This window comes from Nonomuraea cavernae (genome assembly GCF_014646355.1).
In the GTDB taxonomy this organism is placed as follows: Bacteria; Actinomycetota; Actinomycetes; order Streptosporangiales; family Streptosporangiaceae; genus Nonomuraea; species Nonomuraea cavernae.
Genome location: NZ_BMNH01000023.1, coordinates 52926 through 106376 on the forward strand (window position 1 = coordinate 52926; position 53451 = coordinate 106376).

Here is a 53451-nt window from a genome sequence, read left to right on the forward strand (position 1 = left end):
ACGAAAAATCCGGACGAAGTGCCGGGCGTGGCGGCCCTCGGCCCCGACCCGCTCCACGAGTCCTTCACCGTCGCGGCGCTGAAGGGCATCGTGGACGGCAACCGCACCCAGATCAAGGGCCTGCTGCGCGACCAGAAGATCATCGCGGGCATCGGCAACGCCTACTCCGACGAGGTCCTGCACGCGGCGAAGATGTCGCCGTACAAGATCGCGGCCACCCTCACCGACGCGCAGATCGCCGACCTGCACGAGGCCATCGTCACCACGCTGCGCGACGCCGTCGAGCGGGCGCACGGGCTGGCGGCCAAGGACCTCAAGGCGGAGAAGAAGTCCGGCCTGCGCGTGCACAACCGCGCCGGCCAGCCCTGCGACGTCTGCGGCGACACCATCCGCGAGGTCTCCTTCGCCGACTCGGCGCTGCAGTACTGCCCCACCTGCCAGACGGGCGGCAAGCCGCTCGCCGACCGCCGCCTGTCCCGCCTGCTGAAGTAGTCACACTGAAGTAGTCACACCTCGACGGCCAGCCGCTCCGAGGTCGGAGCGGCGCGCTCGCGCGCTCCGACGGCGATGACGATCACGGCGAGCAGCGTGGCGGCCACCGGCACGGCCAGCGCCGCCCGGATGGCGTCCAGCCCGGCCTGAGCAGAGTCGCCGGCGCCCAGCACCGCCACGTTGACGGCTGTGACCGCCGACAGGCCGAGCGCGGCGCCGAACTGGAAGGACGTGTTGATCAGGCCACCGGCCAGGCCCTGCTCGTGCTCGGCGACGCCGTCCGTGGCGGCGATGGTGAGCGGGCCGTAGACGAACGCGAACATGGTGCCGATCAGCAGCATCGAGGGCAGCATGGCCGCGTACGTCCAGTCGAGGCCGACTCCCAGGAACAACCCGTAGCCCACCAGCCCGACGAGCAGTCCACCGAGGATCACCCGGGCGGTGCCGTACCTGTTGACCAGCCAGGGAGTGAGCAGGGGCGCCAGCACCACGTCGGCGGCCACGGCGATCAGCGCGAGGCCGGTCTGGAGCGCGGACCAGCCGCGCAGCTCCTGCAGGTACAGCGTGACGAGGAACTGGAAGCCGAAGAACGCGCTCGTGAGCAGCAGCGCCGCCAGATTGGCCCGCACCAGCGGGCCCGACCTGAACAGCCCGAGGCGCACCAGCGGCGCGTCCGACCGTCGCTCGATCACCGCGAACGCCGCCAGCAGCGCCAGCCCGACCGCGAAGACGCCGGCGGTCAGCGCCAGGCCCTCACCCGGGTGTTCCAGCCGTACGACGCCGTACGCCAGCAGCATCATCGCGCCGGTCACGCACCCGGCCCCGGCGAGGTCGAAGCCGCCCGCGGGGCGGCGGTCACCCGCGGGCTCCTTCAGCACCGGGATGGCGACGAGCAGGATCACCAGCGAAAGGACGACCGGCGCGAAGAACACCCAGCGCCAGCCGATCGCCGTCAGCAGCCCGCCGATCACCAGGCCGAGCGCGAACCCGGCGGAGGCGGTGCCCGCGTAGACCAGCAGCGCCCGGTTGCGCTGCCTGCCTTCGGCGAACGTCGTGGTGATCAGCGAGAGCCCGGCGGGCGTCATGAAACCGGCGGCCACCCCGGTCACGAACCTGGCGACCAGCAGCATCCACCCCTCCGTCGCGAACCCGCCCAGCCCGGAGAAGACCAGGAAGACGCCGAGCCAGAGCAGGAACATCCTGCGCCGCCCCAGGAGATCGGCCGCCCGGCCGCCGAGCAGCAGGAACCCGCCGTAGCCGAGCACGTACGCGCTGACCACCCCGCTCAGCATGCCGGTGGAGAGCCCCAGCTCGGCCCTGATCGACGGCAGCGCCACGTTCAGCATCGCGACGTCGATGCCTTCCAGAAAGATGGCTCCGCACAGGACCAGCAGCGCGCCCAGTGCGCGCCCGGACAGTCGGTCGGTCGCAGGCATGGTTAAACCCCCGGTTACTTGTAGTTAGGTCGGTTATCTCTTGTAACCAGGAGCATCCTGCGACAGCATGAGGTCCCATGGAAGACGGCACTTTCAAGTCACTCGGTTACTGCGAGAGCACCGCCGACGACTACGACGTCAAGCAGTGGGACACCAGAGAGGACTGCGAGGTCAGGCAGATCCTCGATCGCGTCGCCGACAAGTGGTCGCTGCTGGTCATCGCCCTGCTCGACTGCCAGAGCCTGCGTTTCACCCAGCTCCGCCGCGAGATCGACGGCGTCAGCCAGCGCATGCTCAGCGTCACCCTGCGTCACCTCGAACGCGACGGCCTGGTCAGCCGCACCGTTCACCCCGTCGTGCCGCCCCGCGTCGACTACGCCCTCACACCGCTCGGCCGCACCCTGCACCAGACCATCAAAGCCCTGGTCATCTGGACCGAGGAGCACCAGCAGGAGATAGCCCGGGCCCGCGCCGACTACGACGCCAGGCGCGAGATGATGGACGCATGAACGTTCCCCAGATCGAGGCACGCGACCTGCCCGCCGACGTCTTCCTGCTCGACGTGCGCGAGCAGGACGAGTGGGTGGCCGGTCACGCGCCCGAGGCCGTCCACATTCCGATGAGCGAGATCCAGGCCCGGGTCGCCGAGGTGCCCGAAGACCGGAAGGTCTACGTCATCTGCCGGTCCGGCGCCCGGTCGCTGCAGGTGGCGGCGTGGCTCAACCAGCTCGGCCGTGAGGCCGTCAACGTCGGTGGCGGCATGCGGTCGTGGGAGTTCGCCCGGCGGACGATGGTCAGCGAGACCGGGGGCTCTCCCGTCGTGGCGTGATCGATGGCATAATCCCGGTTGAAAATTACACAGATCGCGGGAGCTCGGGGCGTACCGGGCTGAGAGGGCGACCGAGGCCGTCGCCGACCGCATGAACCTGTCCGGGTAATGCCGGCGTAGGGAGAGTGCGATGTCCTCTGTCGTCGACGAAGTTCCGCTGACCCTCGACGGAGAGCCCCCCAAGACCCTCGGAGTCCTCGACCAGGGCGCCCTGTGGGCCAACCTGGCGGTCAGCCTGCTGGGCTTCTCCGGAGCGTTGTTCCTGCTCAACCCCCTCGGCGACGCACCGCTGACCGTGACCGCCGCGCTGGTGGCCGCGCTCGTCGGCAGCCTGATCGGCACCACGATGGTGGGCCTGGCCGCCATCCCCGGCACGCAGACCGGACGGCCGTCGATGGTGCTGCTCCGCGGCCTGTTCGGGGCGAGGCTGTCCTACATCCCGACCGTCCTCAACATCGTGCAGATGATCGGCTGGGGCGCCTTCGAGCTCTGGGTGATCTCCATGGGCGCGATGGCCATCTTCGGTGACGCCGTGCCGTACGCGGTGTGGGTGGTCGTGGCCGGCATCCTGACGACCGCGCTGAGCATCTGGCCGCTCGGCTCGATCCGGCTGCTGCGCCGGTACGTCACGGTCGCCGTGATCATCTCGCTGATCTGGTTCGCGGTGGAGTTCCTGGGCGAGGCCACCCCGCAGGACGGCGGCTCCTGGACGGCGTTCGCGCCGGCCGTCGACTACGTGATCGCGCTGTCGGTCTCCTGGGTGCCGATCGCCGCCGACTTCGCCAGGCACTCCAGGTCGAGCCGGGCCGCGTTCACCGGCGTGGTCGGCGGCTACACCCTGGCCCAGGTGGCGTGCCTCGGGCTCGGTGTCTACGCGGTGGCCGTCGCCGGGACGGCCGCGGTGACCGCCGACAGCACCGCGGTGTTCGGCCCGTTCGTCGCGGCGCCGCTGGGCGCGCTGTTCTTCGCGATCCTCGTGCTGCGCGAGGCGGACCAGTCGTTCGCGAACGTCTACTCCACCACGATGTCGCTGCAGAACCTGATGCCGCGCGTCGACCGGCGGATCATCTCAGTCGCCATCGGCGTGCTGACCACCGCCATCGCGCTGATCGTGAACGTGGCGTCGTACGGCGCGTTCCTGGGCGTGATCGGCGCGGTGTTCGTGCCGATGTTCGCGGTGCTCGCGGTCGACTACTTCCTGCTCGGCGGCGCTCGGCGGTGGAACACCGAGGAGGACGCCCCCGCCCGCTGGTCCATGCTGGTGCCCTGGGCGCTGGGCTTCGCCGCCTACTGGCTGACCACCTCGACCCCGACGGTCGAGCAGTGGGACGGCTTCTGGATGGCGGCGCGCGAGGCGATCGGCTTCACCCGGGAGCCGTGGATGAACGGCGCGCTCGGCGCGGCGCTGGTGGCGGCGCTGGTGACGCTGGCGATCGGCGCCGTCAGGCGCGCGGCCAGACGTTGATCAGGCGCGCGACTCGACGGTGAGCAGGTGGCGCTTGGCGGCCGCGCCGCCGGGATAGTCGCCGAGCACGGCCTCGCCGGCCACCACCCGGTGGCACGGCACGATCACGCACACAGGGTTGGAGACGACCGCGTTGCCGACCGCGCGCAGCGCGCGCGGCCGGCCGATGAGCTCGCCGATCTCGGCCAGCGTCGTGGTGGCGCCGTAGGGCACCGCCATCGTCTTCTGCAGCACCGTACGGGCGAACGGCGTGGTGAGGGCCAGGTCGACCGGCGTGGCGAAGGCCCGGAGACGGCCGGAGAAGTAGGCGTCGAGCTCTCTGCGCACCGGGTCGAGCCGCCCGGGGTCAGGCCCGATGAACGTGCCGACATGCTTGACCACCCGCTCGAACACGATGTTCTCGTCGTCGAAGCTGCAGGCCACGATGCCCTTGCCGGACACCGCGAGGACCAGCCGGCCCACGGCACCGTCGTAGGTGCCGAACGCGATGTCGGGCGGCGCCTCCCCGCGGTAGGTGGTGGAGGTGACCCTGAGCAGTGCGTCGATGTCGCCGCCCGGCATTCCCTCACCCACTTCCCGCCCGGAGAGGCCGTGACCGCAGCGTATCGGACGGATCGCCCAACGGAAGCACCGCACCGCAGGCACTATGGAGGTGTGGGTGACGACTGGGCCGGGAGTGACGACGAGATCGCGCGCGCGGCGCTCGCGAGTTCGCCCAACGCGATCATCGCGCTTGACCGTGACCAGACCGTGCTGGTCTGGAATCCGGCGGCCGAACGGCTCTTCGGCTGGACGGCCGGCGAGATGCTGGGCCGCAGGGCGCCGATCGTGCCGGGGGAGCTGCTCGCCGAGCACAACGCGGTGCTCGAACACGTCCGCACGGGTGGCCAGGTGACCCTCCGCACCAAGCGGTTACGGCGCGACGGCAGCGTGGTCGATCTCCGGGTCGACGCCAGCGCGCTGCTCATGGGCACCACGGTGGCGGGCTACGTGTGCGTCCACCACCTGACCGAGGCCGACGAGGCGGCCCGTCACCGCATGGCACGCCGGGCCAGGCTCGTGCGCCGGCTCACCGATGTGGTCGGCGACATCAACGCCGAGCTGGAGCTGCCCGCCGTGCTCGACCGGATCGCGGCCAGCCTGACCGAGCTGACCGGCGCCGACGCCGGCGGGTTCGTGCTCATCGAGGGCGAACGGCTGCGCCTGGTGAGCGCGCACCACCTGCCCGACTCTCTCAGGGGCGCGACCGCCGATCTCCGTACGAGCCTGGTCGACCGGCTGCTGCGCACCGGCAAGACGGTCCTGCTCGAATCGGACGGGCTCGGCGACCTGGTGTGGGCCCGGCTCGACGGGCTGCACACGATCGCCCTGGGCCTCGCCGCCGTCGGCGGCCGCCCCTATGGCGCGCTCTACGCCCTGTTCGCCAAGCGGAAGCCCGGTCACCTGGAGCTGGAGCTGCTGGAGCTGCTCGCCGGGCATGCCGGCATCGCCGCGGGCAACGCCGTGGCCTACCAGGAGGCGGTCCGCCAGCGGGCCCATGAGCAGGCGGTGTTCGACGCGAGCGCCGACGGCATCGCCGTGCTCGACCGTGAGGGTCTGGTGACCCGGTGGAATCCCGCCGCGGCCGAGCTCACCGCGCTGCCCGGCGAGGCCGTGCTGGGCGGGCCGCTGCCCTTCCCGCTGCCCGAGCCGGGCGAGAAGATGACCTTCCAGATGGAGACCGGGCGCTGGCTCGACGTGGTCAGCGCCGAGATCGAGGAGACCGGCGAGGTCGTCATCGACTTCCGCGACGTGACCAGGGCCAAGGAGCTGGAGGAGGCCAAGGACCTCTTCCTGGCCACGACCAGCCACGAGCTGCGCACCCCGATCACGATCGTGCATGGCTTCGCCAGCACGCTCGACTCGCGCTGGGACAAACTGAGCGACGACGAGCGGCGCTCCGCCGTGCACACGATCGCCGAGCGGTCCCGTTCGCTGGGGCAGCTGATGGATCACCTGCTGCTCGGCTCCCGGGCGGGTGCCGACGAGGTGCCGGTCCGGATCGTCTCCTTCGACCTGGCCGAACGCATCCACGCCGCCACGCTGGGCCTGCCCGTGCTCTCCGACAAGCACCGGGTGGAGGTGGTCATTCCCGAGGGGCTGCCACCCGTGATGGGCGACGCGCTGGCCACCGACATCGTGCTCGGCCAGTTGCTGGAGAACGCGTTCAAGTACTCACCCAAGGGCGGGCTGATCAGCGTCGAGGCCTGGCCCGAGGACGACTCGGTGGTCGTGGTCGTCGACGACGAGGGGGTCGGCATCGCCCCGGACGACCGCGATCGGATCTTCGAACGCTTCGTCCAGGTCGACAGCGGCGACCGCCGCAGGTTCGGCGGCGTGGGCCTCGGCCTCTACATCGTGCGCAGCCTCGCCAGGGCCCAGGGCGGCGACGTGAGCGCTCACGCGCGCGTCGGAGGAGGCACCCGGATGCGACTCGTCCTGGCCGCGGCTCCCCCTATCGGAACCGACACACCGATGCGGTAACGAGGTGGTCACGGTTGCGCTCATCTATCGTCCAATGTGTACAAGCTGTGATCGGGATGCGGTTTCTGGGGCCGAGTAACGGGGCATTTCGGTCGTACCGGGGAGTGTTCCCGCGGGGGGCACTGGGAGACGGGGAGGTGGGTGTGTCAAGCGTGGTGTTGCTGCCGTACGCGCCGTCCAGTGTCGCCGTTGCCCGCCAGCGTCTAAGCACTGACCTGCGGGATTGTGGGGTTTTCAGTTCCGCCATCGACGACGCCGTGCTGGTGGTCAGCGAGCTTCTCAGCAACGCGCTGCGACACGCGCATCCGTTGCCGTCAGGCATGGTCAAGGTCGCCTGGCTGCGTAACGAGGATCACATCGAGGTAGCGGTGAGCGATGGGGGCGCCGCCACCGAGCCGCGTGCGGGCCGACCGACCCTGTCCTCGCTGGGGGGCAGAGGGCTGGGCATCGTCGAGTACGTCGCGGAGAGCTGGGGGGTTCGCCACGAGGGTGACATGACGACGGTGTGGGCGATCCTGCCCGCTCCCGACGGCACGCTGAACGGGCAGGTCCACGCCCTCAGAGAGGCCGGCTAGGCCCTCAGAGGCCGGCCGGCCAGCACGGCCCGCTCGCCCGCGGTCCACGCCGTGGAGACGAGCAGGTAGAGCCCCGCGGCCAGCGGCAGCACCGCGGCGGCCAGCACCGAGCCGAACGGCAGCAGCGGCATGACCCTGCGCAGCGCCTCCGGCTGCTCCTCCGGCATCGAGGCCCGGATCGAACGCGCGGACAGCCAGGCCACCAGCGCCATGAGCACGATGACCGCTGTAAAGACCGAAACCGGCCAACTGATCAGACCGTAATTGGCGATCACCCCGGCGACCTGTTGTCCCAGCGGGGCGCCCAGCAGATCGTGCCCGGCCAGCGCGGTGGGATGCGTGGCGACCCGCCATATCAACCACATGAACGGCAACTGCGCCAACCCAGGAAGAATGCCGGCGAAAGGCGAGGTGCCCTCCTTCGCGTAGAGGGCGGACATCTCCTCGCTCAGCCGTCGCGGATCACCCGCGAACCGCTGGCGCAGCTCGCGTAGTTTCGGCGCCAGCCGTTCGCGCACCCGTGCGCTGCGCGCCGCGCGTAGACCAGCGGAAAGCCCGGCGTCTCGCGACGGGCCACGGGCAGCATCCTGGCCGCCCAGACGGCCAGCAGCATGATCGCCATCATGGTGACGGCGATCAGCCACGGGTCGAACAGGAACAGCGTCATGTCAGCGCGAGGAGGACTTGCCGACCATCGTGACCGCGATGAAGACCAGCAGGCCGACGACCCCGATGATCAGGGCGATCTTCAGCAGACCCACCACCATGGGCAGGATGAAGTTGAACAGCACGAAGAGCGCCAACAGGGCGCCCAACACGAGCATGATGACTCGACTCATGAGTCCACCGTATGTGCTGCGGCCATGATCCGCGAGGCTTACGAACCGATGACGTGGGTGTCGGTTCGGCCTCGTCCGGCCGTACCGTGAGGCTGTGAACACGCGCATCCTGGTGGTCGACGACGATCCGACCGTGTCGGAGGTGGTGGCGCGATACCTGGAGCGCGACGGGCACGAGGTCGAGTGCGTGGGCGACGGCGCGGAGGCGCTGCGCCGCGCGCTGGCCCGGCCGCCCGACCTCATGGTGCTCGACCTCATGCTGCCCAAGATCGACGGTCTGCAGGTCTGCAGGAAGCTCAGGGAGCGCTGGCCGGTCCCGGTGATCATGCTGACCGCCCTCGGCGAGGAGATCGACCGGGTGGTCGGCCTGGAGACCGGCGCCGACGACTACGTGACCAAGCCGTTCAGCCCGCGCGAGCTGGCGCTCCGCGTCCAGTCGGTGCTGCGCCGCGCGCGCGGCGCGTCCGTCACGGGTGGCACGGGCGTGCTGCGTGACGGCGATCTGGTGGTCGACGTCGGAGCCCACGAGGTACGGCTACGCGACGCTGAGGTGCCGCTGACGGCACGGGAGTTCGACCTGCTGGCCTACCTGATGCGCAATCCGCGCCAGGCGTTCAGCCGGTCGGCGCTGCTCGACCAGGTGTGGGGCTGGTCGTTCGGCGACTCGTCCACGGTGACCGTGCACGTCAGGCGGCTGCGGGAGAAGATCGAGCCGGACCCGACCGAGCCGCGCAGGATCGTCACGGTATGGGGCGTGGGCTATCGGTACGAACCCCTGGAGACGGGCGATGAACGGGCTGATCGTTGACCCTGGCGTCCACGGCCTGACGGTGGGCGCCGCGGCGGTCCACGACCTGAGCCTGATCGTGGCGGTCACGGCCGGCCTGGGGCTGGTGGTGGCCCTGGTCGGTGTGTCGGTCATGTGGTGGCTGCGCACCCGCTCGATCGCGATGATGCTCGGTGTCGTGATGGTCGTCTCGATCGTGGCCACCCTGGCGGGCGTCGTGGCGATCACGCTCAAAATGATCATCGACGGCTCGGTCAGGGACATCGTGCTCAGCGTCGTCGCGGTCGGCGGGCTGGTGGGTCTGGGGGTCGCGTTCGTGCTGGCCAGGCGGGTCGTGGGCGAGAGCAGGCGGCTGGTCGCAGCCGTGCGCCACCTGCCCTTCGCCGCGCCGCGCGGCCTGCCGGCCGAGTTGCAGACCATCGCCAACACCCTGCAGGAGGCGTACGCCCGCGAAAGAGCGCTGGAAGGCGCCCGCCGCGAGCTGGTGGCCTGGGTGAGCCACGACCTGCGCACTCCGCTGGCCGGTATGCGCGCCATGGCCGAGGCGCTGGAGGACGGGGTCGTGGCCGATCCCGAGACGGTCGGGCGCTACCACACGCAGATCAAGCTGGAGGTGGAGCGCCTGTCGGCGATGGTGGACGACCTGTTCGAGCTCTCGCGCATCCACGCCGGGACGCTACGGCTCTCCCGGACCCGGATCGGGCTGGCCGACCTGGTGGCCGACACCCTCGCCGGGGCCGAGCCGCTGGCCAGGGCCAAAGGGGTGCGCCTGACCGTGGCCGCCGCCGAGCCCGCGCCCGTGGAGGCCGACGCGGGAGCCCTGGGCCGGGCCCTGGGCAACCTCGTGGTCAACGCCATCCGGCACACCCCGTCGGAACACGCGGTCGTGCTGCGGGCGGCGGTCGACTCCGGGATGGCCTGCCTGTCGGTCTCGGACTGTTGTGGTGGGATACCGGCTGACGACCTGCCCCGGGTGTTCGACGTCGCCTTCCGAGGGGAGGCCGCGCGGACCCCGACGAAGGACGGCGGGGCCGGGCTCGGGCTGGCGATCGCTCAGGGCATCGTGGAGGCCCATGACGGGATGATCGGCGTGGTCAACGAGGGCCCCGGCTGCCGGTTCGAGATCCGCCTCCCCCTGGTGGGCTGACACGGGTCGTCTTCGCGGCGGGTGCCGGTCTTCAGGCGGGCTCCGGCAGGATCGCGTCGGGCATCGAGCCGAACGACTCGGACATCGCCCGGAACGTCGGGCAGGGCCAGCGCCACATGCAGCTCCGGCACCGCAGGATCGGATGGGCGGCGTCACTGGTGATGCCCCCCGCGTCGCGTGGCTGGTGCAGGTCGAGCAGGCGCAGCCCCAGCTCCGAGAACGCGAGCAGATTTTCGCGGGCGCCCGAGAGGAAGTCGAGGTCCTCGACCGCGAGCTTGGTGCTGACGGGTACGTAGCCCTCGTGGTTGACGAGGTCACGAAGGCGGCTCGCCTCGTCGTGCCACGAGGCGGCCTTGTCGGTGCGGATGAAGATGGTCTCCAGATGTTCGCGGAGTCGTTGGCGCTGAGGATCTTCCGGTTGGTTGTCTGTGTTCATTGATACGCGGGCCCGTGGGTCTCGGCCCCAGCCCCTCCTTCGCGGTGAGGTGGTGACCGGATGCGGGAGGTGCCGAGCCGCCCCTTCCGGCCATACCGGTGTCACAACGTCAAGCTTCGCGTACTCTGCGTTGCCGCGAAGCCTAAACGGATGACAAAAAGCTGTGGTTCCCCTATCGGCGTGACAACGTGACCGGAAGGCTCGTCGCCGCTAGCCTGCCCCTGTGGAGCTCAAGGTCTCGACTCGATCACATGCCGGCCATGCACTCGTTGCGATCACCGGCGAAATCGACCTCTATACGGCACCCCACCTGCAGTCCGAGTTCACTCGGCTGCTGCAGGAGGGGCCCAGCCGCGTGGTCATCGACATGTCCGCCGTGGATTTCTGCGATTCCACGGGGATGAACGTCCTGCTGTCCGCGCTCAAACGCATGAAGGAGCAGGGAGGCGCGCTGGACGTCGCCGCCCCTCGCCCCGCCGTGCGCAAGATCCTGCAGGTCACCGGCCTCGACTCGGTCTTCACCGTGCACGACGAGGTGCCGCAGGAGTTCCTCATCGCCGAGGGATCATGACGGCGGCCCGACACGGCGGGGCGGTCCACCCGAGAAGCGAGGCGTGGTGAGCGACACAGCGGTGATCGTCCCGGCCAAGGACGAGGCGGACCGGATCGGCGCCACCGTCACGGCCGCCCTCACCCTGCCGGGCGTCGACCTCGTCGTGGTGGTCGACGACGGTTCGACCGACCAGACGGGCAGGGTGGCGCGGGCCGCGGGGGCCCGGGTGATCCGCCACAGCCGCAACCGCGGCAAGGCGGCCGCCATGGAGTCGGGTGCGGAGGCCGTGCGGCTGCTCGACGGAGACGTCCCGCGCCACTTAGTCTTCCTCGACGCCGACCTCGGGAAGACCGCCCAGGCCGCGACCGCGCTGATCGAGCCGGTGCGTGAGGGCAGGGCCGACATGACCATCGCCGTCTTCGCCACCCGGGTCAAGCTCGGTGGCCACGGCATGGTCGTCAGGCTCTCGCGCGACGGCATCCGCCGTGCCACCGGGTTCGAGGTGACGCAGCCGCTCAACGGCCAGCGCTGCCTGACCCGTGACGCCTTCGAGGCGGCCCGCCCGCTGGCCCACGGCTTCGGCGTGGAGACCGGCCTGACCATCGACCTCCTGCGCAAGGGCTATCGCGTGACGGAGGTCGAGGTGGAGATGGGGCATCGGGCGACGGGCACCGACTGGCACGCCCAGCTTCACCGCGCCCGTCAACTGCGTGATGTGGCGCTCGCTCTCGCTACCCGAGAGCCGGTAATCGCCCAAAACCTCAACAAACTCCGCCCCAAGCGCTGATCCTTGCCCGGCAAACCAGGCAAACACCGGACTGACCGGTCAAGTGCGGCGTCTGTGGCGGAGTTATCCACAGGCTGGGGATGGGCGGCGTGAGCGTTGTGGCGAGTGTGCTGGAATTTGCGGGTGACTTCGGAGACGCGGAGCGGCCGGTCGTCCTGGCTGCTCCCGAGGCTCGCCATGGCGGCGATCGGCGGCTCGATCCTGCTGACGACGGGTCTCGGCCTGCTCGGGCCGTCCGCCGTCGTCCCCGCCCTCGGCGGCCCCGCCTGGCACCCGCCCTACTCCCTGGCCCTCCAGCCCAGCGCCCATCTCGTGGTCGCCCTGGCCGTGGCGGCCCTGCTCCTCGGCGGCCTGGGCCTCCTCGGGGCTCTCCTCGCCATTCGCGACATCCCGCCGGCCAGCAGGATTTCCGGCCCTCGTGGCGGCAGCGGGGGCGCTTCGGCTGATCCGGGTGGCGCCGCCACCCCTAGCGCCGGTCATCCGGGCAGTGCCGTCACACCCGACGCCGGTCATCAGGGCGACGCCGGTCATCAGGGCGGCGCGGGTCATCAGGGCGACGCCGGTCATCAGGGCGGCGCGGGTCATCAGGGCGGCGCGGGTCATCAGGGCGGCGCGGGTCATCCGGGGGGCACCGGCCATCAGGGCAGTGTCGGTCTTCCGGGCGGCGTCGGCGACCTCGCGTCGGGCTCCGGCTCAACTGGGGGGACGCCGGGCGGGCCCGGCACGCGGGGAACGGCCGGGGTGTGGGGCCGATGGCGGGGGCTGCCGTCCGCGCGGGTTCTCGTGCTCGTGGGCTGCGTCGCCGCCGGCGTGCTCGCGTTCCTGCCGCCGTCGGGGTCGGGCGATCATCTCAACTACGCCGCCTACGGGCGCATGGTGGTCCTCGGTGTCGACCCCTACACCCATGGTGCGGTCGATCTCAGCGGCGACCCGGTCGCCGACGCCGTCGAGGCGCCGTGGCGTGAGGAGCCGAGCGTCTACGGCCCCGTCGCGACCGCCGTGCAGGCCCTGGCGAGCTGGGTCGGCGGCGACTCGGTCAGGCTCACCATCTTCGTGCTGGCCCTGTTCAACGCCGGGGCGTTCATCGTGACCGGCCTGCTGATCGACCGCTTCACCAGGGACGATCCCGCCAGGCGGCTGCGCGCGGCCCTGCTGTGGACGGCCAATCCGCTCCTGCTCTACCAACTGGTCGCCGGCATGCACGTCGACACGCTGGCCATCGCGTGCATGGTGGCGGCGCTGCTCGCCCGCGGGCGTCCGGTCGGCTCGGGGCTGCTTCTCGGGGCCGGCGTGGCCATCAAGCTCAACGCGGGGCTGGTCGCCCTCGGGCTCGCCTGGGAGCTGCGCCGCCGGCCGGGCCGCCTGGCGCTGATGGCAGGGGCCGCCGTGGCGGTGGTGGTGGTCGGCTACGCCGTCGTGGGGGCCGACGCCGTCGCCCCGGTGACCCGCACCAGCAAGGCCGTCTCGCACGCCTCGTTCTGGAAGCTGGTCCAGGGGTGGTTGCAGGAGATCGTGGGGGTGGGCAGCGCCTACCGTGGCGAGATCCAGATCGGCTCGCTGCTCGTGCTCGCGCTGGTGGCCTGGTCACTGTTCCGCCTGGCGTCGCGCGCCCCCGGCATGGGCTCGCCGGTCCCGTCCATCGGCGCGGCGCGGGGTGGGTCGCCCTCGGCCGGCGCCGGGCGGGGTTGGGCGCAGTCATCCGCCGGGGTCGAGCGAGGTGGGGCGCCGTCCTCGGCCGGCGCCGGGCGGGGTGGATCGCCGTCATCCGCCGATGCCGGGCGGGGTGGGCCGACGCTGTCGGCCGGTGGGGGGCGGGGGGAGTTGCCCGCCGAGGTCGTGGCGGCCGTGCTGGTCTGTGCCTACGTGTTCGCGACGCCGTACGTGCTGCCCTGGTATGACGGGCTGGCGTTCGCGATGCTCGCGCTGGTGACCGCCTCGGCGCTGGACGGGTTCCTCGTGGTGCACTTACTCGTGCTGTCGCTCGCCTACCTGCCGGCGCGGGTCGTGGGGCAGCCACAGGACCTCGAGTGGTTGAGGACCGTCGTCAGGGCTCAGGTTGTTCCGTGGTTGCTGTTGGCGCTGACGGTTGGCCTGGTGTGGTGGGCTTGGCGAGCCGCAGGGCGCGTACGGAGGCGGCCAGAGCCAGCGGCACCGCCACGGTGAGGGCCATGGCCGGGATGGCGATGCCCGAGTCGTTGATCAGAAAACCGACGAAGGCGCAGGTGAGGGCGCCCAGCAGACCGGCGCGGAGCGACGGCGCGGCGGCGTAGGCCTGGCCGAGCGCCGAGGCGCCCCAGCGCGACGGGCGGTCGAGCACCAGGAAGAGGAAGGCGATGGCGACGAGCGAGAGGAGGGTCAGCGACCAGTTCCCCACGGTCACGCCGATCATGGCGCCGAACTTACGCGTGATGACAGTCCAGGCCTGGCCGTCGATGATCTGCTGGACGAAGTTGCCCAGGTGGGTCCGCTGGGTGACCGGGCGCAGCCAGTCGAAGACGGCGATCCCGCCGATGAGCACGATGCCCGCGAGAGCGACCAGCAGCAGCTTGACCAGGGAGACCCGGCGTCCGTAGAGCATGATCAGGAAGACGGCGAACCCGATCACGAAGGCGGGCACGCCACCGAAGTCCGCGCCCCACGACGGCCAGCCGTCGGCGAAGATCGCCAGCGCGCCGTAGGCCCCGCAGGCCAGCACCACGACGAGCCGGGTGGTCCCTCGGCCGAGCAGCCACTGGGCCAGGCCGGCCAGGCCGAGGATGGTCCCGGTCGCGTAGACGGCGAAGGCGATGTTGCTGAAGCCGTAGAACCTGCCACCGGTGACCGGCTCGTAGCCGGTCACGGCGTTCACCTGCAGCGTCGAGCCGGTCATCACGTCGAGGAGCAACGCCACCGACGTCACGCCCGCGACCACGGTGAGGGGGCCGAGCACATGCCCGCGCCAGGGGCCGGCGAACGCCAGCGCGCTGATCAGCCCGGCGATCACGAGGATCGTCACGATGAGCGCGAGCATCGGAGCCGGCAGGCTCCACCAGGGCACCAGTTGGGCGAGGAACGTGGAGACGGCGACGGACCCGCTGACCACGGCCACGACCTGGACCGTGGCCAGCAGCCGGGAGGTGCTCGCGGTCTCCTGGACGGGCGACGACGCCGAGTCGCGGCGGCGGCGCAGGGCCAGCGCGGCGAAGACGTAGAAGAGCAGCTGCACTGTGACGAAGACCGCGAAGAACGGGCCGCGCACCTCCCGCAGCACCTGGCTGGCCAGATCGCCGTCGGCCAGCTCCTCGACCGTCTCGGCGGGCGTCGCCGGCGCGGGACCGTCGCTCCGCCAGGGCCGCCCGACGACCTCGCGCGGCGCGTCGAGGCCGAGCGCCGCGATCGCGGTCGCGGTCAGGTCGGTGATCGTGACCAGGGCGTCCTGCCGGGTGGACATCGCGGTGAGGTGCCCGTGCCCGTACGTCCCGCCCTCCGGGGAGGGGCCGGTGGCCAGCGCGACGTGCAGGTGGGCGTTCGGGGTCACGTCGGAGACGCCCGCCACCAGCACGGTGGTGCCGGCCGGCAGACGGGTGAGCAGGGCGCCGATCCGGCGGTCCGCCTCGGCCACGGCCGCCTTCCTGGCCGCCGCCGGCATCGAGGCCGGCACGCCGTACTCGTCCAGTGGCCGACCGGCCCAGGCGGTGGCCAGCTCGGGGACGTCGAGAACGATCAGGTGGTAAGGGGTGAGGTCAGGCAGCGATTCGGGATTGTGGACGTATCTGGCGATGTTCCCGGCCTTGTCGGCAGCGGCGAGGGCCGCGCCCGGGCCGATGGCGGCCACCTTCCCGCCGGCGTCGGCGACGAGCTGCCCGAGAGCGCCCAGCTGGGCGTCGTAGCCCGTCTCCGGCTGGTGAGCGGCCAGCTCCGCCCACCCCGGCACCGTGGCGCCCTCCCCGTCGGGCCGGGGATCCGGGATCGCCGGGCACCCCTTGCCCGGCGTCCCCGCCCGTTGGCCCGCCGAGACGGTGAGCCAGCCGGACATCGGGCAGGTGATGCCGCGATCCGGAGGCGGCACGGCCCGGGTCGACAGCGAGGCCGATCCGCCCTCGGAGACGAGCCTCCACAGGTGAGGCGTGCGCGTTGGGTCGAGGTCGCTCCACTCGAGGCCGGGCACCCCGACGAGCGCCACCCGCCCCTGGGGAGCTGCCAGGGAGGCGGCCTGTGCGGCGCCGGGCGACAGGAGGACGGCCAGGACGACGCCCAGCAGGGCGCTGAGGGCCCGCGAGACCTGGCCGACCGCATCCCGGGCCGTCGGCCGTGCGAGACGGGGGGCCGCATCCCGGGCCGTCGGCCGTACGAGACCGGGGGCCGCACTCCGTGCCGTCGCCGGCCGTACGGGACCGGAGGGCGCACGGAAGGTGACGTGCGGCATGTGCGAGACCCCCAGGGTGGTGCTTCTTGGATCAACCGGCGTGCTTCGATCAGGCAGAGCCACGGTAACGTGCCACACCGTGACAGGTGGCGACGAGCCGTCGATCCGGCGGCAATGGTGGGCGTGGGCGCTCGCGGTCCTGGTCATCGCGGTGGCCGTGGCGCCCCTGGTGCGGCACTGGCTGACCAATCCCGACGACCAGCGCCTGGTCGACCTCGACGTCTACCGCACCGGCGGGCAGATGATCCTCGAGGGCCGCTCTGTCTACGAGTTCTTCACGCCCGCGCCGCAGCTGCTCCCGTTCACCTACCCGCCGATCGCGGCGATGCTGGCCGCGCTGCTCGCGAAACTGTCGTGGGAGAGCGCCCAGTGGGTGTGGACCGTCGGCGTCTACGTGGCGCTCGGCGTCGCCGTGGCCTACTCCTTCCGCAAGGTGCTGGGCAGGCACGCGCCGTGGGTGTTCGCGTTCCTGATGGTGGCGTGCGCCTATCTGATGCCGATCCGCGACCAGGTGCGGTTCGGCCAGGTCGACATCCTGCTCGTGGCGCTGTGCCTGGCCGACTGCGTGGCGAGGCGGCCGTGGTGGCCGCGTGGGTTCCTGATCGGGCTGGCGACCGCGGTGAAGCTCACACCGGGTGTCTTCCTCATCTATCTGATGGTGACGCGGCAGTGGCGGACGTTCTTCATGGCGGCGTTCACGACGGCGCTGCTCACGCTGCTGCCGTTCGCGGTGATCCCGCAGGACGCCGCCGACTTCTGGTTCTCGGCCCTGCTCGACCCCGAACGGCTGGGCGCCAACGCCGCCACCACCAACCAGTCCATCCGCGGCATGCTGATCCGCCTCTACCTTCCCGACGCGCTGACGACCGCGCTCTGGCTGGCGCTGGTGGCGCTCGTCGGCTGGTACGGCTTCCGCGGCGCGGCGCGGGCGAAGGACCCGGTCGTGGCGGTCGGGCTGGTCGGGCTGATGGCGGTGCTGCTGTCGCCGGTCGCCTGGATCCACCACCTGGCCTGGGTGGTCGTGGTGCTCGGCGCGCTCGTGGGGGACGGTCGCGACCCGGTCAGGCTCCGGGTGGCCACCGGGGTGTGGCTCTACTATGTGCTGCCGATCCCGTGGTGGGGGGTCGCGTTGAAGGCGGCGGAGATCCCGCTCGTCAGCCCGATCCTGGGCAAGATCGTGCAGAACGCCTACGGGCTGGGCGCCGTGGCGCTGGTCTGGCTGCTGGCGTCGTGGCTGCCCGCCCGGCGCGCGGAAGCGGTGACCCCCCGGGTGACGGCATTGAGCTGACCTCGATCAACGGCCGTTCCGAGACCCGCACCTACGTGCGCGCGGTGATTGGGCGGCCGCTGGCGCCGGAAAGGAGGAGGCGGTGCGGGCCGGCCGTCTCGGGTTGGGACCGGTCATCACGAAGTCGCGCGTAGCTCGCCAACCTGCGGATACTCTGTAGCCATGCCCAGACTCGCCTATCTCGGACCAGAGGGCACCTTCACCGAAGAGGCCCTCAGGCTCCTGGAGCCCGACGCCGAGCGTCTGCCCTGCGCGAACGTCACCGCTGCGCTCAACGCCGCGCGCGGTGGCGAGGCCGACGGCGCGGTCGTCCCGCTGGAAAACTCCCTTGAGGGCGCGATCACCACCACCCTCGACGAGTTCGCCTGGGGCGAGCCCCTGCTCATCACGGCCGAGCTGCTGCTGCCGGTGCGTTTCTCGCTGCTGGCCAGGCCCGGCACGGAGCTGCCGCACATCAAGCGGGTCTACACCCACCCGGCGGCCATCACCCAGTGCCGCGCCTACGTCGCCCGTGAGCTGCCCGACGCGGTCGTGGTGTCCGCGCCCTCCACGGCGGCGGCGGCCCAGGAGGTCGCGCTGCCCGGCTCGCCGTACGACGCGGCGATCGCGGCCCGCATCGCGGGAGAGCACTACGGGCTGGTGGAGCTCGCCGGCGACATCGGCGACCGGTCCGACACGGTGACCAGGTTCGTCAGGGTGAGCCGGCCCGGCCCGCTGCCCGAGCCGACCGGCTCCGACCGCACCACGCTCGTTGTGTTCCTGGCCGACGACCATCCGGGCGCGCTTCTGGAGATGCTGACCGAGTTCTCGGTGCGCGGCGTCAACCTGAGCCGCATCGAGTCGCGGCCCACCGGAGACGGCATCGGCCGCTATTTCTTCCACTTCGACTTCGAGGGCCATGTCGCCGACGCCCGCGTGGGCGAGGCCATCGCCGGGCTCCACCGCATCTGCGGTGAGGTGCGCTTCCTGGGCAGCTATCCGCGCGCCGACGGGGTGGCGCCGCAGATCAAGCGGGGCACCGCCGACGGCGAGTTCGCCGAGGCGGGCGAGTGGCTCGCCCGGGTCCGCGCCGGTCAGGTCTGACGCGGGGCCCAATTGAGGAGCGCGCGGTTGCCGTGCGCCGGTAGCCTTTCCTTGTGATTGACCTGCGTACCCTTCGTGAGGATCCCGACCGGCTACGGGCGTCGCAGCGTGCCCGCGGTGAGGACGACTCCGTCGTCGACACGCTGCTCGACCTCGACGAGCGCCGTCGCGCCGCGCTGACCAGTTTCGAGTCGCAGCGCGCCGAGCAGAAGATCCTCGGCAAGTCGGTCTCCCGGGCGCAGGGCGAGGAGAAGGCGGCGCTGCTGCAGCGCGCCAAGGAGCTCGCCGCCCAGGTCAGGGGCGCCGAGACGGAGGCCGAAAAACTGGCCGCCGAGCTCGATGAGGTCCTGCAGACGGTGCCCAACATCGTCGAGGAGGGCGCGCCTCCCGGCGGCGAGGACGACTACGTGGTGCTCGAGACCCATGGCGAGCCGCGCGTGTTCGACTTCGAGCCGAGAGACCACCTGGAGATCGGTGAGCGGCTCGACGCCATCGACATGGAGCGGGGCGCCAAGGTCTCCGGCTCGCGGTTCTTCTTCCTCAAGGGCGTCGGCGCCCGCCTGCAGCTCGGCCTGCTCAACATGGCCATGCAGCAGGCGATCGGCACCGGGTTCACACCGATGATCGTGCCGGTGCTGGTCAAGCCGGAGACTATGCAGGGCACGGGCTTCCACGTGGCCCACGACAAGGAGATCTACCGCCTGCCCGATGACGACCTCTACCTGGTCGGCACCTCCGAGGTGTCGCTGGCGGGCTACCACGCCCAGGAGATCCTCGGCGGCGACGAGCTGCCGCTGCGCTACGCGGGCTGGTCGTCCTGCTTCCGGCGCGAGGCCGGCTCCTACGGCAAGGACACCCGGGGCATCATCCGCGTCCACCAGTTCGACAAGGTGGAGATGTTCTCCTACGTACGCCCCGAGCAGGCGCACGAGGAGCACCAGCGGCTGCTGGCGTGGGAGAGGGACATGCTGGCCAAGATCGAGGTGCCCTACCGGGTCATCGACACGGCGGCGGGCGATCTCGGCATGTCGGCGGCCCGCAAGTTCGACTGCGAGGCGTGGCTGCCGTCCCAGGGCCGCTACCGCGAGCTGACCTCGACCTCCAACTGCACCGAGTTCCAGGCCCGCAGGCTGGGCATCCGCTATCGCGACAAGGACGGCCGGCCCCAGCATCTGGCCACGCTCAACGGCACGCTGGCGACCAGCCGGTGGATCGTCGCGATCCTGGAGAACCACCAGCAGGCCGACGGCTCGGTCGTGCTGCCCGAGGCGCTGCGTCCCTATGTGGGGCTCGACGTGCTGGAGCCGGTCAAGTAGGCGTCGCGCCTGATGAGCAGGCCGCCGGCGGCGACGACGCCCGTGCTCAGCACGACCGCCGCGGCGACGGCCACGCCGTACGATGCGGGCACGCCCTGCGTCCAGCCGTAGAAGGGCCCGTAGACGGCCGCGAAGACGAGCGGGGCGGCGCCCAGGCCGACGAGCGCCGCGGTGGGCCGGATGCGTCCCGCCGCGGCCAGGACGAGGCACATGAGGATGCCGATCAGCGTCAGTGAGCCGCCGATGAGCAGGCCGCCGGGGTCGATCCCCGACGTGTGCACCGCCTGGGACGTCGTGTAGAGCAGCCCGCCGAGGCCGACCACGGCGAAGACCGTGTAGGGCGCCCGCAACTGCCTCAGCCCGATCCCCAGCGCGCCCAGCAGCACGGTCACCGCGAGGAAGAACGCGATCCCGCGCTCCTCGCGCACCGGATCCGCCGGTTCGGCCCGAGGCGGCGCGAAGAGAGGCCACCCCGCCTGCCGCCAGGCCCCCGAGACGTCCCGTACGAGGATCCCGTCGACCCCGCCCGCGACCACCACGACGTGCCCTCCGGGCCTGGCCTGTACGGCGAGCGCACGAAGGCGCTGGGGGGCGCCGGGGCCGCCCGCCGCCGGTTTCCACGACTCGCGCCAGGTCACGCCGCCGTCGTCGGACTCGGTCACGGTCGTCTCGTCGAGGACCCGGTAGCAGCGCTGGGGTCGTCCGGGCACGCAGGCCGCGCTCTGCGGCGCCCGCTCGCGCCTCGGGTACCACTCGGACCAGGTGGCCCCGCCGTCCTCGGACACCATCCCGGTGACGCCGCTGTCGCTCTCGAAGCCCTCGTACGTGTGGACGATGACGCGTTCGCCGTCCACGAGGACGGAGTCGGCGCTGGGCGGAGGAGGGGCGGCGGAGGTGGCCACCACGGCGAGCAGCGCGAGCGGCATCGTGACCAGCGGCCGCCACCGCCCTGAGCCGGTGAGCAGGGTGCGCCGGCGGATCCACCAGGCCAGTCCGAGCGCAGGCAGCGCCAGCAGGTCCGTGGGGTCGGCCAGGACCCGCGATGGGCCGGCCACCAGGGTCCAGAGGTGGGAGGCGGTCTCAGCGCCCGTCTCCGTCGTCTTGACGAGCGTGAAGAGCGCTCCGGTCAGCAGGGTGGCCGTGAGGTCGGCCCGGCGCCACAACAGCAGCGCGAGGAGGGGAGGGGCGACGACCAGGCCGGCGACGTCACTGAGCTTGCCGGTGACGAACCCTGGATGGGCCTGCTTGAGCAGGTGGTCGTTGAGCAGCAGGACGATCACCGCGACCATCGTCACGGGGTGACATAACCACGCGTGCCTCATGCATGTGTCGATGACGGCGAGAAGCTCATGGTTCGGCCCGGTGTGAGTCGAGCCGTACCTGTGATCGATCCGTCATCGTCCTGGACGCGAAAGACCGGGGTCCGCTGGAAGCGAACCCCGGTCTGTCTCGCTGCTACAGGTCAGATGGCACGGACCTGGGAGGCCTGCGGCCCCTTCTGGCCCTGCGTGATCTCGAACTCGACCCGCTGGCCGTCTTCAAGGCTGCGGTAGCCGTTGCCGACGATCTCGGAGAAGTGCACGAACACGTCCGGCGCACCGCCGTCCGGGGCGATGAAGCCGAAGCCCTTCTCAGCGTTGAACCACTTGACGGTTCCCTGAGCCATAAAAGCTCTCCCTCAGGATGTGAATCTATGGGACCCGCACCTCGCGAATCCCGGTGTGTCGTACAGCAAGCACCCGGGGTGGCTCAGACAACTCATGCTGGTTTTCACTACGGGATCAGCTAATACAACGCCATTCATCTAACACCATTCTGGCGGGTTGGTGTTCCCCTCCCCACGAAGATTTCTGGTCGGCGGCATCACCCGGCAAACTGGAACGTGTTATGCAGAGCTCTCCCGCGCCACGTCTGGTGGCCACCGACCTGGACGGCACCGCCCTGCGCACGGACGGAACCGTCTCTCCCCGTACGGTTGCGGCGTTCGCCAAGGTCGAGGCGTCCGGTGCCGCGCTCGTCTTCGTGACCGGGCGCCCGCCCAGGTGGATGAGCGGCGTGGCCGACGCCGTGCGCCATCACGGCCTGGCGATCTGCGCTAACGGAGCGCTGATCTATGACCTCCATACGGAGGAGATAGTTGAATCTCACCTCATCTCCGCCGAGGTGCTTGAGGAAGTCGTCGCTCAGCTACGAGCGAACGTGCCCGAACTCGCCTTTTCGGTCGAGTACGAAGGCGGATTTGCGCATGAGTCGGATTTCCCGCTCGGCGGTTGGGACCGCAAGCTCGTCGGCGGCCTGCGCGTGGGCATGACGACGCTGACCTCTCAACCGTGCGCCAAGCTGCTCGCGCTGCATCCGCACATGGACCCCGATCGCCTGCACGCGACCGTGGACGACCTCGTGGGTCACCTGGTGACCAGCACGCACTCCAGCGGCCGGAGCCTGATCGAGATGAGCGCCCACGGCGTGACCAAGGCCACCGCCCTCGCCGTGCTGGCCGAACGGCACGAGATCAACCCGTCACAGACGGTGGCGTTCGGGGACATGCCGAACGACCTGCCCATGCTGGCGTGGGCCGGGACGTCGTACGCCGTCGCGAACGCGCATCCCAAAGTGCTCGCCGCCGTCGACCACGTGACGGCGGCGAACAACGACGACGGGGTCGCCCTGGTGCTCGAAAAGCTCTACAGGTAGGGGCCGGAGCCGCCGGGAGGACGCGGCTGGTCGTCATGGGGCACACCGGGCAGCGCCCTGCGCATCTGCTCAAGCTGGGCACGGGCCGCCATCTGCTGCGCGAACAGCGTGGTCTGGATGCCGTGGAACAGACCTTCGAGCCATCCGACCAACTGGGCGTGGGCGATGCGCAACTCGGCCTCGCTGGGAGGAGTGCCGTTCTCATCGGTGAACGGCAGCGACAGCCGCTCCAGCTCGTCAACCAGCTCGGGGGCCAGGCCGTCCTCGAGCTCCTTGATGGAGGACCCGTGGATCTCCTTCAGGCGCTTGCGGCTGGCCTCGTCGAGGGGAGCCGCGCGGACCTCCTCGAGGAGCTGCCTGATCATGCTGCCGATGCGCATCACCTTGGCGGGCTGCTCGACCAGGTTGGCCACCGAGCGCTCGTCGTCCTCGCCCTTGCCTTGGAAGTCAGGACCGACCACCACGATATGAGGGGTGTTGTTGTCCTCTGCATTCATATCTCTCACCGTACTAGCAGGATCTTGCCGATGTGGTTGCCGGAATCCAACATACGGTGAGCTTCAGCCGCCTGGGACATGGGCACTTCGGCGTAGACCACCGGGCGCACCGCACCCGCGCTGACCAGCGGCCACACGTTGTCGACGACGCTGCGGGCGATCGCGCCCTTGTCGTCGGCCGGCCGGGCGCGCAGCGTGGTGGCGTGGACGGTGGCGCGCTTGGCGAGGAGGGCGCCGAGGTCGATCTCGGCCTTGCGGCCGCCCTGCAGCCCGATGATCACGAGTCGCCCGCCGTTGTTGAGTGCCCGGATGTTGCCGGACAGGTACTTGGCGCCCATGATGTCGAGAATCACATCGGCACGCGCCTTGTCGGCGAAGTCCTCCTCGCGGTAGTTGATGACCTCGTCGGCCCCCAACTCCGCCACCCGCTCCGCCTTGGCCGCCGAGCCGACGGTCGTGATCACCCGCGAGCCGAGCGCCTTGGCCAACTGCACCGCGAACGTGCCGATGCCGCTCGCCCCGCCGTGCACCAGCAGCGTCTCGCCCCGGCGCAGTCGCGCGAGCATGAACACGTTGGACCAGACCGTGCACGCCACCTCGGGCAGCGCCGCCGCCCGAACCAGCGGGACACCGTCGGGCACCGGCATCACCTGCTGCCATGGCACGGCCACCCGCTCGGCGTAGCCGCCACCGCTCAGCAGCGCGCACACCTCGTCGCCCGGAGCGAAGCCCTCGACGCCGGCGCCGATCTCGGACACCACACCGGAGACCTCCAGCCCCGGATAAGGGGAGGCGCCCGGCGGCGGATCGTAGAAACCGTTGCGCTGATGAACATCGGCCCTGTTGACCCCGGCAGCCGTCACCTCGATGATGACTTCGCCCTGCTCAGGACGCGGATCGGGCACCTCGCGCCACTCCAGGACCTCTGGCCCGCCTGCCTGGGCGATCTCGATGGCTCGCATGGACCAAATGTAGCCGGGCAGGGAAGTTGTGGGTTGGCCGCGTTCATGGGAACACATGGCGTTACCCTGCAAGGTATTTGCTGCCCCTTTAGACCCACCCGAGGGGGAACACGGTGGCAAGACACGATCGCGAAGATTCGCTCGAGGAACAGCTGGCCTGGCTGGACGCAATCAAGGAGACCGAAGAGGCACCTGTCAAGGTCAGCACTCCGGCTCCGGCGTCCCCGGGCGCCTCGACCGGCTCGAACGCGTCGCCCGACGGGCCCGCCGCATCGCCGTACCCCCAGGATCCGTGGCTGTCGGTGCCCTCCCAGCCGGAGACGCCGACGCCGCCGCTGTTCCGCGCCGCGGTCGACTCCGTGTACGGCGCGCAGGCCGCCGAGGCCCTGCCCGATGGGGAGAGCGAGGCCCCCGAGTGGCTGGAGACGGCCGGCTCTGCGGACGACACCGCGCCGGCGGGCCCGACCCTGAACCTGAACAGGCCGGACGACGCGTTCCTCGCCCCGCTCAAGCCGCTGCCCCGGCCCGACGACACCGACACCTACACGATCTCGTTCGCCGAGCCCGCTCCCGGTTCTGGCTCCGGGCCCGGCACGACGGATCCGACGAAGTGGCCCGAGCCGCCCGAGTGGCCGCAGGCGTTCGACGACAAGCAGGCGTTCGGCGACAAGCGGGCGTTCGGCGACAAGCGGCAGGCCGGCGAGTCGCGGCCCGGCGCCTTCGAGGTGCACCCGGCCGAGCCCGCCGAGGGGGCCTCGTCCGAGGACACCCCCGACAAGCCGAGCTCCTTCGACGAGTCCGGCGGCTACGGCCCCGTGCGGGCCGCCGGCTCCTCGCCGACCGCCGACCCGTCAACGGACGAGCCGGGCTCCCCGGCCGGGTCGCGGCCTCTGGACCAGCCCCCGGCGTTCGGCCGCTCCCGCTCGTTCGACCTCTCGCCGCCCCCGCAGCCTCCCTTCGGCCGCCCCGGCGAACGGTCGGCCGATCAGCCCTCCGACCACCCCGGCGATCAGTCCCTCGATCGGTCGGCCGATCAGTCCCTCGACCGGTCCGGTGACCGGTCGGCCGATCAGTCCCTCGACCGGTCCGGTGACCGGTCGGCCGATCAGTCCTTCGACCGGTCCGGTGACCGGTCGGTCGATCAGTCTTTCGATCGGCCTAGGGCTTTCGATTCGACAGCCGAGCGGTCGGCCGAGTCGTCCCAGGTCGCCGACCAGGCGAGGCCCACGAGGGTGTCGCGGCGGGGGCGGCCGGTCGAGGAGGAGTCGCCCAGTTTCGACGAGCCGCGGACCTACGGCCAGCCGCGGCCGGAGCCGCCGATGCCCGACCGGCGGCGGCGCCCCGCCCCGGTGCCCGTGTTCAGCGCGCCGCCGCGCCCGCCGGTGACCGGCAGGCCGACGGCCGAGAGTCTCGACCCCGAGACGCTGCTGCGCGGCCGCCGCAACGCCCCGGCCAAGGGCTGGCGCCGAGTGATCTACAAGGCGTCGGGCGGCTGGATCAAGCCAGGCGAGGCGCCGGAGGTCCGTCGTCGCCGTGAGCTGCTCACCAGGGCCCGCACTCCGGTCGCCACCGGACACCACCGCGTCGCCGTGCTGAGCCTGAAGGGCGGCGTGGGCAAGACCACGACCACGGTCGGGCTGGGCGCCACGCTCGCCCAGGTGCGCGGTGACCGGGTCATCGCGATCGACGCCAACCCCGACCGCGGCACCCTGTCCGACAAGCTCGTCCTGGAGACCTCGGCGACCGTACGTGACCTGCTGAACGAGCGTGACCAGGTCAAGAGGTACGTCGACATCAGGGCGTTCACCTCGCAGGCGCCCTCGCGGCTGGAGGTGCTCGCCTCCGACCGGGACCCGTCGGTGTCGGAGGCGTTCAGCGGCGCCGACTACCAGTCGATCTCCCAGGTGCTGGAGAACTTCTACTCGATCTGCATCACCGACTGCGGCACCGGGCTGCTCCACTCGGCCATGGGCGGCGTGCTCGGCCTGGCCGACCAGATCGTGCTGGTCAGCTCGCCGTCGGTCGACGGCGCCCGCGCGGCCTCGGCGACGCTCGACTGGCTGGAGGCCCACCACTACGGCGACCTGGTCAGCGACGCGACCGTGGTGCTGTGCAGCGTCAGGCCGCGTTCGAAGTCGGCGGTGGACATCAAGAAGCTGGAGGCCCATTTCGCCGCCAGGTGCCGGGCGGTGATCCGCGTGCCGTACGACCCGCATCTGGAGGAGGGCGCCGAGATCGACCTTGACCGCCTGCAGGAGGCCACGCGCGACGCCTACCTGCAACTGGCGGCGTGCGTCGGCGACGGCTTCGCGGGAAGCCAGGGGTAAGCGGAGGGTGTGGGATTCGAACCCACGAGGCCATCGCTGACCTGGCCGCTTTCAAGGCGGCTGCACTCGTCCACTATGCGAACCCTCCAGTGCGCACACCACCATAGCGGCTGTCGCGGCAGGGGTGTTACGTTCGGGCGGCGGTGGATCGCGGCATCGAGCCGGAGGCCCGTGGACGGCCTCCGGTCAGCCGCCGAGCTGTGACAGCAGCCACTTCGGCCCGACGGTGCGCGCTCCCAGCTCGGTGACGCGCTCCTTCAGCCCCCGGTCGGCCGTGACGACCAGCATCCGCTCCCACGGACGTGCCTGCCGCACCACGTCGACGATCGCGTCGTCGCCGCTGCCCGTCGCGGCCACGACCTGCACCCCGGCGACGGCCGGCGCCTCCTTGGCGGCGCCCTCCACGACGGCCACGATCCGTGGATACCACTGGGCGAGCACCGGATGCCCGAGGTTGAGCACCGAGACCTCGTTGAGCAGCCGCGTCGCGGCGCCCAGCCGATCGTTCCACCAGCCGTGCTCGGCGCGCGCGCCGATGATGTTGGCCATGTCGAGCACCAGGGTCTCGGGCTGGAGCTCGACCTGGATCCGGTCCCAGGTCTCGGCGAACCCCGGATGCAGCCGCCGGGCGCCGATCTCGGGCAACGGCAGCCAGCGCAACTCGGCGCTCTCACCGTTGGCGGGGACGGCGGCCAGCAACTCCGACGACTCGGCGATCACCGTCTCGAACGTCCACCCGCCGTGGTCGTCGAGGAAGACGCCCTGCACCCGCAGCCCGTCGCCGCCCAGCGCGGCCTCCTCGCGGGCCTCGCGCAGGGCGCTCGCCACGGCGTCCTCGTGGCTGTCGCGCGCGCCACCGGGCAGCCCCCAGGTGCCGCCGTGGTGGCTCCACCAGGACCGTTTCTGCATGAGGACGTGTGGAACGCCGGACGTGTCATGGTGTACGGCCAGCAGCCCGGAGGCTCCGTGCAGCCCCCAGTGCCGGTGCCCTCGCCCGCATTCGGCCCAACCGTCGCCGTCCTTGGCAGCCATGAACAGATTGTCTCAGCTTCGCTTTGTTCTACGGAGCGAGGGCGGCCAGGGCGCGGGCGAAGTCGCGGGACGACAGCCAGAGCTTGTACATGATCGCGGCCTCGAAGACGAGCAGCAGCACGGCGGCGCCGACGGTGACCGGGACGATCTGACCGGTCAGCGGGCCGACGACGAACACCGCCATCTGGAACTCGATGCCGCTGACCAGGTGCGTACGCACCCGGTGGGCGCGCAGCCAGTCGCGGACCCGCAGGTACCAGGTGAACCGGGTCCGGAACTCCCGCTGGAAGTCCGACGCCTCGGCCGTCCGGATCCGGATCTCGTCGGAGCCGGCGTCCTCGGGAAACGCGTCGTCGCCTGTCAGCAGTCCGTCCGCCGAGACCCCGGAAAGGGCCGGTGAGCCGGTTCCCGACTCCGCGATCGCCCTTCTCAGCGTGCGGCGCATCTGCCGCCGGACCTTCGCCACCTGGAGGGCGTCGACGTACCTCAGCATGTCGAGAAAGACGATCACCGCGGCGAGGACCAGGTAGAGCTCCTGGCCGGTCGCCCGGTACTGGCCCCAGGCCAGCGCGAGGGCGCAGCAGAACACGCGAAGCCGGTCGAAGACGTAGTCGAGCCAGCCGCCCAGCACGGTGCCCGTGCCCTTGAGCCGCGCGATCTTGCCGTCCACGCAGTCCAGCACGAAACTCAGGTGGTAGAGGACCGCCCCGGTCACCAGCCACGGCCAGCCGCCCATCAGGAAGCAGCCGGCGGACCCCAGACCCAGCACGAAGGCGCCCCAGGTGATCTGGTTGGGGGTGATCGAGGTGCGGTTCGCGGTGCCGACCACCAGCCGCCCGGCCAGCGGGTCCACCAGGAACACCGTCCACCAGGCGTCCCGCGCCTTGTAGGTCCTGGCCCGTACGTCGTCCAGGGTGAACGTCACGGGTCCGTCAGAGGTCGTCGTCCAGGTCGGCAGGCTCGTCAACGTCCTCGTCCGGGTCGAGCGCATGTGTGTCATCTCCGAGGTGTAGGTCGTCATAGGCGCCGAACAGCGTCGCGAGCTGTTCGATGAGCGGTTTCGGCATCTGGTCCGGTTTCTGGCGTGCGGATGCGCCGGACTCGCCGTCCGGTCGTCTCCGGGGGTGCTCTGGGGGTGTTGGTCGTGCCGTGGCGGGCCGCGGGGGCGGCCTATCTCACGTCGGGCCTCTCGTCCGTCCAGCCGATCTCCTCGTACGCGGTGAAGGCGCCGATCCGTACGACTCGGCCGTCCGCGAGCGTGCCGGGCCTCGTCGACTCGTCGGAGAGGGGCTGTCCGCTGTCTGGATCGACCACGAGACGCACTTCGTGGGCCATGTCCGCCTCGTAGCCGATCGCCTGCCCGGTGCGCCCGAGCGGGTCGGTCACCTCGCCCTCGGCGGTCATCCCGGGCAGCCCGGCCAAGATCTGGTAGGCGGAGGACCGTACCTCGGGCGAGACCGCCAGGCCGTTGAGGAGCTCCATGCAGCTTCCCCGGAGCCATGACTCCATCTGTCCGTCCAGACTGAACTCATGGCGCTGGGCCAGGCTCCTGATGCGGGCCTCGAGATAGGTCCGGAGCCCTTCGGGGGTGTCCGGGATCGCCCGCAGCTCGGCCCAGGTGACCGGCTGTTTCGTCAGGATCCCGCCCGCCCCTTTCCATCCGCCGCGCAGCCGGAACGCCTCCGGCTCACCGGGGGTGCTCGTCACTGCCTGCCCCGGGTTCACGTCGCCGTCGAAGCTCGCGACGTTCTCCGGGTAGGTCCAGGCGGTCGGCGAGCCCGCCGCGCGCCAGGCCGTCTCGTCCTCCGGAGTCGCGGGCTTCGCGCCGAGGTACCGGTGGATTCGCCAGCTCTGCCCACCCGGTCGTTTCGCCAGCCACAGTTCGGTGGAGGAGAGACGGCGGATGACGTAGCGACGATCCGGTGAGGGCGTCAACTGCCCGGTGACGGTCCGGACCCGCCAGTAGGCGCCCTCCGCCGGAGACTCGGTCACGGCGCTCGCCGCGGCGAGCAGGACCTGCCGGGCGGTCGGCCGGGTGTCCTGCGGCGGGCCGGCGGACTCGAACGGGTTGTTGGAGATGGAGATCGGCGCGTCGGACGGGACGACCGCGACCACGACCAGGAGCGCGGCGGTGGCCGCTCCGGCCAGGACGGTCCCGACCGCCGCCCACCGTCGGGCTGCCCGCTTGCGGGCCGGCCGTGGCGCCGACCACCCGCGCCCACCGGCCCGGCGCCGCTCGGCGGCCCCTTCGCCCTTGCCGGTCCGCTCGCGCTCGCCGGTCCGCTCATGTCCACTGGTCTGGTCGTGCTCGTCGGTCTGCTCATGCTCCTGGGAGAGCGCCGCCAGGAGCCGGGCGCGGCCCGCCCGGACCGCGTCGGCCGATGGCGAGGGCGCGGCGAGGAGGTCGCGTACCGCGGCCAGATCGCGCAGGTCGTCCGGAACGGTGGAGTCTGTCCGGCCGTTCAGGTCATCCATCAGATCCTCCGATCACGGGGTTGACGCCTCCCAAGGCGGCGCGGAGCTTCCTGCGCACCCGGTTGAGCCGGGAGCCGACGGTGCCGAAGGGGATGTTCAGGGTCTGCGCGACCTCCTCGTAGCTGAGGTCGGCCAGCGCGACGAGGAGCAGCACGTCGCGATCACCGTCCGGCAGGCTTTCGAGCGCCGTCGTGAGCGGCTGGTGCGCGCTCGCCGCGGCGACCCGCGCCGCCACCGTGTCCTCGTGCCCGTCGTCCGCGCCGTCGTCCAGCGGCGTCCGTTGGAACGCCCGCAGCCTGCGGACCTCGCTCCGGCGATGCTGCGCGACGAGATTGGTGGCGATCCCGTAGAGCCACGGGCGTACGGCGCCGCGGGCCGGGTCGAAGCTGCGGCGCTTGCGGAACGCCACCAGGAAGGTCTCCGCGGCCAGGTCGTCGGCGAGCTGCGTGCCGAGCCGTCCGGCCGCGTAGCGGTGGATCTCACGGAAGTAGCGGTCGTACAGCGACGCGAACGCGTCCGGGCGTCGCCACGACTGCTCGATGAGCGTGGCGTCATCGACCGACGCCGGCGCCTCCGGGGGAGCGGCCATCCACACGGGTCCCTTCTGTGGGCTACACCCTTGTTCCGCCGCACTCCCGATCCGCCTTCATGGACGGGCTCACCAGGTCACGGACGGGCTCACCACAAAGCCGGCGAAAACGCCGGTGCCCGGCAGCCGCCACCCCGCCTGGGCCGCGTACTTCGACCCGTACGGAGGGCGGACCTCGTACCAGCCGCACGTCTGCGTCTGGTCCTCGACCGTGATGAACATCTTGTGGCACTTCAGCTCGCGCGTGACCGGCCGCTCCTGGAACGAGTCGTAGGCCCGGATCACCAGGTCGCTCCTGGTGCCGACCGGGCCGCGTAACTGGTTCCTGATGAGCATGCGGCTCTCGCGGATTCGGATGCACGCCCGCAGGAGCACGCCCTGGCCCGCGTCGGTCCACGGGCTGCACTGCTCGCCGTCGGCCGGAGGGTGCTCCTCCGGCCCGGTGGACGGCTCGATGGACGGCCCGGCGGCCGTGGACGACGACCACGATCTTCCGGCGAACGTACCGGCCACGAATGAGACCAGCACCAGACCGGTGGTGGCCAACACGGCGGTCAGGAGCGGCACCGACCTCCGAGAAGGCCGCCCGGCCGCTTCGCTCTCACCGCCCCCGTCACCAGAGGCCTCACGCGCGAGACGCTCGGCCGCCCCGGCCCGCCAGCCGCGCTCCTCTCCCTCCAACTGCCTGCGCAGGTCGTCGATGGTGGCTCCGAGGGCGACCAGCCTCCGTGTCTGATCGGCGGGCAGCTCCAGCCCCGTGGCGATCTCGCGCATCACCTCGGCGCCCGGCAGCCGGTTGCGCTCCGCCAGCTGCCGGGCTCCGGACAGCCACCGGGACACGAGCGTGGCGCTGGCGTCGCGAACCCGGTTGACGAGGTACTTCTGCGGCCGACCCTGCGACCGCAACCCCTCACGGATGCCTTCGGCCGCCTCGTCCAGAGCCGCGATGAGCCGGTCCGCGAGCTCCTCGAAGGTCCCCATCGCCGTGCCGCCCCTCCTGCGCAATTGTTCGGCCTGCGGTGAAATCGCACGTCAAGCCCGGTGCAACAGGCGGTGCGCGATCGCACTGATGCTCATGTCTGGTGTCCACCGCCGTGGCTCGGCGAGTCTGGCGACAAGTAAACGATCAATGCTCGCACGATGCGAGACAGATAGGGAGGCACCATGCGATCGCTGATCATCGGACTCGCCGCCGCAGCCACGCTGGCCGGACTGCCCGCCGCATCAGCCGCCGCCACCGTCTCGGGAGGACAGGCGGTCTCGGCCGCCCAGTTGCCGAACTGTTCGGGCAAGAGGGTTCTGCGCTTCCCGTTCCACACGCGGGAGATGCTCAAGGCGGCCTACATCCACGTCTTCTACGACGCTCGCACCTCGACCGCCTGCGCCTACCTCAACTCCACGAACGCCACCTGGGGCACGAACAAGCACATGACGATCACCCTGAAGCACTGCGCTCGGCGTAGCGACCGTTATGGGCAGTGCATCGGACAGCTCCAGTCGACGACCGTCCGCGGTTGGTACCCCGGGCGCAGCGACACGGCACGGCTGAGGGTCGGCCGTGGCTGCCTGATGGCGACGGCCCGGATCTGGTGGGGCAAGAACTACGGCCTGACCTCCACCCAGTCCACGGTGTGCGTCAGCAACTCGGGCGGGGCGTGACCGCCCTGATCCGCAGGCGGGGGACGTCCCGGGGCGCACGGGTCAGATCACGTCGCGGCGCATCGGCTTGAGCAGCGCCGCCGTGCTCGCCAGCACCGTGTATCCGAGCAGGAGCAGCCCGCCGGCCAGGGGAGACAGCAGCCGTACGGGTTCGGCGGACAGTTGCTGGGACAGGGCGTCGGCCACGGCGGTGAAGTCGGTCAGCGCCGAGGTCGCGCCGCCGGGCAGCCACGGGTACAGGTGCCGGACGCCCGGGATCATCATGAGCAGCAGCTCCGCTCCGTACAGGTAACCGATCACCACGCACAGGGCGGCGACCTGGTGGCGGATCAGCGCGCCCATGCCCACGCCGAGCACCGTGTAGGCGCCCATCGCGACCGCCAGACGAGCCAGCAGCTCGATGACGGTCGCGGTGGGCAGGCCCAGGCTCACGCCGCGGAGCGCGGCCGCGCCGAACAACGCCAGGGCCGCCGTGCTCGACAGAACGATCCCGTAGATCAGGCCCGCGAAGCCGTACGTGCTCAGTTTGGCGGCCAGCACCCGCCAACGGTCCGGCGCGAACAGGAACGTGAAGTTGACGGTCCGGTGCCGGTACTCCGAGGTCACGGCCAGGGTGCCGATCGCCGCGGGGATGAAGGCGGTGAAGCCGAGGAAGCCGAGGACCGCTCGCACGCCGGCCTCGGTGTGCAGCCCCGGCATCGGGGGATCGAAGTTCTCCGGCCCGATGACGGCCAGCAGGCCGATCAGGCCGCCGCCGAGAAGGGCGGCCACGAGCAGGGTGCCCAGCCACATCCGGGTCGCCAGCAGTCTGCGGAGCTCCGCGTGGATCAGGGGTCTCATCCGTTCGTCCGTTCGCCGGCCAGGTCGAGGAAGATCTGTTCGAGGCTGGGATGTTCGCTGGTCAGGCCATGGATGCGCAGCCCCTGCCCGGCTGCCAGGTCGGCGATGCGGGCGGCGTCGAGCCCGCGGACCCGCAGCTCGTCCGGGCCGTCGGCCCGCACCGCCTGGGCGTGCCGCATCAGGATCCGGCTCAGCTCGGCGCTGTCGGGACTTCGCACGAGTACGGCCTGCGCCGTGCCGGTGAGCTCGTGCAGCGGGCCGGCGGTCAGCAGCCGCCCCTGGCGGATGACCACCACGTCGTCGGCGATCTGCTGCACCTCGCTGAGCACGTGACTGGAGATCAGAATGGTCCGGCCGTCGTCGGCCAGGTCGCGCAGGAACGAGCGCAGCCAGGCCGTGCCCTCGGGGTCCAGGCCGTTGCTCGGCTCGTCGAGCAGCAGGACGCGGGGATCGCCGAGCAGGGCGGTGGCCAGGTTGAGCCGTTGTCGCATGCCGGTGGAGAAGCCGCCCGTCCTGCGTTCGGCGGCGTCGGCCAGGCCAAGCAGGGTGAGGAGTTCCTGGACCCGGCCGTCGGGAAAGCCGCCCATCGCGGCGTAGATCCTCAGGTGGTCCCGGGCCGAGTGGTGCGGGTGGAAGGCGGAGGCGTCGAAGACGGCGCCCACCACGGTGGTCGGACGCGGAAGGTCCCGGTAGCGCCGTCCGCAGATGGTCACGCTGCCGGAGGTGGGCGCGACGTGGTCGATCATCATGCGCAGCGTGGTGGTCTTGCCGGCTCCGTTGGGGCCGAGGAACGCGGTCACGGCTCCCGGCCTGACGGTGAAGCTGAGAGTGTCGACGGCGGTGATCGGGCCGTACCTCTTTGTCAGGTTTCGTACCTCGATGCCGGTCACCTGGCGGCCTCCCGGATGGCTTCGACGAGCCGGTCGGCATCGGGGACCGAGAGGACGACCTCGTCGAACTCGTCGCCGGACCTCGCGCGGTCCAGCAGCAGGTGGACGCCGGGCAGGTTGCGGTTGGCCGAGACCAGCTGGCGCGGGCCGCCGTAGATGCCCCAAACGCCGATCTTGGTGTGGCCCGACACCGTCAGGCCCTTTCTCGCGCCGCGCGGAACGCGCAGCGGCTGCTCCGTGATGACCGCCTGCCGTACCGCCGGCAGGGGGATCGTGTGCCGGGCTCGCCCGGTGAAGATGCGCTCCCAGGAGCCGAACTCGACAGTGACCGAATCACCGGTGATCATGACCGTTGCCATGGGTCAGCCTTTCGTCAGGGGGAGGAGAATCGTGGCCAGCAGACGGGGTGACCGGTTTTCTCCCGGCTCGTTCGCGAGCAGGGGTCGCACGAGTTCGCCGAAACCCTGTGCGAAGCGGACGAACTCCTCGTCATTCAGGTGGAGCACCAACTGCTGGTAGCCGACGCCGTCGGCCACCAGGTCGATGTGCTCTCTGGCCAGGTAGCGCGAGAACTCTGACAGCAGGCTGGACACGAACGCGGTGAAATATCGCGCGTGTTCCTCTGGGGACGCGGAGGCCAGCGACTCGGCGGTCGGTGTCACCGCGCCCTCCGGTAGTGCGTACACCCGTTCTGTCGCGCCTCCGACCTTGCGCTCCTCCACCACGTCCAGCAGGCCGGCCTTGGCCAGCGTGGCGATGTGCCGGTAGAGCGTGGCCTGCGGCACGTCGGGCAGCAGGCCGGCCAGGTCGGAAGGCGTGCGCCGAGCGCCGGCGACGGCGCCCAGGATCCGGATGCGCACGGGGTGCAGCGCCAGCTCGGCCCAGCGCTCTGTCGAAGGTCTCACAGGGTTGACGTTATCATTATCGATAATGAGAATGCTAGAAGAACGAGGGAGCAGCCGGGATCGCCCGCGTGGGCCTCATCGGCAATCGCCCGGCGCCCTCCTCGCAACTGCCGCGTCGCCCGGCGCCCTCCTGGCCGCCGCCGGGGCGGCCAGGAGGGCGATCAGCGGCTCCGGCCGCTCAGTTCAGGCGCTTGAGGTAGCCGTGGTCGACGAGCCAGCTGATCGGCAGCTCGCCCTTGTCGTTCCCCACCGACCCCGGAATGTACTTGACGAGGGTGTGGTACTGCCGCCCCACACCCACCTGCTGGAAGGCCGAGGCTGCCGGGCCGGCGTCGACCTGGAACGGCTTCTCCACCTGGTAGGCGTGGTAGTTGCAGAGATGCTGGGGATCGCCGTCGAACGTGTTGAGACTGCTCGGCGGCAGGGCCCGCTTCACGAACGGCGTGCCGTACGGGGCGAGGAAGGCGCCGGTCTCGCCGCCGAACCGGTCGAGTTTCAGTCCCTTGGGAAGCGTCATGGTGGTGATGAGCGGCTTGGCGTTGGAGTAGCCCCCGGCGTGGGCGAAACCGAAGTCCTGCGGGTAACGCCAGCCGTCGACGGTCCGGTAGCGGTCGAGGAAGGTCGCCGGGGGGAGACCTCCGTAGCGGACGTAGCCGCGCAGGATCGAGCCGAGCCAACTGGTGCGCGGGAGATACTTCGGGCCGAGGTTCGGGTCGCCGAACACGTACGGCGGGCCGCAGACCGCGATGGCGGGATCCCGCGTCGTCCTCTTGTGGCGGACGATCGCGAGGTCGACCTTGCTGTGGCGCGCTTTCGCGTCCTGCGTGGTGAACGCGGGCGGCTCGGGGGCGGGGGCGGGGGCGTACGTGGTGGCCTGGGCCGAGCCGCCCGAGAAGGATGTGGCGGCGATGGCGAAGGCGGCGACCAGTGGCGCTCGCCGGGAAAAGAGATGCACGGACTCTCCTGAAAGAACTCACACGGAGTGCGATCGGACATATCCGCATCAATTCGCAATTCATCGAAGATGGCGCACGATAATCGCCGACCCTTCGGATGAATGCTCTGGATGCGCTGGATCCGTGCGTACCCGGCCATTCTTCAGGCGCATCGCAAGGAATTCGCCAGATCGTCAAAAAGGTGTTCGCGTTAGCCGGTCGAAAGATACGTGAAGGACGGCATGTCGCGACATTTGCCATTCGACTCATGAATGGCAATGAAAGCCCGTACTTTATCCTGAATAAAGGGGCGACCGAAAGATGGACGTCCTTTCAGAGAGCTCATCGGCGCGCTGCTCGTCGGCAACCGGACCTACGGTGGCGACGACCCGCACAAGGACACGGAGAGCGAGGGCAAGGCGTTCGGTGGCGGGTGGGAGGGGCCGCAAGTTCGTGCTGACCCACCACGCCCCCGACACGCCGGTGCCAGGCGTCACCTTCGTCAACGCCCTGGACGAGGCCGTCGCCGCGGCCAAGACCGCCGCCGGTGGCAAATGCGTCGATGTGCTCGGCGCCGACGTGGCCCGGCAGTGCCTGGAGGCGGGCGTACTGGACGAGATCCTCACGTTCGTGACGCCCGTCCTGCTCGGCGACGGTGTCCGCCTCTTCGACCACCCGGGCGGGACCAACGTCAAGCTCGAACGCGTCCGGCTCGACGAACTGCCACACACCACGAGCCTTTGGTACCGCGTCACCGGTTGACGCGCTCAGCCGCCCACCGCTGCGACCAGGAAGGAAATATAGTGAGTTTGCGAATCCCGCCACCGGCGTGACGGGCGGGCCGCCTGCTTGACAATTTGTGCGGTGAGGTCGGTCAGGGGGGGAGTAGAAAGTCGCGTGCCTGGTGATACCATCGGGCATCCCACTCGTCGCCGAACCTGTCGGTGTAGATCCCGCTGATGTCGTCGCGTAATTCGGCCAGGCCGGCCTGATTGCCGATTCGCTGTTCTTCGCTCTGTGTCAGCAAAGGACGTCCCTGTGCCGCTCGAAGGTTGTTCTCCTCGGAAATCGCTTTTTGGTAGGCATGCCGATAGGAGGATCTAGGGGCCGGCTCTCCCCGGGCGGCTGCTAGTTGCTCGCGCATCTCGGTAGCCTTGATGTTTCCGATCGCTTCTTCTTCGATGGACGCGTTGATGTACTCCTCGCGTCCCATGGTGAGCGAGTTGGGGCGTCCCTCGTTCTGCGCGTGATAAACCTCGTGTACGAAGATCTCCGCCCGTTCTTCCGGATCCTTTCCCGGGTTTACTGTCAGGACGTCAAGGTTGTCCCGGTATGTCCCTTCTATAAGAGGAGGGGGTTCCTGGAAAAGCACTGTGATGCCATGGTCCCTCACCCAGGCGAGCGCTTCACGCCCCGCCGGAGTTTCGCGGAGCACCGCCTCTGTCTCCTGGCGTGCTTCTTCGTTGGATTCCTCGAACCTGACGGATGACACATACGAGATCGCGGGCAACGAGACTATGACCAGCGGAGGTAATACCAGCTCCTGCAGAAGGCGTCGGGATCGCGAGATGGTTCCCGCGACAACCTCGGCTACATGTCGTCGACTTTGCATGAGCAAGTTTTTGAGCGCCTGCCGGACTCCCGCTACCCGGGCAGTCCACATGAAAGAGGCGACCGGCCCTTGCATCACAGCGGCGATCATGGATGTGGCCAGCAATGTGAGCAGATAGAGCGCATAGGTTTTGAACGCGACCCTGATCACCACGATGACCATTTGGCCGGCGCCGGCCAGGACCGCCGCCTTCTCCCCGGCTGCCAGTTGGTTTTTGGGGCCGTCCGCTCCTTCGAGCTTCTCCTTGAGGGCTTGCACGTCGCTACCGCTGTTGGTGGCCATGAACTGCTGACCCGCCACGTCGATCCGCCCCGCTGATGATCTCAAGGTAGTGCCCAGATCGAGCCATGCCCTGGCCCTGGACATCCGCTCGTCCTCGTCGGAGTCCGGCCAAGGGGCGACATCCTTGACCAGGTTGTACGCCTGCGCCAGCACCGGTGGCAGATCCAATCCCTTCACACTTCCTGTGACGGGGAGGGCACGCCGGCCTCGGCTGCCCGCTCAGCGCGAGCGTGGTTGCGGGACGAGAACGACACGCCGTCAGCGATCATGTTCAGAGTTTTCGGCAGTGACTCGTATGCCGGACCCGCTTCCTTGAGGAGTGCCTCGTACTCCTGGTCGAACTCAGCACCTGGCGCTTCCTGGTCGCCTAACGGCCGAGCGTGCACGCTGACCAGAATCCGGGGGATGAACTCCTCCAGCAGATCAGCCACTTTCTGTAACTCGATCGACATGGCCTGTAGGCCGTTCTGATCGACTCGCAAGCCGGGTTGGCGTTCTCCAGCGGTGTCTGGCACGGGCCTCACCCTAATCTCGCGGCGTACGGCCGCCACCCGGACACGGAATGTTGCCTCCCTTGTACGGCAAACCGGACTCGCGCGTCAACGCCGACGCAGGTGACCGTCCTGCTCTGGAGAGACCCGCGTGACACCGGACGCCCCGGTTTTCCGCCGGACGGGACGTGCTGGAGGAGGATTTCGCCCGTCTGGAGGCTCACGGGCAGCGACAAGAGATGCTCACGGCCGTTGACCGCTCCTCCGAGCTGCCGCAGGCCGTGCATGTCCAGGTAGGTTTCCATAGCCTCGGAGGAGGTGTCGCCGACCACCGCGATGCATCGTCCGCTGGCGTGGCAGGCGTGGAGCGCTTCTTGCACGCCAGGCACGGGCATGGCCGTCGTGGCCGCTGCGGCCTCGACCTTGCGCAGGAGTTCGGTGGCTTCGGCGCCGATGTCCGGAAGGTGTGACACAGCCGGATACGGAAGGTGTGACACAGCCGGATACGGTGAGAAGCGGTGAGGGGTCGAACCGCAGGTCAGCGCCACATCGCCCCAGCTCTCAGCCGCCCCCCTTGCTGAAGTGCTGGTAGTCCTTGATGCCTGACCAGTAGCCGCCCCACTCCCAGCCCACTGAGGCGAAGGCGCGCACGACCTTGTCGCCCGGGTTGATCACACCTTTGCCCTTCATGGGGCGCTTGGTGAACTGTTCGGCGTTCTGGTGGGCGGTGCCGCCGCTGGCCGTGACGTACGGGTTCTCGCGCGGGTTGATGTCCACGGCCTTGCCGTAGGCGTGGTTGGACCAGTTGCCCGAGCCGGTGGCCTTGCGGCAGTTGAAGGCCGAGGTGTTGTCGGCCTCGATCGAGTCGAAATCGTCGCCCTTGTAGACGTCGACGAGCCGCATCTGCCTGATCGGGAAGCGCATGTCGTACAACTTCCTGAAGGCGGTCGTGATGTCGCCGGTGACGTTCTTGTTGACGACGAGCTCGCCGGTGTGCGGGCGGTCGTCGAAACCCCAGTACGTCATGGTGACCAGGCGCAGGTCCTGGTAGCTGACGGGGCAGCCGGGACGCCACGAGTAGGGCAGCCGGTCCCGGGCGATCTTGGTGACCTTGGCGGTGAACTCCGGCGGGCCGGTCCGTGATGGCGAAGGCGACGGTGATGGCGAAGCCGAGGCCGAAGGCGTGCTCTGCGCCGGGTCCAGCCCGGTGCGGTCCGGCGCTGCGGCCGGAGTCTGCCCGGCGCATGCGACGACCGTGAGCGTCAGGCAGGCGAGAATGGCAGAACGCTTCATCTCGCCACCATATGCGACGTCTTGCCAGCTCAGAGGACTGTCAGGGGTGGTACGGCGTGCCGTCCTGCGGCCTGCTGGTGTAACAGCCGTCCAGGGGGTTAGTCGGCGGAGTGCCTTCCGCGACCGGTGATCTCACGCAGCGCGTCGGCCGCGTACGCCACGAGGACGACGAACGACCCGCCGGCCAGCACGCCGCCCACCCACAGGTCGTTGACCGTCGCGTCGGCGTAGGCGGCGCCGCGCGGCTGGTAGCCGACGGCGAACGGCGCGACGACCAGCCAGAGGCCGACCAGGAAGATCAGGAAGAGGGCGGTCAGGCCCATTTTCGCCTTCATCGGTCGTCCTCCGCGCCGACCAGGGTGGTCGTGCCGTTCTGGCGGTGTTCGCCGGTGCGGTTCAGGTCTTCGCGCAGCGCCTCGACGAGCGGGGCGAGCAGGGTCGCCAGCTCCGCGGACGACGACTGCGGGGCGACAGGAGCCGGTTCGGGGGCGGGCCGGGGTTCGGGCCGTGGCCGCCGCTCTCGTACGGTGACCAGACCGCGGGCGACGAGCTCCTCGTGGATGGACGCGACGAAGGCGGCCACGCCGACGACGCCCAGGACGGCCACGCCCAGGCCGGTGAAGAACTCGGACCTGGTCGCGCCGATCCAGTCGCCCGACTCGGGCTGGGTGCCGAGGGCGAAGGGGGCGATCATGAGCCACAGCCCGGCCATGAGCGCGAGGGCCGCCGCGACAGCGCCCACGAACTTGCGGATCATTGAGCGATTCCTCCTGTGACGAGGTCTTTCTGAGGGGGCGCCGCCTGCGTGATCAGGGCGCGCGAGGTGGGGCGGAGCACGGTTCGGGCGACGAACCTGGCGCGCTCCCGTTCGGACCGGTCATCCGGAGGGGCCATCCTGGCGACCGCGGTGAGCAGGGCGGACGGCTGTCCGTTGGCGCGCTCGACGCGCTGGGCGATGAGCTCCAGCAGCAGGCCGGCCAGGACCAGGTCGTCCTTGCTGAGCGGCTTCGGTTCGGGTGCCGCGGGCAGCGTGGCGCCGCGCAGCGGCAGCTCCTTGAGGAAGAGCACGGCGAGGAAGCCGAGCACGGCGATCGGCACGCCCACCAGGAAGACGGTCTCCAGGCCCCGGGTGAACGACTCCAGGACGATGCCCTTGACGGGCTCGGGCAGGCGCTGGATCGCGTCGGGGCTGCCGAGCGAGGGGGTGCCGCCGCCGGGCAGCTCGATGCGCGCGGCGCGCAGCATCTCCGTCATCTCGCTCATGAGGCGGTTGGTGAGGATCGCGCCGAACGCGGCCACGCCCACGGCGCCGCCGAGCGACCGGAAGAAGGAGACGCCCGAGGTGGTGGCGGCCATGTCGCGCGGCTCGGAGCCGTTCTGGGCGGCGAGGATGAGCATCTGCATGGACAAACCGAGCCCGACGCCCAGCACGCCCACGTCGAACCCGATCAGCCATTCGCTCGAGTCCACGTGCAGCCGCGACAGCAGGAACAGCCCCACGGCGACGATCAGCAGGCCCGCCACCGGGAACGCCTTCCACTTCCCGGTCCTGGTGACGATCTTGCCGGAGACGACGCCGGCGACGAACAGCGCCAGGACCATCGGCAGCGTCATGAGGCCGGAGTCGGTCGGGCTCATCCCCTTGACGATCTGCAGATACTGCGGCAGGTAGATCATCGCGCCGAACATCGACATGCCCACGAACAACGAGCCGAGGCTGGTGAGCACGAACGTGCGGTTCCTGAACAGCCTGGGCGGCAGGATCGGGTTGCGGGCCGTGCGCTCCGAGAGCACCGCCAGGGCCAGCATGAGCAGGCTCACCGCACTGAGGACGTACGTCCAGACGGAGTTCCACTCGAACTCCTGGCCACCGAGCGTGAGGAGGAGCATCAGGGCGGTGGCGCCGGCCGTGATGGTGGTCGCGCCCCAGATGTCGATCGAGGTGTCCCGCTTGACCGTGGGCAGCCGCAGCACCTTCTGGATCACCACGGCGGCGATGATCGCGAAGGGCACCACGACGTAGAAGCACCAGCGCCAGCCCAGCCATTCGCTGTCCACGATGAATCCGCCGAGCAGCGGCCCGGCGACGGTGGAGATGCCGAAGACGGCTCCCATGTAGCCGGAGTAGCGGCCGCGTTCCCTGGGCGAGACGATGTCGCCGAGGATCACCTGGGACAGGGCCGAGAGGCCGCCGACGCCCAGACCCTGTACGGCTCGGGCCGCGATGAGCTGACCCATGTCCTGCGAGAGTCCGGCCACGAGTGACGCGGCGACGAAGATCCCCAGAGCGGTCTGGAAGAGCAGCTTCCGCCCGAACAGGTCGGACAGTTTCCCCCAGAGTGGCGTCGACACCGTCATCGTCAGCATCGTGGCCGAGGCGACCCAGGAGTACTGGTTCTGCCCGCCGAGCTCTCCCACGATCGTCGGCAGTGCCGTGCCCACCACCGAGGTGGAGATCATCGAGGTGAGCATGGCGAGCATCAGCCCGGACATGACCTCGAGGATCTCCCGGTGGGAGTACTGCCGGGTCTGGGTCATCAGGCCACCGCATTCTCTGTTCAACATCGACGAACCCATCGAGTATACGTACGTTTACTAGCCGGGCGGCAAGCGGGGTGTGTCCGGTTAGAGTTCACGGATGGACAACCTCCAGATGGAGGCGCGGCCCAGGGACCGCGCCGCCACTCGGGGCCGGCTGCTCGCCGCGGCACGCTCGCTGTTCGCCGAGCACGGCTACGAGCACGTCACGGTGCGCATGATCGCCGCCGCGGCCGACGCCAACATCGCCCTGGTCGGGCGCTACTTCGGCTCCAAGGCAGGGCTGTTCGGCGAGGTGCTGGCCGGTGAGCCGACGATCAGCAAGGTGCTCGCCGGTGACCGGGAGGGTCTGCCCAGGCGGCTGGCCGAGCACACCGCCCGGCGCATGCACGCCGATCCCGAGAACCCGATCCTGCGCTGCCTCGAACGTTCGGCGGGCCACCCCGAGATCCAGGACCTCGTCCACGGGCGGGTCCGCACCGCGCTGGTCGACCCGCTGGCCGAGCTCCTCGGCGGCCCCGACGCGCAGGCTCGGGCCAGGCTGGTGGCGGCGATGTTCCTGGGAGTCGGCGCGCTACGCCGGCACCTCGGCCCCGAGGAGCCGACGAAAGCCGACATCGACCGGCTGACCGCCGTCTTCGAGGGCTGCCTTGCCGAACGCGGCGACACGCCGGCCAGGGGAGAGACAGGGGCGTCCGGGTAGGTCAGGGGAGTGCACCAGCGCCGTCGTGACAGGAGAGGCGCCGATGAATCTGCAACTGCTTCCGCTGGCCGTCACCATGATGGCGGGTCCCCAGATCATGTCGGCGATCATCCTCGTCACGCACAGACGCGCGGCGCGGGTGTCGCTCGCGTTCCTGGCCGGCGTCGCGATCGCGGTGATCGTGGGCGTGACGGTGGCCCGGCTGCTCGCCCATCTGCTCTCCGGCGCCCTCTCGCTGGGTGACCCCGACGACAACGGGTCAACGGGTTCGGTCATCCAGTACGTCCTGGTCGGCCTGCTGGTGCTGGCGGCGCTCAAGAACTATCGGGGCCGCGCGACGTCCGAGCCGCCCGCGTGGCTGGGCCGGCTGCTCGACGCCGGCCCCGGCCGGGCCTTCACCACCGGGCTGCTGCTGGTCCTGCTGATGCCCACCGACATCATGGTGATGCTCACCGTCGGCGTGAACCTGGAGCAGAACGACTCACCGCTCCTGGCGGCGATCCCGTTCCTGCTGGCCACGCTGCTGCTGGCGGCCCTGCCTCTGCTCGGCTACCTGATCTTCCGGCGGCGGGCGGTGGCCGTGATGCCCAAGGTGCGGGACTGGATGAACTCCCACGGCTGGCTGATCAACATCTTCGTGTGCCTGCTGTTCATCGTCCTCATCCTGACGTGAAGGCACCCTGCGGACGCCGACCCCGCCCGCCGTTCACGCCGCCAGCACCTTGGCCTTGGCGCGTTCGTACTCCTCCGGAGTGAGGTCGCCGTGGTTCTTGAGATCGGCCAGCCGGGTGAGCTCATCGGCCTGGCCGGTGCCGCGGCCGACCCGGCGTTCTACGGCCTCGTAGTAACGGGACTCGCGATCGACCATCGTGGCGACCTCGCGCCGGCCCATTTCCTTGCCGCGCGCGACCAGGTACACGAGGACGCCCAGCAGCGGCAGCACGATGACGAAGATCGTCCAGCCGGCCTTGCCCCAGCCGTTGAGCGTGTCGTCGCGGAAGATGTCGGCGATGACCCGGAAGAGCAGCATCACCCACAGAATCCAGAGGAAGAACCACATCATGCTGAGGAAGATGTTGAGCAGCGGATAGTCATCCATTTCGGTCGTCCCTCCTGTGGTCGAGCGTGCTCCCAGCGGCACCGGAGAGCGGGCGGCTCAGGGCCCAGATGTCCACGATGAGCGGCAGGGTCGCAGATCGGTGCGCGGAGAACTCGACTGCCATCTGCCCGAAGCCCGACTCTCGAATCGGACAAAAGGGATATAAGGCGAAGGTTTTTGGCTTACTAACCCTTTGGGTCGGATTTAGGGGCGCGTGCGACGCTTGGGGTCTGGATACTGGTGGGCGCGCCGGCGGACCGGGGACTTCGGAGAGACAGTCGACCCGCCGGTCGCGGACACGGGGAGCATTCGATGACCGGCTACCAGATCCTCGCGGTCGACGACGACCAGGCGATCCTGCGCGCGCTCCGCCGCGGCCTGCGGCTGGAGGGGTTCGGCGTGGACACCGCCGACTCCGGGCGGCGGGCGCTCGAACTGGTCGGGACCCGCCGCCCGGACGCCCTCGTCCTCGACGTGTCGATGCCCGGCATGTCGGGCATCGAGGTGTGCGCGCAGTTGCGGGCCGCCGGGGCCGACGTGCCGGTGCTGATGCTGTCGGCGATGGACGAGGTGGCCGACCGGGTCGCGGGGCTGGCGGCGGGCGCCGACGACTACGTGGTGAAGCCGTTCGCCCTCGACGAGCTGGTGTTACGCCTGCACGCCCTGCTGCGCAGGGCGGGCCGCGCTCCGGGCGCGACGGTGCGGGCGGGACCGCTGACGGTGGAGCCGGACGCCCGCCGGGTGACCCTGAACGGCCGGGAGATCGAGATGACCCGCCGGGAGTTCGACCTGCTGGAGGTGCTGGCGCTCAACGCCGGCATCGTGCTGTCCCGGGACGTGCTGCTGGAACGCGTCTGGGGCTACGACTTCGAGGTGACCGGCAACGCGGTCGACACCTTCGTCGGCTACCTGCGGCGCAAGCTGGAAGCCGGCGGCGAGCCGCGCCTGGTGCACACCGTGCGCGGGGTCGGCTACGTGCTGAGGTGCCCCGCGCCGTGAGCCTGTCCACTCGCTTCGCGCTCTGCCTCGCCGTGCTGGTCCCGCTGATGGTGTCGTTGGCGGGGTGGCTCGTGCTGAGCCTCGTCTCGGCCGACCTGCGCGCCGAGCGTGACAGGCAGCTGATCGTACGGCTCCGGGCCCTGACGCCGATGGCCGCCTCGTACGCGTGGCGGGCCCGCGCGATCCCCGTGATCCCGCCGAACTTCCTCGAACAGCGGCTGACGGCGGCCGGCGGCGAAGGCGGCTTCCACATCGACACGAGCGGAGCCGCACCGCTGGTCATCGGGGACGTGCCCGCGACCCTGCCGCCACCGGGCGACGGGCCGGCTGACTTCACCGAGGGCGGGCGGCGATGGCGGTTCGTGGCCGCGCACCTGGGACGGCGCGACAGCGGCGCCCGGCTGTGGCTGTTCGACCCGGAGGAACGCCTGGCCGGGCAGATCTCCCTGCTCACCGAGCGGCTGGTGACGGTCACGCTGGCCGCGGCCGGGCTGGGCGCCGTGGCCGGGTTCACGCTCGGCAGGTTCGCGGTGCGGCCGCTCGCGACGCTCAGTGGGCAGGCTCAGGCGATCGACACCCCGGCCCGTACGGAGGCCCGGCTGGCGACGAGCTCCGGAGTCACCGAGATCGACAGGCTGGCGGCGCTGCTCAACGATCTCCTCGACCGGCGCGACGCGGCGGTGGCCCGCACCGGAGAGGCGCTGGAGTCCGCCCGCGCCTTCGCGGCCACCGCGGCTCACGAGTTGCGGACCCCGCTGACCAGCATGGGCGCCAACGTCAGCCTGCTCGGCCACCCCGACCTGGATCCGGCGGAGCGCGACGAGATCATCGCCGACCTGGGCGCCGAGCACGGCCGGATCCAGCGGTTGATTACGATGCTGCGCCGGCTGGCGCGCGGCGAGTTGGTCGACCCCGCTACGTTCGCCGAGACCGACCTGAGCGAGATCGTCGGCGCCGCCGCCGACGACGCGCGGCGTCGCCACCCGGAGGCCGTGATCACCGCCTCGACCGCCGGCGCCCTGACCGTGCGCGGCTGGGCGGAGGGGCTCCGGATGATCGCCGACAACCTGCTCGACAACGCGGCGATCCACGGGCGGGACGAGCACGGCCAGGCCGTGATCGCGATGGACCTGTCCGCCGACGGGGAGGACGTGGTCCTCACCGTCCGCGACCGAGGCCCCGGGATCCCGGAGGACGACCGCGAATCGGTCTTCACCCGGTTCCAGCGGTGTCCCGGCAGCCCCGGCTCCGGTCTCGGGCTCACCCTGGTCCGGCAGCAGGCGGCCCTGCACGGCGGCACCGCCACGGTGACCGGCGAGGGCGGCGGAACGTGCGTGGAGGTGCGCCTGCCCGCCTCCGGACACCCGCCGGAGCGCCCCGCCGGAGGCCGGTCCTGGCTCGAACAGCCCCGCAGGCCGTAGCTCTGCCAGAGATCTGCCAGAAAGGTGCGCCACCATCGCGGCCTGACCTGAGAACCCCGCACAGGAGGCAACGTGCGTACGACCCACCTTCGGCGCGTCGCGGCGGTCACCACGCTCGCGCTGGCCGTCGTCTCGACGGCAGGCTTCGCCCCAGCTGGAGCCGCTGCCGCCAAACCGGCCACGCCTGACGTGGTGAGCCCCTCGGCGAACCCCGTCAAGCTGCGTAGCGCCCCCCGGCCGCTCTCCGTGACCTACACCTACGAGGGGGAGCGGCGAACCCTGAACGACTTCCTGACCCGTACGAAGACCAACGGCTTCCTCGTGCTCGACGGGCAGAAGATCGTGGCCGAGCGCTACGTCGACGCCAGCCGCGACACCCGGTTCCAGTCCTGGTCGATGGCGAAGTCCATCACCTCGGCCGCGGTCGGCATCGCGCTGCGCGATCGGGACATCCGCTCGATCGACGACCCGGTCACCAAGTACCTGCCCGAGCTGCGCGAGTCGGGCTACAACGGGGTGTCCATCCGCGACCTGCTGCGCATGTCGTCGGGCATCGAATGGGACGAACGCTCCGACATCCCGCGGGTGCAGGTGGCCGCGAACAAGGGGCACTCCGTCAAGAAGATGGCGGCGAAGCAGGTGCGGGGCTGGACTCCCGGGAGCGCGTTCGAGTACACGAGCATGAACTCCTTCGTGCTCGCCCGGCTGGTGAGCCAGGCCACCGGCACACCGTTCCACCGCTACGTGGAGCGGAAGATCTGGCAGCCGGCGGGCATGGCGGGCACAGCGCAGATCGCCAACGACGGCAACGGCGACAGCCTGGGCTACTGCTGCGTCTACGCCACCGACCGCGACTTCGCCCGGTTCGGCCTGCTCTATCTCCGCAAGGGGAAGGCGAACGGGCGGCAGGTGGTGCCCGCCTCGTGGATCACGGCGTCGACCAAGCCCTCGTCCGTCAATCCCCGCTACGGCCTGCACTGGTGGCTCGGCGGCGAGGGCGGGCGCGACTTCATGGCCGCCGGGTTCGGCGGGCAGTACATCTACGTCTCGCCCGAACACGGCGTGGTCGTCGTCAAGTCGACCACCTCCACCACCCCGCCGGACCAGGAGGAGGCGCTGACCGTGTTCCGCGCCGTGGCCGCCGAAGTCGCGAAGACCCGCTGACCCGTAACCAGCCAGGCCGGACGCCTCCCGCCCCTGGCGGGAGGCGATGGCGTCGCCGGGCCGGCCCGCTCACCCCTGCCCGGCCGCCTGGGCAGGGAGGGCCTCCGGGCGGTATCCGCTGGCCTGCAGGGCGAACAGCCGGGCGTACTCGCCGTCGCGGGTGATCAGCTCGCCGTGGGTGCCCTGTTCCACGATCCGCCCGTCGGCGAGCACCACGATGAGATCGGCCTCGCGTACGGCGCTGAGCCGGTGGGAGATGAGCAGGCTGGTGCGCCCGGCCCGGTGCCGGCGCAGGTCGGTGTGCAGGTCGTGCTCGGCCTCCGCGTCGAGACCGGCGCTCGGCTCGTCCAGGATGACCAGGTCGCGGTCCTCCCGCAGGTACACCCGGGCGAGCGCGACGCGCTGCCACTGACCGCCCGAGAGCAGGACGCCCGCCTTCGCCTCGTCCTCACCCGGGTGCCTGAAGTTACGGCTCAGCATCGTGTCGTAGCCGTGGGGGAGGTTCGCGAGCGTCTCGTCGATCCCGGACAGCGTGGCGGCCCTGCGAATGAGCTCCCGGTCTGACATGACGGAAATGTCGCCGATGCCGATGTTCTCGGCGGCAGTGAAGTCGTAGGCGACGCAGTCCTGGAAGACGGCGGCGATCCGGTCGCGCAGATCCGCGGGATCGATCTCCCGGATGTCCACCCCGTCCCAGAGCACCGCGCCGCGCTGCGGGTCGTAGAACCGGCAGAGCAGCTTGACCAGCGTCGACTTGCCGGATCCGTTGAGGCCGACCAGAGCCAGCGCGCTGCCGCAGGGCAGGAACAGATCCACACCCTTCAGCACCCACGGATGCTCGTCGTCGTAGCGGAACCACACGTCGCGGAACTCGATTCCGCGCCGGAGTGGCGGCGTCCTCTTCGGCGCCTCCAGCACCGGCAGGTCCGGTTCGGCCCGCACCACCTCGCGGTAGTGGCCGAACAGGAGCAACGACTCGTACACCCCGCCGACCGACCCGACCAGCTCCGCGAGGCCCGACTGCACTCCGGCCACCGCCGCGATGAAGACGGCCACGTCGCCGATCGACAGCGCGCCGCCCGCCGTGCCCGTCACCACCCAGATCAGGCCGGCACCCGCGGTCACCGCGCCGAGCGCGCTGAGCAGCGTCTGGGTCTTCAACTCGCGTACGTCGACCGCCCGTTCGCTCTCCTGGGCATCGCGGACGTCGGCCAGCAGCCGCCGCCGGAGGAACTCACCGAGCCCGAACAGGCGGACTTCCTTGGCGAAGTCGAGGCTGGTGAGCAGTCTGCCGAAGAAGGCGCTGCGGCGGCCGAGCGGACTGATCATCCACTGCATACCGGCCCGGAGCCGGCTCAGGGCCACCTCCGCGATGACGGTCGGCACCGCGGCGAGCAGCACCACGGCGGTCATGACCGGGCTCAGCAGCGTCAGGGTGACGACGAACCCGGCGACCGAGATGAGCGTCCGCAGCACGGAGAACGCGGGCAGGACGATCTGGACGGCCGCCGTCTGGCCCGTCTGTTCGGCCAGCCGCAGCCGGTCGAGGAACTGCGGCGTCTCGAAGCGCGCCAGCCCGGCGAACCGGTTCACCGCACCGAACAACTCGTCGCGAGCGAGCAGGTCGAGCCGCCGGCGCAACTGCGCGTCGAGATAGCGATTGAGATGGGGAAGGGTGGTGGTCAGCAGGCCGAGGACGGCCAGCCCGGCCGCCAGCCCGGCCAGCAGCGTCGGGTCACGCCGCGGGCTGCTCAGCTCGTCGAGAAGCAGCTTGGTGAGCCAGGCGCCCGCGACGGGCCAGATGCCCGACAGCACTGACAGGGCGACCGAACCGAGCGACAACAGCGGGCCGGCTCGCCAGACCATCGTCCACGCGGCTCCGGCCCGTTGCCAGAGTGGGCCGGCGGCCGAAGTGTGCCGCGTGTCCGGGGGCGAGGCGTCCGCACGGTTCCGTGCGGCGCGGATCACGCGGGAACCGGCCGGTCCAGCTCCATCACGGAGATGGAGGCGGCCCGCACCACTCCCTCGGAGGCGAGATAGAAGGCGGGAAAGGCCCTGGCCTGGAACGCCTTCTCGATCGGGCCTCCCCAGGGCTGGCGGACCACGCTGGCGACCGGCCGCAGCTTCTCGACGAGCTGCTCGGCCTGGGCACTGTCATCTCCCATGATCACCGCCACCGCGGCGGGGCGGTCGACGCGCCGGTCGGTGATGAGGCCGACAAGATCCGGCAGTTGGTCCAGGCACACCGAGCACTCCGTGGAGAGCAGGGCGACAACCTCAGGCGAGGTCACCCGGCTGTCGATCGTCTCACCGTCGACGGACTCGGCCTCGAACACCGGGAGCGACGTCCCAGTCGCCAGCAGCACCTCGGCCGGGTCTCCTGCCTTGAGCGCCACGAGCTGTTCGGTGTGCTCTCGTAACCGACGGATCACGGCCAGTGTGAGAACCAGATTGACCAGGCACAAAAGCCCGAAGACGACCATTCCCGCGACGAGAAACGGCACTCCGTCTTCCTTTCAGGACCGAGCCGGCGGGGAGGCCGGCGCGAACGATGACGCGAGATCGTCGGTGAACACGACCCCGATGACGACTGCCAGGGCGGCCCCGACGGCGACCGCCACCCCGCCGGGAAGCAGGGCGGCGTCGCCGGCGACGACGTGAGCGGTGGCACCGGCCGTGCCGATCCGATCGCCGGCACGAGCGCGGACAGGGTGCGCGAACGCCTGGCGAGAGGAGCGGTCACGCACCTTGCGCACCGCGCCGATCAGGCGACGGCAGGCCAGTGCCACGTACTCCGAACTCAGCAGCAGTCGTAGCAGACGGCCCTGCAGGTCCGGTCGTTGCCGCACCACTTCAGCTTCGAGGAGCGGTCGAGCCAGCGGTAGCAGTAGTAGTTGCAGCCACTGCCGTCGGTGTAGAGATACTTACCCTGGCACAGCGGGGCCGCGTCCGCGCTGCTGCTGGGCAGCAGCAACCCGAGCAGCTTGTCGCCCAGAGCGTTGACCTTTTTGATCATGCTTCTCCCTTTACGCATCGACTGTGCACAGGCCCGCTGCAGTGAGCGCGGGACCCATGTCACCTCCACACCGCGGTGCGCCGTCACCCTCTCAGTGAGCGCTACCGGATCACTACCGGATCACTACCCGATCGCTACCGGCGCGGCTGATCGGGGTCAGGACGCGAGGTCAGACGCCTGGTCACGACACCGACCAGGTGCTCAGCAGGCAGGAAACCCCAGGTCCTGGAGTCGTAACTGTCGAGCGCGTCCCCGAAGACCACGAGGCGACCGGCCGGGACGGGCGTCCCGGCCGGTCGCCCGCAGGCGTCGACGGCGGCCTCCGGCAGGGGGTCGCCGGGAACGGCCACGACCCGCTTGATGCTCCAGCCCCTGCGTGCCGGACTCCTCGACGACGGCGACCCGTTCCAGCCCGCCCGCGGCGGCGGCGTGCGCAGCACCACCACGTCGCCGCGAGCAGGCAGCCGGATGGTCGCCCTGCGCACCAGGACCCGGTCGCCATCGGTGAAGGCCGGGCGCATGCTGGCGCCGTTGACCGTGATGACGAGATAGCGGCGTCGTACGGCCAGCAGGCCGACGGCCACGGCGACGCCTGCGGCGAGCACCATGCTCACCCGCCGGCCCGTCATGGCGCGGACAGCATCTGGGCCGCCGGTGTCTCGATCAGGATGGCGTGCTCGATGTCGCGCAGTTCGCTGCTCGGCTCGATGCCCAGCTCCTCATGCAGCCGCCCGCGCAGGCCGTGGTAGGCGCGCAGGGCCTCGACCCTGCGTCCGCACCCGTACAGGGCGATCATCAGTAAGGCGCACAGGCGCTCGCGCAGCGGATGGCTGCCGATCAGCGGCTCTATCTCGGCCGCCACCCTGGCGTGCCCGTCGAGCGCCAACTCGGCGTGCATGCACTCCTCCCATGCGATCAGACGTTGTTCCTCCAGGTGGGTGGCCTCCGCGGCGAGGCCGGGCACGCCGTCGAGTGCCCGCCCGAACCAGCGAGCCAGGGCCCCGCGAAAGCAGGTGACCGCCCCCGGCAGGTCACCCGCCACCATGGCGGACGAGGCCTGTCGCACCTCTCCTCTGAACACCTCCACGTCGATCTCACCCGGGTCGGCGTGGAGCAGGTATCCCGAGGAGACCGTGCTGATCCGTTCGCCTCCGGTGGACGTACGAGCCAGCATCTGACGTAACGCCGAGAGGGTCTTCTGTATCTGCGCCTGTGCGGTGAGGGGAGGGCGGTCGCCCCACACGATGTCGACCAGCCTGTCGGTCTCCACGACCCGATTGGCGTTCAGCGCCAGAGACGCGAAGACCGCGCGCTGACGATGCCCTCGAAACCACAGGCGGCAGGCGTCGTCGCGCACCTCCGGCGGACCGAGAAGGCAAAACTTCATATACACCCCGTAGAAGCTCACATACCCATAAACCGGACAAGAAGGCAGTTCTTGCGATATAAGCTACTAATTCCCGAATTATGCGCTATGGCCTATTTGCTCACTAGGGCGTCGCAATGGCGATGCGCAATCTCGGCTCTACTGTCATGGAATCGATACGGAGTTCGACATGCGACAAATGTTTGGCCGACTTAGGGTCTGACTCGGTGTCGACTCGCGGGCATCCCTTGACGATGAGCCACTACAGAAGGACGCCGCGTATGACTCGGAGACCGAGGTGATCGCTGGGGATCGGGACCGATCGAATTCCGTAGGTCCGCACCGTCGGGCGCGAAACGATCACCGCGATGTCCGACGCTGCATCGGGTTCGCCGCCTTCCCAAGGGGGCGAGTCATGGCAGCCTTCTCGCTGGGATGAGCGGTCAGATCCAGTCGTTCAGCATCTGTTCGAGACGGGCGTTCGCCTCCGCCGGGTCATAACCCGGCAGCGCCGCGCGCATGACCTCGTGGACCTGGCGCTGGGCGTCCGCGCACGCCTCGCGCACCGCCGCCAGCGTCTCCTCCGCCAGCTCGTCACTGGGTAGGCGCGTCGCGCGCGGTCCATAGGCGACCTGCAGGACCCGTCCGTTCACGTCCACCGCCGCCTTGACCTGGCACGATGGCGCCTCACCTGATCCGACGATCTGCTCGAGCTCCTCCTGGGCCTCCTCCAGCCGGGCGAGCATCTGCTCGCCCTGCCGTCCGGCCTCGTCGAGGTCCCGCTCCCTGATGTTCGCGGGATCGTACCGATGCTCGTACACGCAGGCCTCCCGGACCTAGAGAAGATTGCGGGCTGCCTGCTCCACCCGCTCGTTCACGAAGGTCTCGTCGAGCGGCGGGGGCAGGGTCGCGGCGTTGGACGAGGCTCTGTCCGCGATCTCCTGGGCCTGGCGCTCGGCGTCCTCCTGCGCGGCGCGGAGCACCGCCGTGACCTCCCGCCCGAGGGCCGTGTTGCCGAGCCGCAGGGCCCGAGGATCGATGCGCAGGCGGGTCAGGCCCCCCGTGCCGTCGGCGGCGGCCTCCACCAGCCCGTCCTTGCTCTGGGCCTGGCCTTCCACCTGCTGGATCGCGGCGCGTGCCGCCTGGAGATCACGCACGATCCTCTGGCCTTCGGCGAAGTAGTCGGCCAGGTAGTCGGCATCGTCTCCGGGCGCAGGTGGCCGCATGTCAACCTCCGGCAGTGCGATGCAACGAACAACAGCGGCCAAGTCTAAACGTGACTTTCACCGCCTAGGTAGTCAGTTGTGGATCTATCTCGGTGAGGTGTCGCCAAGGCTGAGATGTGGCCTATATGGTCTTGCGACGTGACGGGATTTGAGATCAATGCTGGTGCGGTGGAGCAGGGAGCCGCGCTGGTCAGGGCTCATGGAGAGGACTACGGGACCGCGCCCGACAGTCTCCGGGCGCGCGACGGGGTGTCCTCGTGGGGAGACGACGGCCTGTTCTCCGGGTTCACCAGTATCTACGCCGAATGCCGTGCGACGTCGATGGCGGCGCTCAGCGGGCTCCAGGCCGTGATCGCCGCTACCGGCGACGGCCTGTATCAGACGGCCAGGAACACCCGTGAGACCGAGGCGGTCAACGCCTCGGCCACCGAGAACCTGGGGTAGGAATGGTTGTGACCCTCCCCCCGGCGGCCGC

The 53451-nt window shown here is 70.2% G+C and carries 63 protein-coding genes, 1 tRNA gene and 1 riboswitch (2 of these 65 running past the window's edge); of the genes, 26 read left to right on the forward strand and 38 right to left on the reverse strand.

Going from position 1 to position 53451, the window contains the following annotated elements:
* Nucleotides 1–492: the 3' portion of an Fpg/Nei family DNA glycosylase gene (locus IEY82_RS28705; RefSeq protein WP_189127366.1), read on the forward strand. 387 nt of this gene lie to the left of the window's left edge; 492 of the gene's 879 nt are visible here — the last part of the coding sequence; its start codon lies off the left edge, out of view; the stop codon is at nucleotides 490–492.
* 14 nt (nucleotides 493–506) lie between these two features.
* Here the strand turns inward: IEY82_RS28705 and IEY82_RS28710 are convergent, their stop codons facing one another.
* Nucleotides 507–1928 carry an MFS transporter gene (locus tag IEY82_RS28710; RefSeq protein ID WP_189127367.1) on the reverse strand — a complete coding sequence of 474 codons (1422 nt, stop codon included), beginning with the start codon at nucleotides 1926–1928 and terminating at the stop codon, nucleotides 507–509.
* A 77-nt stretch (nucleotides 1929–2005) separates the two neighbouring features.
* Here IEY82_RS28710 and IEY82_RS28715 point away from each other — a divergent pair, with 77 nt between their 5' ends.
* The 3 genes from IEY82_RS28715 (at nucleotide 2006) to IEY82_RS28725 (ending at nucleotide 4222) form a co-directional block, all read left to right on the forward strand.
* The gene (locus IEY82_RS28715; protein WP_189127368.1) at nucleotides 2006–2437 is read left to right on the forward strand and encodes a winged helix-turn-helix transcriptional regulator; all 432 of its coding nucleotides are present in this window, start codon (nucleotides 2006–2008) and stop codon (nucleotides 2435–2437) included.
* Nucleotides 2434–2757, forward strand: coding sequence for a rhodanese-like domain-containing protein (locus IEY82_RS28720; protein WP_189127369.1), 324 nt, complete (start codon nucleotides 2434–2436; stop codon nucleotides 2755–2757). Before IEY82_RS28715 ends, IEY82_RS28720 begins: the two co-directional genes overlap by 4 nt.
* A 26-nt stretch (nucleotides 2758–2783) precedes the next feature.
* Nucleotides 2784–2897, forward strand: a riboswitch (TPP riboswitch).
* Nucleotides 2888–4222 (forward strand): purine-cytosine permease family protein, encoded by a 1335-nt coding sequence (locus tag IEY82_RS28725; RefSeq protein WP_189127370.1) that lies wholly within the window; start codon nucleotides 2888–2890, stop codon nucleotides 4220–4222. Its footprint overlaps the riboswitch before it by 10 nt.
* On the opposite strand, the gene IEY82_RS28730 is transcribed toward IEY82_RS28725, so the two are convergent.
* Entirely contained in the window at nucleotides 4223–4783 is a 561-nt protein-coding gene (locus IEY82_RS28730; protein WP_189127371.1) for a methylated-DNA--[protein]-cysteine S-methyltransferase, read from the reverse strand.
* A gap of 93 nt (nucleotides 4784–4876) precedes the next feature.
* On the opposite strand from IEY82_RS28730, the gene IEY82_RS28735 reads away from it, so the two are divergent.
* Both IEY82_RS28735 and IEY82_RS28740 read left to right on the forward strand, forming a co-directional pair.
* Nucleotides 4877–6745, forward strand: coding sequence for an ATP-binding protein (locus tag IEY82_RS28735; protein WP_189127372.1), 1869 nt, complete (start codon nucleotides 4877–4879; stop codon nucleotides 6743–6745).
* Nucleotides 6746–6888: 143 nt separating this feature from the next.
* Nucleotides 6889–7320 (forward strand): ATP-binding protein, encoded by a 432-nt coding sequence (locus IEY82_RS28740; protein WP_225264016.1) that lies wholly within the window; start codon nucleotides 6889–6891, stop codon nucleotides 7318–7320.
* On the opposite strand, the gene IEY82_RS28745 is transcribed toward IEY82_RS28740, so the two are convergent.
* The 3 genes from IEY82_RS28745 to IEY82_RS28755 are packed head-to-tail and all read right to left on the reverse strand — an operon-like array spanning nucleotide 7317 to nucleotide 8159.
* On the reverse strand, nucleotides 7317–7838 hold the full coding sequence (locus tag IEY82_RS28745; protein ID WP_189127374.1) for a YidC/Oxa1 family membrane protein insertase: 522 nt from the start codon (nucleotides 7836–7838) through the stop codon (nucleotides 7317–7319). The two genes, IEY82_RS28740 and IEY82_RS28745, sit on opposite strands and share 4 nt — an antisense overlap.
* The gene (locus tag IEY82_RS28750) at nucleotides 7769–7987 is read right to left on the reverse strand and encodes a hypothetical protein (protein WP_189127375.1); all 219 of its coding nucleotides are present in this window, start codon (nucleotides 7985–7987) and stop codon (nucleotides 7769–7771) included. Before IEY82_RS28750 ends, IEY82_RS28745 begins: the two co-directional genes overlap by 70 nt.
* A gap of 1 nt (nucleotide 7988) precedes the next feature.
* Nucleotides 7989–8159: a hypothetical protein gene (locus tag IEY82_RS28755; RefSeq protein ID WP_189127457.1), complete on the reverse strand. Its 171-nt coding sequence runs from the start codon at nucleotides 8157–8159 to the stop codon at nucleotides 7989–7991.
* Nucleotides 8160–8253: 94 nt separating this feature from the next.
* Here IEY82_RS28755 and IEY82_RS28760 point away from each other — a divergent pair, with 94 nt between their 5' ends.
* The gene (locus IEY82_RS28760; protein WP_189127376.1) at nucleotides 8254–8967 is read left to right on the forward strand and encodes a response regulator transcription factor; all 714 of its coding nucleotides are present in this window, start codon (nucleotides 8254–8256) and stop codon (nucleotides 8965–8967) included.
* Nucleotides 8948–10093 (forward strand): sensor histidine kinase, encoded by a 1146-nt coding sequence (locus tag IEY82_RS28765; RefSeq protein WP_189127377.1) that lies wholly within the window; start codon nucleotides 8948–8950, stop codon nucleotides 10091–10093. Before IEY82_RS28760 ends, IEY82_RS28765 begins: the two co-directional genes overlap by 20 nt.
* A 31-nt stretch (nucleotides 10094–10124) precedes the next feature.
* On the opposite strand, the gene IEY82_RS28770 is transcribed toward IEY82_RS28765, so the two are convergent.
* Nucleotides 10125–10529, reverse strand: coding sequence for a hypothetical protein (locus IEY82_RS28770; protein ID WP_189127378.1), 405 nt, complete (start codon nucleotides 10527–10529; stop codon nucleotides 10125–10127).
* 223 nt (nucleotides 10530–10752) lie between these two features.
* Here IEY82_RS28770 and IEY82_RS28775 point away from each other — a divergent pair, with 223 nt between their 5' ends.
* The 3 genes from IEY82_RS28775 (at nucleotide 10753) to mptB (ending at nucleotide 14032) form a co-directional block, all read left to right on the forward strand.
* Nucleotides 10753–11100 (forward strand): STAS domain-containing protein, encoded by a 348-nt coding sequence (locus tag IEY82_RS28775; RefSeq protein WP_189127379.1) that lies wholly within the window; start codon nucleotides 10753–10755, stop codon nucleotides 11098–11100.
* Nucleotides 11101–11143: 43 nt separating this feature from the next.
* On the forward strand, nucleotides 11144–11869 hold the full coding sequence (locus tag IEY82_RS28780; RefSeq protein WP_229697720.1) for a glycosyltransferase family 2 protein: 726 nt from the start codon (nucleotides 11144–11146) through the stop codon (nucleotides 11867–11869).
* Nucleotides 11870–11992: 123 nt separating this feature from the next.
* Nucleotides 11993–14032 (forward strand): polyprenol phosphomannose-dependent alpha 1,6 mannosyltransferase MptB, encoded by a 2040-nt coding sequence (gene mptB, locus IEY82_RS28785; protein WP_225264020.1) that lies wholly within the window; start codon nucleotides 11993–11995, stop codon nucleotides 14030–14032.
* Here the strand turns inward: mptB and IEY82_RS28790 are convergent.
* Nucleotides 13914–16274 (reverse strand): hypothetical protein, encoded by a 2361-nt coding sequence (locus IEY82_RS28790; RefSeq protein ID WP_225264022.1) that lies wholly within the window; start codon nucleotides 16272–16274, stop codon nucleotides 13914–13916. The two genes, mptB and IEY82_RS28790, sit on opposite strands and share 119 nt — an antisense overlap.
* A gap of 79 nt (nucleotides 16275–16353) precedes the next feature.
* Between IEY82_RS28790 and IEY82_RS28795 the strand changes: the two genes are divergently transcribed.
* From IEY82_RS28795 to serS, 3 genes are all read left to right on the forward strand, one after another.
* On the forward strand, nucleotides 16354–17562 hold the full coding sequence (locus tag IEY82_RS28795) for a glycosyltransferase 87 family protein (protein WP_225264024.1): 1209 nt from the start codon (nucleotides 16354–16356) through the stop codon (nucleotides 17560–17562).
* 162 nt (nucleotides 17563–17724) lie between these two features.
* Nucleotides 17725–18645: a prephenate dehydratase gene (gene pheA, locus IEY82_RS28800; protein WP_189127381.1), complete on the forward strand. Its 921-nt coding sequence runs from the start codon at nucleotides 17725–17727 to the stop codon at nucleotides 18643–18645.
* A gap of 53 nt (nucleotides 18646–18698) precedes the next feature.
* Nucleotides 18699–19961, forward strand: coding sequence for a serine--tRNA ligase (gene serS, locus IEY82_RS28805; RefSeq protein ID WP_189127382.1), 1263 nt, complete (start codon nucleotides 18699–18701; stop codon nucleotides 19959–19961).
* Here the strand turns inward: serS and IEY82_RS28810 are convergent.
* On the reverse strand, nucleotides 19925–21256 hold the full coding sequence (locus IEY82_RS28810) for a hypothetical protein (RefSeq protein ID WP_189127383.1): 1332 nt from the start codon (nucleotides 21254–21256) through the stop codon (nucleotides 19925–19927). The two genes, serS and IEY82_RS28810, sit on opposite strands and share 37 nt — an antisense overlap.
* 167 nt (nucleotides 21257–21423) lie before the next feature.
* On the reverse strand, nucleotides 21424–21627 hold the full coding sequence (locus IEY82_RS28815) for a cold-shock protein (RefSeq protein ID WP_043619750.1): 204 nt from the start codon (nucleotides 21625–21627) through the stop codon (nucleotides 21424–21426).
* A 248-nt stretch (nucleotides 21628–21875) separates the two neighbouring features.
* On the opposite strand from IEY82_RS28815, the gene IEY82_RS28820 reads away from it, so the two are divergent.
* A complete protein-coding gene (locus IEY82_RS28820) occupies nucleotides 21876–22655 on the forward strand; it encodes an HAD family hydrolase (protein ID WP_308016009.1) in 780 nt (259 codons plus the stop codon).
* On the opposite strand, the gene IEY82_RS28825 is transcribed toward IEY82_RS28820, so the two are convergent.
* On the reverse strand, nucleotides 22646–23152 hold the full coding sequence (locus tag IEY82_RS28825) for a bacterial proteasome activator family protein (protein ID WP_189127385.1): 507 nt from the start codon (nucleotides 23150–23152) through the stop codon (nucleotides 22646–22648). The two genes, IEY82_RS28820 and IEY82_RS28825, sit on opposite strands and share 10 nt — an antisense overlap.
* Before the next feature lie 5 nt (nucleotides 23153–23157).
* Entirely contained in the window at nucleotides 23158–24114 is a 957-nt protein-coding gene (locus tag IEY82_RS28830) for an NAD(P)H-quinone oxidoreductase (RefSeq protein WP_189127386.1), read from the reverse strand.
* A gap of 113 nt (nucleotides 24115–24227) precedes the next feature.
* Here IEY82_RS28830 and IEY82_RS39465 point away from each other — a divergent pair, with 113 nt between their 5' ends.
* Nucleotides 24228–26441 (forward strand): nucleotide-binding protein, encoded by a 2214-nt coding sequence (locus tag IEY82_RS39465; RefSeq protein WP_225264026.1) that lies wholly within the window; start codon nucleotides 24228–24230, stop codon nucleotides 26439–26441.
* Between the two features lies 1 nt (nucleotide 26442).
* Here IEY82_RS39465 and IEY82_RS28840 read toward each other — a convergent pair.
* The 7 genes from IEY82_RS28840 to IEY82_RS28865 form a co-directional block, all read right to left on the reverse strand.
* Nucleotides 26443–26529: transfer RNA gene (locus IEY82_RS28840), tRNA-Ser, on the reverse strand.
* A 98-nt stretch (nucleotides 26530–26627) separates the two neighbouring features.
* Entirely contained in the window at nucleotides 26628–27473 is an 846-nt protein-coding gene (locus IEY82_RS28845; protein WP_189127387.1) for an NUDIX hydrolase, read from the reverse strand.
* A 28-nt stretch (nucleotides 27474–27501) separates the two neighbouring features.
* Nucleotides 27502–28398, reverse strand: coding sequence for a CDP-alcohol phosphatidyltransferase family protein (locus IEY82_RS28850; RefSeq protein WP_225264028.1), 897 nt, complete (start codon nucleotides 28396–28398; stop codon nucleotides 27502–27504).
* 7 nt (nucleotides 28399–28405) lie between these two features.
* Entirely contained in the window at nucleotides 28406–28540 is a 135-nt protein-coding gene (locus IEY82_RS39980) for a hypothetical protein (RefSeq protein ID WP_263648703.1), read from the reverse strand.
* Between the two features lie 103 nt (nucleotides 28541–28643).
* Entirely contained in the window at nucleotides 28644–29948 is a 1305-nt protein-coding gene (locus tag IEY82_RS28855; protein WP_189127388.1) for a CU044_5270 family protein, read from the reverse strand.
* A complete protein-coding gene (locus IEY82_RS28860) occupies nucleotides 29941–30537 on the reverse strand; it encodes an RNA polymerase sigma factor (protein ID WP_189127389.1) in 597 nt (198 codons plus the stop codon). Before IEY82_RS28860 ends, IEY82_RS28855 begins: the two co-directional genes overlap by 8 nt.
* 69 nt (nucleotides 30538–30606) lie before the next feature.
* Nucleotides 30607–31518 carry a hypothetical protein gene (locus tag IEY82_RS28865; protein ID WP_189127390.1) on the reverse strand — a complete coding sequence of 304 codons (912 nt, stop codon included), beginning with the start codon at nucleotides 31516–31518 and terminating at the stop codon, nucleotides 30607–30609.
* A gap of 183 nt (nucleotides 31519–31701) precedes the next feature.
* Between IEY82_RS28865 and IEY82_RS28870 the strand changes: the two genes are divergently transcribed.
* The gene (locus IEY82_RS28870) at nucleotides 31702–32196 is read left to right on the forward strand and encodes a hypothetical protein (RefSeq protein WP_189127391.1); all 495 of its coding nucleotides are present in this window, start codon (nucleotides 31702–31704) and stop codon (nucleotides 32194–32196) included.
* 42 nt (nucleotides 32197–32238) lie between these two features.
* Here IEY82_RS28870 and IEY82_RS28875 read toward each other — a convergent pair whose 3' ends face one another.
* The 5 genes from IEY82_RS28875 to IEY82_RS28895 all read right to left on the reverse strand — a co-directional run bounded on the left by IEY82_RS28875 (nucleotide 32239) and on the right by IEY82_RS28895 (nucleotide 35786).
* On the reverse strand, nucleotides 32239–33036 hold the full coding sequence (locus tag IEY82_RS28875) for an ABC transporter permease (protein ID WP_189127392.1): 798 nt from the start codon (nucleotides 33034–33036) through the stop codon (nucleotides 32239–32241).
* Nucleotides 33033–33926 carry an ABC transporter ATP-binding protein gene (locus IEY82_RS28880; protein WP_189127393.1) on the reverse strand — a complete coding sequence of 298 codons (894 nt, stop codon included), beginning with the start codon at nucleotides 33924–33926 and terminating at the stop codon, nucleotides 33033–33035. Before IEY82_RS28880 ends, IEY82_RS28875 begins: the two co-directional genes overlap by 4 nt.
* Nucleotides 33923–34285: a hypothetical protein gene (locus IEY82_RS28885; protein WP_189127394.1), complete on the reverse strand. Its 363-nt coding sequence runs from the start codon at nucleotides 34283–34285 to the stop codon at nucleotides 33923–33925. The genes IEY82_RS28880 and IEY82_RS28885 overlap by 4 nt, the downstream gene beginning before the upstream one ends.
* Nucleotides 34286–34288: 3 nt before the next feature.
* A complete protein-coding gene (locus IEY82_RS28890) occupies nucleotides 34289–34831 on the reverse strand; it encodes a helix-turn-helix domain-containing protein (protein WP_189127395.1) in 543 nt (180 codons plus the stop codon).
* Between the two features lie 178 nt (nucleotides 34832–35009).
* Complete coding sequence (locus tag IEY82_RS28895; protein WP_189127396.1) at nucleotides 35010–35786, reverse strand: TNT domain-containing protein; 777 nt, start codon at nucleotides 35784–35786, stop codon at nucleotides 35010–35012.
* 406 nt (nucleotides 35787–36192) lie between these two features.
* Between IEY82_RS28895 and IEY82_RS28900 the strand changes: the two genes are divergently transcribed.
* Nucleotides 36193–36528, forward strand: coding sequence for a dihydrofolate reductase family protein (locus tag IEY82_RS28900; protein WP_225264031.1), 336 nt, complete (start codon nucleotides 36193–36195; stop codon nucleotides 36526–36528).
* 112 nt (nucleotides 36529–36640) lie between these two features.
* On the opposite strand, the gene IEY82_RS28905 is transcribed toward IEY82_RS28900, so the two are convergent.
* Together IEY82_RS28905 and IEY82_RS28910 are read right to left on the reverse strand one after the other, a co-directional pair.
* Nucleotides 36641–37837, reverse strand: a complete 1197-nt coding sequence (locus IEY82_RS28905; RefSeq protein WP_189127397.1) for a DUF6782 family putative metallopeptidase — start codon at nucleotides 37835–37837, stop codon at nucleotides 36641–36643.
* Complete coding sequence (locus IEY82_RS28910) at nucleotides 37834–38175, reverse strand: hypothetical protein (RefSeq protein WP_189127398.1); 342 nt, start codon at nucleotides 38173–38175, stop codon at nucleotides 37834–37836. Before IEY82_RS28910 ends, IEY82_RS28905 begins: the two co-directional genes overlap by 4 nt.
* 164 nt (nucleotides 38176–38339) lie before the next feature.
* On the opposite strand from IEY82_RS28910, the gene IEY82_RS28915 reads away from it, so the two are divergent.
* Nucleotides 38340–38621: a hypothetical protein gene (locus IEY82_RS28915; protein WP_189127399.1), complete on the forward strand. Its 282-nt coding sequence runs from the start codon at nucleotides 38340–38342 to the stop codon at nucleotides 38619–38621.
* 91 nt (nucleotides 38622–38712) lie between these two features.
* On the opposite strand, the gene IEY82_RS28920 is transcribed toward IEY82_RS28915, so the two are convergent.
* From IEY82_RS28920 to IEY82_RS28935, 4 genes are all read right to left on the reverse strand, one after another.
* On the reverse strand, nucleotides 38713–39444 hold the full coding sequence (locus tag IEY82_RS28920) for a M15 family metallopeptidase (protein ID WP_189127400.1): 732 nt from the start codon (nucleotides 39442–39444) through the stop codon (nucleotides 38713–38715).
* 98 nt (nucleotides 39445–39542) lie between these two features.
* Entirely contained in the window at nucleotides 39543–39779 is a 237-nt protein-coding gene (locus IEY82_RS28925; RefSeq protein ID WP_189127401.1) for a hypothetical protein, read from the reverse strand.
* Nucleotides 39776–40201, reverse strand: a complete 426-nt coding sequence (locus tag IEY82_RS28930) for a hypothetical protein (RefSeq protein ID WP_189127402.1) — start codon at nucleotides 40199–40201, stop codon at nucleotides 39776–39778. The genes IEY82_RS28925 and IEY82_RS28930 overlap by 4 nt, the downstream gene beginning before the upstream one ends.
* The gene (locus tag IEY82_RS28935) at nucleotides 40198–41982 is read right to left on the reverse strand and encodes an MDR family MFS transporter (RefSeq protein WP_225264032.1); all 1785 of its coding nucleotides are present in this window, start codon (nucleotides 41980–41982) and stop codon (nucleotides 40198–40200) included. The genes IEY82_RS28930 and IEY82_RS28935 overlap by 4 nt, the downstream gene beginning before the upstream one ends.
* A gap of 100 nt (nucleotides 41983–42082) precedes the next feature.
* Here IEY82_RS28935 and IEY82_RS28940 point away from each other — a divergent pair, with 100 nt between their 5' ends.
* Both IEY82_RS28940 and IEY82_RS28945 read left to right on the forward strand, forming a co-directional pair.
* Nucleotides 42083–42685 (forward strand): TetR/AcrR family transcriptional regulator, encoded by a 603-nt coding sequence (locus tag IEY82_RS28940; protein WP_189127404.1) that lies wholly within the window; start codon nucleotides 42083–42085, stop codon nucleotides 42683–42685.
* Nucleotides 42686–42728: 43 nt separating this feature from the next.
* The gene (locus IEY82_RS28945; RefSeq protein ID WP_189127405.1) at nucleotides 42729–43358 is read left to right on the forward strand and encodes a GAP family protein; all 630 of its coding nucleotides are present in this window, start codon (nucleotides 42729–42731) and stop codon (nucleotides 43356–43358) included.
* Nucleotides 43359–43391: 33 nt separating this feature from the next.
* On the opposite strand, the gene IEY82_RS28950 is transcribed toward IEY82_RS28945, so the two are convergent.
* A complete protein-coding gene (locus IEY82_RS28950; RefSeq protein ID WP_189127406.1) occupies nucleotides 43392–43784 on the reverse strand; it encodes an SHOCT domain-containing protein in 393 nt (130 codons plus the stop codon).
* A gap of 312 nt (nucleotides 43785–44096) precedes the next feature.
* On the opposite strand from IEY82_RS28950, the gene IEY82_RS28955 reads away from it, so the two are divergent.
* The 3 genes from IEY82_RS28955 to IEY82_RS28965 all read left to right on the forward strand — a co-directional run bounded on the left by IEY82_RS28955 (nucleotide 44097) and on the right by IEY82_RS28965 (nucleotide 47368).
* Nucleotides 44097–44783 carry a response regulator transcription factor gene (locus IEY82_RS28955; protein WP_189127407.1) on the forward strand — a complete coding sequence of 229 codons (687 nt, stop codon included), beginning with the start codon at nucleotides 44097–44099 and terminating at the stop codon, nucleotides 44781–44783.
* Nucleotides 44780–46204, forward strand: coding sequence for a sensor histidine kinase (locus tag IEY82_RS28960; RefSeq protein ID WP_189127408.1), 1425 nt, complete (start codon nucleotides 44780–44782; stop codon nucleotides 46202–46204). Before IEY82_RS28955 ends, IEY82_RS28960 begins: the two co-directional genes overlap by 4 nt.
* A 72-nt stretch (nucleotides 46205–46276) precedes the next feature.
* Nucleotides 46277–47368: a serine hydrolase domain-containing protein gene (locus tag IEY82_RS28965; RefSeq protein WP_189127409.1), complete on the forward strand. Its 1092-nt coding sequence runs from the start codon at nucleotides 46277–46279 to the stop codon at nucleotides 47366–47368.
* Nucleotides 47369–47437: 69 nt separating this feature from the next.
* On the opposite strand, the gene IEY82_RS28970 is transcribed toward IEY82_RS28965, so the two are convergent.
* From IEY82_RS28970 to IEY82_RS29005, 8 genes are all read right to left on the reverse strand, one after another.
* Nucleotides 47438–49234: an ABC transporter ATP-binding protein gene (locus IEY82_RS28970; protein ID WP_189127410.1), complete on the reverse strand. Its 1797-nt coding sequence runs from the start codon at nucleotides 49232–49234 to the stop codon at nucleotides 47438–47440.
* 98 nt (nucleotides 49235–49332) lie between these two features.
* A complete protein-coding gene (locus IEY82_RS28975; protein WP_189127411.1) occupies nucleotides 49333–49872 on the reverse strand; it encodes a TlpA family protein disulfide reductase in 540 nt (179 codons plus the stop codon).
* A gap of 12 nt (nucleotides 49873–49884) precedes the next feature.
* The gene (locus IEY82_RS28980; protein ID WP_189127412.1) at nucleotides 49885–50217 is read right to left on the reverse strand and encodes a hypothetical protein; all 333 of its coding nucleotides are present in this window, start codon (nucleotides 50215–50217) and stop codon (nucleotides 49885–49887) included.
* The gene (locus tag IEY82_RS28985) at nucleotides 50169–50384 is read right to left on the reverse strand and encodes a hypothetical protein (protein WP_189127413.1); all 216 of its coding nucleotides are present in this window, start codon (nucleotides 50382–50384) and stop codon (nucleotides 50169–50171) included. The genes IEY82_RS28980 and IEY82_RS28985 overlap by 49 nt, the downstream gene beginning before the upstream one ends.
* Before the next feature lie 134 nt (nucleotides 50385–50518).
* On the reverse strand, nucleotides 50519–51013 hold the full coding sequence (locus IEY82_RS28990; protein WP_229697721.1) for a S26 family signal peptidase: 495 nt from the start codon (nucleotides 51011–51013) through the stop codon (nucleotides 50519–50521).
* A complete protein-coding gene (locus IEY82_RS28995; RefSeq protein WP_189127414.1) occupies nucleotides 51010–51771 on the reverse strand; it encodes an AfsR/SARP family transcriptional regulator in 762 nt (253 codons plus the stop codon). The genes IEY82_RS28990 and IEY82_RS28995 overlap by 4 nt, the downstream gene beginning before the upstream one ends.
* Before the next feature lie 422 nt (nucleotides 51772–52193).
* On the reverse strand, nucleotides 52194–52571 hold the full coding sequence (locus IEY82_RS29000; protein WP_189127415.1) for a YbaB/EbfC family nucleoid-associated protein: 378 nt from the start codon (nucleotides 52569–52571) through the stop codon (nucleotides 52194–52196).
* 15 nt (nucleotides 52572–52586) lie between these two features.
* The gene (locus IEY82_RS29005) at nucleotides 52587–52976 is read right to left on the reverse strand and encodes a YbaB/EbfC family nucleoid-associated protein (RefSeq protein ID WP_189127416.1); all 390 of its coding nucleotides are present in this window, start codon (nucleotides 52974–52976) and stop codon (nucleotides 52587–52589) included.
* A 138-nt stretch (nucleotides 52977–53114) separates the two neighbouring features.
* On the opposite strand from IEY82_RS29005, the gene IEY82_RS29010 reads away from it, so the two are divergent.
* Together IEY82_RS29010 and IEY82_RS29015 are read left to right on the forward strand one after the other, a co-directional pair.
* Nucleotides 53115–53420 carry a hypothetical protein gene (locus tag IEY82_RS29010; protein WP_189127417.1) on the forward strand — a complete coding sequence of 102 codons (306 nt, stop codon included), beginning with the start codon at nucleotides 53115–53117 and terminating at the stop codon, nucleotides 53418–53420.
* A gap of 8 nt (nucleotides 53421–53428) precedes the next feature.
* A protein-coding gene (locus IEY82_RS29015; RefSeq protein ID WP_189127418.1) for a hypothetical protein crosses the window boundary here: on the forward strand, nucleotides 53429–53451 show its 5' end (the start). Its footprint extends 937 nt past the window's final position; the window shows 23 of its 960 coding nt (coding positions 1–23); the start codon lies at nucleotides 53429–53431; its stop codon lies off the right edge, out of view.

Excerpts from the sequence above, each read along its gene's own strand:
- IEY82_RS28710 (WP_189127367.1), bottom strand. The coding sequence starts at position 1,928 with ATGCCTGCGACCGACCGACTGTCCGGGCGCGCACTGGGCGCGCTGCTG.
- IEY82_RS28715 (WP_189127368.1), top strand. The coding sequence starts at position 2,006 with ATGGAAGACGGCACTTTCAAGTCACTCGGTTACTGCGAGAGCACCGCC.
- IEY82_RS28720 (WP_189127369.1), top strand. The coding sequence starts at position 2,434 with ATGAACGTTCCCCAGATCGAGGCACGCGACCTGCCCGCCGACGTCTTC.
- IEY82_RS28725 (WP_189127370.1), top strand. The coding sequence starts at position 2,888 with ATGTCCTCTGTCGTCGACGAAGTTCCGCTGACCCTCGACGGAGAGCCC.
- IEY82_RS28730 (WP_189127371.1), bottom strand. The coding sequence starts at position 4,783 with ATGCCGGGCGGCGACATCGACGCACTGCTCAGGGTCACCTCCACCACC.
- IEY82_RS28750 (WP_189127375.1), bottom strand. The coding sequence starts at position 7,987 with ATGACGCTGTTCCTGTTCGACCCGTGGCTGATCGCCGTCACCATGATG.
- IEY82_RS28755 (WP_189127457.1), bottom strand. The coding sequence starts at position 8,159 with ATGAGTCGAGTCATCATGCTCGTGTTGGGCGCCCTGTTGGCGCTCTTC.
- IEY82_RS28765 (WP_189127377.1), top strand. The coding sequence starts at position 8,948 with ATGAACGGGCTGATCGTTGACCCTGGCGTCCACGGCCTGACGGTGGGC.
- IEY82_RS28770 (WP_189127378.1), bottom strand. The coding sequence starts at position 10,529 with ATGAACACAGACAACCAACCGGAAGATCCTCAGCGCCAACGACTCCGC.
- IEY82_RS28790 (WP_225264022.1), bottom strand. The coding sequence starts at position 16,274 with ATGCCGCACGTCACCTTCCGTGCGCCCTCCGGTCCCGTACGGCCGGCG.
- pheA (WP_189127381.1), top strand. The coding sequence starts at position 17,725 with ATGCCCAGACTCGCCTATCTCGGACCAGAGGGCACCTTCACCGAAGAG.
- IEY82_RS28815 (WP_043619750.1), bottom strand. The coding sequence starts at position 21,627 with ATGGCTCAGGGAACCGTCAAGTGGTTCAACGCTGAGAAGGGCTTCGGC.
- IEY82_RS28825 (WP_189127385.1), bottom strand. The coding sequence starts at position 23,152 with ATGAATGCAGAGGACAACAACACCCCTCATATCGTGGTGGTCGGTCCT.
- IEY82_RS28830 (WP_189127386.1), bottom strand. The coding sequence starts at position 24,114 with ATGCGAGCCATCGAGATCGCCCAGGCAGGCGGGCCAGAGGTCCTGGAG.
- IEY82_RS28845 (WP_189127387.1), bottom strand. The coding sequence starts at position 27,473 with ATGGCTGCCAAGGACGGCGACGGTTGGGCCGAATGCGGGCGAGGGCAC.
- IEY82_RS39980 (WP_263648703.1), bottom strand. The coding sequence starts at position 28,540 with ATGCCGAAACCGCTCATCGAACAGCTCGCGACGCTGTTCGGCGCCTAT.
- IEY82_RS28855 (WP_189127388.1), bottom strand. The coding sequence starts at position 29,948 with ATGGATGACCTGAACGGCCGGACAGACTCCACCGTTCCGGACGACCTG.
- IEY82_RS28860 (WP_189127389.1), bottom strand. The coding sequence starts at position 30,537 with ATGGCCGCTCCCCCGGAGGCGCCGGCGTCGGTCGATGACGCCACGCTC.
- IEY82_RS28865 (WP_189127390.1), bottom strand. The coding sequence starts at position 31,518 with ATGGGGACCTTCGAGGAGCTCGCGGACCGGCTCATCGCGGCTCTGGAC.
- IEY82_RS28870 (WP_189127391.1), top strand. The coding sequence starts at position 31,702 with ATGCGATCGCTGATCATCGGACTCGCCGCCGCAGCCACGCTGGCCGGA.
- IEY82_RS28875 (WP_189127392.1), bottom strand. The coding sequence starts at position 33,036 with ATGAGACCCCTGATCCACGCGGAGCTCCGCAGACTGCTGGCGACCCGG.
- IEY82_RS28885 (WP_189127394.1), bottom strand. The coding sequence starts at position 34,285 with ATGGCAACGGTCATGATCACCGGTGATTCGGTCACTGTCGAGTTCGGC.
- IEY82_RS28920 (WP_189127400.1), bottom strand. The coding sequence starts at position 39,444 with ATGAAGCGTTCTGCCATTCTCGCCTGCCTGACGCTCACGGTCGTCGCA.
- IEY82_RS28925 (WP_189127401.1), bottom strand. The coding sequence starts at position 39,779 with ATGAAGGCGAAAATGGGCCTGACCGCCCTCTTCCTGATCTTCCTGGTC.
- IEY82_RS28930 (WP_189127402.1), bottom strand. The coding sequence starts at position 40,201 with ATGATCCGCAAGTTCGTGGGCGCTGTCGCGGCGGCCCTCGCGCTCATG.
- IEY82_RS28935 (WP_225264032.1), bottom strand. The coding sequence starts at position 41,982 with ATGACCCAGACCCGGCAGTACTCCCACCGGGAGATCCTCGAGGTCATG.
- IEY82_RS28940 (WP_189127404.1), top strand. The coding sequence starts at position 42,083 with ATGGACAACCTCCAGATGGAGGCGCGGCCCAGGGACCGCGCCGCCACT.
- IEY82_RS28945 (WP_189127405.1), top strand. The coding sequence starts at position 42,729 with ATGAATCTGCAACTGCTTCCGCTGGCCGTCACCATGATGGCGGGTCCC.
- IEY82_RS28950 (WP_189127406.1), bottom strand. The coding sequence starts at position 43,784 with ATGGATGACTATCCGCTGCTCAACATCTTCCTCAGCATGATGTGGTTC.
- IEY82_RS28955 (WP_189127407.1), top strand. The coding sequence starts at position 44,097 with ATGACCGGCTACCAGATCCTCGCGGTCGACGACGACCAGGCGATCCTG.
- IEY82_RS28970 (WP_189127410.1), bottom strand. The coding sequence starts at position 49,234 with ATGGTCTGGCGAGCCGGCCCGCTGTTGTCGCTCGGTTCGGTCGCCCTG.
- IEY82_RS28985 (WP_189127413.1), bottom strand. The coding sequence starts at position 50,384 with ATGATCAAAAAGGTCAACGCTCTGGGCGACAAGCTGCTCGGGTTGCTG.
- IEY82_RS28990 (WP_229697721.1), bottom strand. The coding sequence starts at position 51,013 with ATGACGGGCCGGCGGGTGAGCATGGTGCTCGCCGCAGGCGTCGCCGTG.
- IEY82_RS28995 (WP_189127414.1), bottom strand. The coding sequence starts at position 51,771 with ATGAAGTTTTGCCTTCTCGGTCCGCCGGAGGTGCGCGACGACGCCTGC.
- IEY82_RS29005 (WP_189127416.1), bottom strand. The coding sequence starts at position 52,976 with ATGCGGCCACCTGCGCCCGGAGACGATGCCGACTACCTGGCCGACTAC.